This window comes from Mesorhizobium sp. WSM4837 (assembly GCF_055811435.1).
Genome location: NZ_JBVVQE010000022.1, coordinates 1 through 57671 on the forward strand (window position 1 = coordinate 1; position 57671 = coordinate 57671).

49 protein-coding genes and 7 pseudogenes (1 of these 56 running past the window's edge) are annotated in these 57671 nt (G+C 60.2%); 31 read left to right on the forward strand and 25 right to left on the reverse strand.

The window, feature by feature from the left end:
- Window positions 1-293: 293 nt before the first annotated feature.
- Window positions 294-1052: a LuxR C-terminal-related transcriptional regulator gene (locus AC0L3D_RS15030; protein WP_473644801.1), complete on the forward strand. Its 759-nt coding sequence runs from the start codon at window positions 294-296 to the stop codon at window positions 1050-1052.
- Between the two features lie 947 nt (window positions 1053-1999).
- Here AC0L3D_RS15030 and AC0L3D_RS15035 read toward each other — a convergent pair.
- Both AC0L3D_RS15035 and AC0L3D_RS15040 read right to left on the reverse strand, forming a co-directional pair.
- On the reverse strand, window positions 2000-2170 hold the full coding sequence (locus AC0L3D_RS15035; RefSeq protein WP_473644803.1) for a hypothetical protein: 171 nt from the start codon (window positions 2168-2170) through the stop codon (window positions 2000-2002).
- 629 nt (window positions 2171-2799) lie between these two features.
- On the reverse strand, window positions 2800-3237 hold the full coding sequence (locus tag AC0L3D_RS15040; RefSeq protein ID WP_473644804.1) for a hypothetical protein: 438 nt from the start codon (window positions 3235-3237) through the stop codon (window positions 2800-2802).
- Between AC0L3D_RS15040 and AC0L3D_RS15045 the strand changes: the two genes are divergently transcribed.
- From AC0L3D_RS15045 to AC0L3D_RS15055, 3 genes are all read left to right on the forward strand, one after another.
- Entirely contained in the window at window positions 3218-4204 is a 987-nt protein-coding gene (locus AC0L3D_RS15045) for a right-handed parallel beta-helix repeat-containing protein (RefSeq protein ID WP_473644806.1), read from the forward strand. The genes AC0L3D_RS15040 and AC0L3D_RS15045 overlap by 20 nt on opposite strands.
- 217 nt (window positions 4205-4421) lie before the next feature.
- Complete coding sequence (locus AC0L3D_RS15050; RefSeq protein ID WP_473644808.1) at window positions 4422-6215, forward strand: type I secretion system permease/ATPase; 1794 nt, start codon at window positions 4422-4424, stop codon at window positions 6213-6215.
- Between the two features lie 118 nt (window positions 6216-6333).
- Window positions 6334-7734, forward strand: coding sequence for an HlyD family type I secretion periplasmic adaptor subunit (locus tag AC0L3D_RS15055; protein ID WP_473644810.1), 1401 nt, complete (start codon window positions 6334-6336; stop codon window positions 7732-7734).
- Between the two features lie 180 nt (window positions 7735-7914).
- On the opposite strand, the gene AC0L3D_RS15060 is transcribed toward AC0L3D_RS15055, so the two are convergent.
- The 6 genes from AC0L3D_RS15060 to AC0L3D_RS15085 form a co-directional block, all read right to left on the reverse strand.
- Complete coding sequence (locus AC0L3D_RS15060) at window positions 7915-8142, reverse strand: hypothetical protein (RefSeq protein WP_128246336.1); 228 nt, start codon at window positions 8140-8142, stop codon at window positions 7915-7917.
- 104 nt (window positions 8143-8246) lie between these two features.
- Complete coding sequence (locus AC0L3D_RS15065) at window positions 8247-9248, reverse strand: nucleotidyltransferase family protein (RefSeq protein ID WP_473644812.1); 1002 nt, start codon at window positions 9246-9248, stop codon at window positions 8247-8249.
- The gene (locus AC0L3D_RS15070) at window positions 9245-10441 is read right to left on the reverse strand and encodes a PqqD family peptide modification chaperone (protein ID WP_473644814.1); all 1197 of its coding nucleotides are present in this window, start codon (window positions 10439-10441) and stop codon (window positions 9245-9247) included. Before AC0L3D_RS15070 ends, AC0L3D_RS15065 begins: the two co-directional genes overlap by 4 nt.
- Window positions 10442-10820: 379 nt before the next feature.
- Entirely contained in the window at window positions 10821-12260 is a 1440-nt protein-coding gene (locus tag AC0L3D_RS15075; RefSeq protein WP_473644816.1) for an undecaprenyl-phosphate glucose phosphotransferase, read from the reverse strand.
- Between the two features lie 419 nt (window positions 12261-12679).
- Window positions 12680-13840, reverse strand: coding sequence for a glycosyltransferase (locus AC0L3D_RS15080; protein ID WP_287053180.1), 1161 nt, complete (start codon window positions 13838-13840; stop codon window positions 12680-12682).
- A gap of 34 nt (window positions 13841-13874) precedes the next feature.
- Window positions 13875-15533, reverse strand: a complete 1659-nt coding sequence (locus tag AC0L3D_RS15085) for a GMC family oxidoreductase (RefSeq protein ID WP_473644818.1) — start codon at window positions 15531-15533, stop codon at window positions 13875-13877.
- A gap of 343 nt (window positions 15534-15876) precedes the next feature.
- On the opposite strand from AC0L3D_RS15085, the gene AC0L3D_RS15090 reads away from it, so the two are divergent.
- Window positions 15877-16968, forward strand: coding sequence for a hypothetical protein (locus AC0L3D_RS15090; RefSeq protein ID WP_473644819.1), 1092 nt, complete (start codon window positions 15877-15879; stop codon window positions 16966-16968).
- Between the two features lie 38 nt (window positions 16969-17006).
- On the opposite strand, the gene AC0L3D_RS15095 is transcribed toward AC0L3D_RS15090, so the two are convergent.
- The 9 genes and pseudogenes from AC0L3D_RS15095 to AC0L3D_RS15135 all read right to left on the reverse strand — a co-directional run.
- Entirely contained in the window at window positions 17007-17411 is a 405-nt protein-coding gene (locus AC0L3D_RS15095) for a recombinase family protein (protein ID WP_473644821.1), read from the reverse strand.
- Window positions 17408-18610, reverse strand: coding sequence for a glycosyltransferase family 4 protein (locus tag AC0L3D_RS15100; protein WP_473644823.1), 1203 nt, complete (start codon window positions 18608-18610; stop codon window positions 17408-17410). The genes AC0L3D_RS15095 and AC0L3D_RS15100 overlap by 4 nt, the downstream gene beginning before the upstream one ends.
- 243 nt (window positions 18611-18853) lie before the next feature.
- Entirely contained in the window at window positions 18854-20152 is a 1299-nt protein-coding gene (locus AC0L3D_RS15105) for a glycosyltransferase family 4 protein (RefSeq protein WP_473644824.1), read from the reverse strand.
- Window positions 20058-21335, reverse strand: coding sequence for a polysaccharide biosynthesis/export family protein (locus AC0L3D_RS15110; protein ID WP_473644826.1), 1278 nt, complete (start codon window positions 21333-21335; stop codon window positions 20058-20060). The genes AC0L3D_RS15105 and AC0L3D_RS15110 overlap by 95 nt, the downstream gene beginning before the upstream one ends.
- 328 nt (window positions 21336-21663) lie before the next feature.
- The gene (locus AC0L3D_RS15115; RefSeq protein ID WP_128246347.1) at window positions 21664-22974 is read right to left on the reverse strand and encodes an O-antigen ligase family protein; all 1311 of its coding nucleotides are present in this window, start codon (window positions 22972-22974) and stop codon (window positions 21664-21666) included.
- Between the two features lie 8 nt (window positions 22975-22982).
- Window positions 22983-24806 carry a Wzz/FepE/Etk N-terminal domain-containing protein gene (locus tag AC0L3D_RS15120; protein ID WP_473644828.1) on the reverse strand — a complete coding sequence of 608 codons (1824 nt, stop codon included), beginning with the start codon at window positions 24804-24806 and terminating at the stop codon, window positions 22983-22985.
- 11 nt (window positions 24807-24817) lie between these two features.
- Entirely contained in the window at window positions 24818-26137 is a 1320-nt protein-coding gene (locus AC0L3D_RS15125) for an oligosaccharide flippase family protein (RefSeq protein ID WP_473644830.1), read from the reverse strand.
- 163 nt (window positions 26138-26300) lie between these two features.
- Window positions 26301-27089 carry a WecB/TagA/CpsF family glycosyltransferase gene (locus tag AC0L3D_RS15130; protein ID WP_473644832.1) on the reverse strand — a complete coding sequence of 263 codons (789 nt, stop codon included), beginning with the start codon at window positions 27087-27089 and terminating at the stop codon, window positions 26301-26303.
- 164 nt (window positions 27090-27253) lie between these two features.
- Window positions 27254-27376 (reverse strand): annotated as a pseudogene (locus AC0L3D_RS15135) (bifunctional Delta(1)-pyrroline-2-carboxylate/Delta(1)-piperideine-2-carboxylate reductase); the annotation flags it as partial.
- A 166-nt stretch (window positions 27377-27542) separates the two neighbouring features.
- Here AC0L3D_RS15135 and AC0L3D_RS15140 point away from each other — a divergent pair.
- From AC0L3D_RS15140 to AC0L3D_RS15175, 8 genes and pseudogenes are all read left to right on the forward strand, one after another.
- Window positions 27543-28160: an SIS domain-containing protein gene (locus AC0L3D_RS15140; protein WP_473630464.1), complete on the forward strand. Its 618-nt coding sequence runs from the start codon at window positions 27543-27545 to the stop codon at window positions 28158-28160.
- The gene (locus AC0L3D_RS15145) at window positions 28157-29425 is read left to right on the forward strand and encodes an HAD-IIIA family hydrolase (protein ID WP_473630463.1); all 1269 of its coding nucleotides are present in this window, start codon (window positions 28157-28159) and stop codon (window positions 29423-29425) included. Before AC0L3D_RS15140 ends, AC0L3D_RS15145 begins: the two co-directional genes overlap by 4 nt.
- Window positions 29418-30473, forward strand: a complete 1056-nt coding sequence (locus AC0L3D_RS15150; protein ID WP_473644834.1) for an NAD-dependent epimerase/dehydratase family protein — start codon at window positions 29418-29420, stop codon at window positions 30471-30473. Before AC0L3D_RS15145 ends, AC0L3D_RS15150 begins: the two co-directional genes overlap by 8 nt.
- Before the next feature lie 33 nt (window positions 30474-30506).
- Window positions 30507-31589 carry a GHMP family kinase ATP-binding protein gene (locus AC0L3D_RS15155; protein ID WP_128246354.1) on the forward strand — a complete coding sequence of 361 codons (1083 nt, stop codon included), beginning with the start codon at window positions 30507-30509 and terminating at the stop codon, window positions 31587-31589.
- Between the two features lie 103 nt (window positions 31590-31692).
- Window positions 31693-32226: a dTDP-4-dehydrorhamnose 3,5-epimerase gene (gene rfbC, locus AC0L3D_RS15160; RefSeq protein ID WP_128246355.1), complete on the forward strand. Its 534-nt coding sequence runs from the start codon at window positions 31693-31695 to the stop codon at window positions 32224-32226.
- A 46-nt stretch (window positions 32227-32272) separates the two neighbouring features.
- Window positions 32273-33610, forward strand: coding sequence for an NAD(P)H-dependent oxidoreductase (locus AC0L3D_RS15165; protein WP_287062406.1), 1338 nt, complete (start codon window positions 32273-32275; stop codon window positions 33608-33610).
- A gap of 325 nt (window positions 33611-33935) precedes the next feature.
- Window positions 33936-35006 (forward strand): GDP-mannose 4,6-dehydratase, encoded by a 1071-nt coding sequence (gmd, locus tag AC0L3D_RS15170; RefSeq protein WP_128246357.1) that lies wholly within the window; start codon window positions 33936-33938, stop codon window positions 35004-35006.
- A gap of 15 nt (window positions 35007-35021) precedes the next feature.
- A pseudogene (locus tag AC0L3D_RS15175) lies at window positions 35022-35245 on the forward strand (NAD-dependent epimerase/dehydratase family protein); the annotation flags it as partial.
- On the opposite strand, the gene AC0L3D_RS15180 reads toward AC0L3D_RS15175, so the two are convergent.
- Window positions 35164-35361 carry an nSTAND1 domain-containing NTPase gene (locus tag AC0L3D_RS15180; protein ID WP_353685231.1) on the reverse strand — a complete coding sequence of 66 codons (198 nt, stop codon included), beginning with the start codon at window positions 35359-35361 and terminating at the stop codon, window positions 35164-35166. The pseudogene AC0L3D_RS15175 and the gene AC0L3D_RS15180 overlap by 82 nt on opposite strands.
- A gap of 63 nt (window positions 35362-35424) precedes the next feature.
- Between AC0L3D_RS15180 and AC0L3D_RS15185 the strand changes: the two genes are divergently transcribed.
- From AC0L3D_RS15185 to AC0L3D_RS15195, 3 genes and pseudogenes are all read left to right on the forward strand, one after another.
- Window positions 35425-35604 (forward strand): hypothetical protein, encoded by a 180-nt coding sequence (locus tag AC0L3D_RS15185; RefSeq protein WP_287062408.1) that lies wholly within the window; start codon window positions 35425-35427, stop codon window positions 35602-35604.
- Between the two features lie 49 nt (window positions 35605-35653).
- On the forward strand, window positions 35654-36121 hold the full coding sequence (locus tag AC0L3D_RS15190; RefSeq protein WP_473644901.1) for a recombinase family protein: 468 nt from the start codon (window positions 35654-35656) through the stop codon (window positions 36119-36121).
- A gap of 655 nt (window positions 36122-36776) precedes the next feature.
- Window positions 36777-36908, forward strand: a pseudogene (locus AC0L3D_RS15195) (IS256 family transposase); the annotation flags it as partial.
- Between the two features lie 904 nt (window positions 36909-37812).
- Here the strand turns inward: AC0L3D_RS15195 and AC0L3D_RS15200 are convergent.
- Window positions 37813-38013: a hypothetical protein gene (locus AC0L3D_RS15200; protein WP_128177242.1), complete on the reverse strand. Its 201-nt coding sequence runs from the start codon at window positions 38011-38013 to the stop codon at window positions 37813-37815.
- A 55-nt stretch (window positions 38014-38068) separates the two neighbouring features.
- On the opposite strand from AC0L3D_RS15200, the gene AC0L3D_RS15205 reads away from it, so the two are divergent.
- The gene (locus tag AC0L3D_RS15205; RefSeq protein ID WP_473644837.1) at window positions 38069-39592 is read left to right on the forward strand and encodes an anti-phage dCTP deaminase; all 1524 of its coding nucleotides are present in this window, start codon (window positions 38069-38071) and stop codon (window positions 39590-39592) included.
- A gap of 136 nt (window positions 39593-39728) precedes the next feature.
- Here the strand turns inward: AC0L3D_RS15205 and AC0L3D_RS15210 are convergent, their stop codons facing one another.
- Window positions 39729-40016: a hypothetical protein gene (locus tag AC0L3D_RS15210; protein ID WP_473644839.1), complete on the reverse strand. Its 288-nt coding sequence runs from the start codon at window positions 40014-40016 to the stop codon at window positions 39729-39731.
- Window positions 40017-40169: 153 nt separating this feature from the next.
- On the opposite strand from AC0L3D_RS15210, the gene AC0L3D_RS15215 reads away from it, so the two are divergent.
- Window positions 40170-40463, forward strand: coding sequence for a hypothetical protein (locus AC0L3D_RS15215; protein WP_473644841.1), 294 nt, complete (start codon window positions 40170-40172; stop codon window positions 40461-40463).
- Here the strand turns inward: AC0L3D_RS15215 and AC0L3D_RS15220 are convergent.
- Both AC0L3D_RS15220 and AC0L3D_RS15225 read right to left on the reverse strand, forming a co-directional pair.
- Window positions 40460-40951, reverse strand: a pseudogene (locus AC0L3D_RS15220) (IS5/IS1182 family transposase); the annotation flags it as partial. The gene AC0L3D_RS15215 and the pseudogene AC0L3D_RS15220 sit on opposite strands and share 4 nt — an antisense overlap.
- A pseudogene (locus tag AC0L3D_RS15225) lies at window positions 40950-41198 on the reverse strand (ISAs1 family transposase); the annotation flags it as partial. The pseudogenes AC0L3D_RS15220 and AC0L3D_RS15225, both read right to left, overlap by 2 nt.
- Before the next feature lie 368 nt (window positions 41199-41566).
- Between AC0L3D_RS15225 and AC0L3D_RS15230 the strand changes: the two are divergent.
- From AC0L3D_RS15230 to AC0L3D_RS15250, 5 genes are all read left to right on the forward strand, one after another.
- Complete coding sequence (locus AC0L3D_RS15230) at window positions 41567-43156, forward strand: M6 family metalloprotease domain-containing protein (RefSeq protein WP_473644843.1); 1590 nt, start codon at window positions 41567-41569, stop codon at window positions 43154-43156.
- A 943-nt stretch (window positions 43157-44099) separates the two neighbouring features.
- On the forward strand, window positions 44100-44417 hold the full coding sequence (locus tag AC0L3D_RS15235) for an ATP-binding cassette domain-containing protein (protein ID WP_127211871.1): 318 nt from the start codon (window positions 44100-44102) through the stop codon (window positions 44415-44417).
- Window positions 44414-45490 (forward strand): ABC transporter permease, encoded by a 1077-nt coding sequence (locus AC0L3D_RS15240; RefSeq protein WP_473644845.1) that lies wholly within the window; start codon window positions 44414-44416, stop codon window positions 45488-45490. Before AC0L3D_RS15235 ends, AC0L3D_RS15240 begins: the two co-directional genes overlap by 4 nt.
- Window positions 45483-45896, forward strand: a complete 414-nt coding sequence (locus AC0L3D_RS15245) for an ABC transporter permease subunit (RefSeq protein ID WP_473644847.1) — start codon at window positions 45483-45485, stop codon at window positions 45894-45896. The genes AC0L3D_RS15240 and AC0L3D_RS15245 overlap by 8 nt, the downstream gene beginning before the upstream one ends.
- Before the next feature lie 11 nt (window positions 45897-45907).
- Window positions 45908-46420, forward strand: coding sequence for an ABC transporter permease (locus tag AC0L3D_RS15250; protein ID WP_473644849.1), 513 nt, complete (start codon window positions 45908-45910; stop codon window positions 46418-46420).
- Between the two features lie 64 nt (window positions 46421-46484).
- On the opposite strand, the pseudogene AC0L3D_RS15255 reads toward AC0L3D_RS15250, so the two are convergent.
- Window positions 46485-46673, reverse strand: a pseudogene (locus AC0L3D_RS15255) (helix-turn-helix domain-containing protein); the annotation flags it as partial.
- A gap of 142 nt (window positions 46674-46815) precedes the next feature.
- On the opposite strand from AC0L3D_RS15255, the gene AC0L3D_RS15260 reads away from it, so the two are divergent.
- The 4 genes from AC0L3D_RS15260 (at window position 46816) to AC0L3D_RS15275 (ending at window position 52727) form a co-directional block, all read left to right on the forward strand.
- Window positions 46816-50040, forward strand: coding sequence for a glucosaminidase domain-containing protein (locus tag AC0L3D_RS15260; protein WP_473644851.1), 3225 nt, complete (start codon window positions 46816-46818; stop codon window positions 50038-50040).
- Between the two features lie 20 nt (window positions 50041-50060).
- On the forward strand, window positions 50061-51320 hold the full coding sequence (locus AC0L3D_RS15265; protein ID WP_127211975.1) for a S8 family peptidase: 1260 nt from the start codon (window positions 50061-50063) through the stop codon (window positions 51318-51320).
- Window positions 51321-51423: 103 nt separating this feature from the next.
- The gene (locus AC0L3D_RS15270) at window positions 51424-51669 is read left to right on the forward strand and encodes a hypothetical protein (RefSeq protein ID WP_473644853.1); all 246 of its coding nucleotides are present in this window, start codon (window positions 51424-51426) and stop codon (window positions 51667-51669) included.
- Between the two features lie 32 nt (window positions 51670-51701).
- Window positions 51702-52727 carry a hypothetical protein gene (locus tag AC0L3D_RS15275; RefSeq protein WP_473644855.1) on the forward strand — a complete coding sequence of 342 codons (1026 nt, stop codon included), beginning with the start codon at window positions 51702-51704 and terminating at the stop codon, window positions 52725-52727.
- Window positions 52728-53141: 414 nt separating this feature from the next.
- On the opposite strand, the gene AC0L3D_RS15280 is transcribed toward AC0L3D_RS15275, so the two are convergent.
- Window positions 53142-53645, reverse strand: coding sequence for a hypothetical protein (locus tag AC0L3D_RS15280; protein WP_473644857.1), 504 nt, complete (start codon window positions 53643-53645; stop codon window positions 53142-53144).
- A 345-nt stretch (window positions 53646-53990) separates the two neighbouring features.
- On the reverse strand, window positions 53991-54623 hold the full coding sequence (locus tag AC0L3D_RS15285; RefSeq protein ID WP_473644859.1) for a hypothetical protein: 633 nt from the start codon (window positions 54621-54623) through the stop codon (window positions 53991-53993).
- A gap of 45 nt (window positions 54624-54668) precedes the next feature.
- On the opposite strand from AC0L3D_RS15285, the gene AC0L3D_RS15290 reads away from it, so the two are divergent.
- From AC0L3D_RS15290 to AC0L3D_RS15305, 4 genes and pseudogenes are all read left to right on the forward strand, one after another.
- Window positions 54669-54956, forward strand: coding sequence for a hypothetical protein (locus tag AC0L3D_RS15290; protein ID WP_473644861.1), 288 nt, complete (start codon window positions 54669-54671; stop codon window positions 54954-54956).
- Window positions 54957-55113: 157 nt separating this feature from the next.
- A complete protein-coding gene (locus AC0L3D_RS15295) occupies window positions 55114-55473 on the forward strand; it encodes a transposase (RefSeq protein ID WP_473644863.1) in 360 nt (119 codons plus the stop codon).
- Window positions 55422-55948, forward strand: a pseudogene (locus AC0L3D_RS15300) (IS5 family transposase). Before AC0L3D_RS15295 ends, AC0L3D_RS15300 begins: the two are co-directional and overlap by 52 nt.
- Before the next feature lie 730 nt (window positions 55949-56678).
- Window positions 56679-57671, forward strand: partial view of a catalase family protein gene (locus AC0L3D_RS15305; RefSeq protein WP_473644865.1) — the 5' portion only. Its footprint extends 93 nt past the window's final position; 993 of the gene's 1086 nt are visible here — the first part of the coding sequence; it begins with the start codon at window positions 56679-56681; its stop codon lies beyond the right edge, outside the window.

The window sequence follows — 57671 nt, forward strand, 5'->3', positions numbered from 1 at the left end:
TCACGATCGTCGACCGTGCTGGAATGATAAAGCTCACACATGGCGCCTATGGCGACGAGGAGCAACGTCACTTCGGCCTGGCCTCCGCCTGATTGTCCGATATCAGACACAAGCTTGAAAAGCAACTTATGTTAGAGACTACTTATAAATAGTCCTTACACTGCCCAACCTGTTCTCGCCAAGAGGGAGTGAGGAACTGCAAGAGACTCAAACCGGGGGCATCGAGTGCAATTGGGGCGTGGAGTGCTCTACTCGACGCGTGTACCTCGATCGCCCCGAAGCGGGAGGCAATGATGACAGGAGAATCCTTTACAACAGTACTTGTCGGGCCGAGCGAGTTACTCCGAGAAGGCCTTAGTCGAATAATGGATGCGACAAAGTTTCGGGTCCTTTTCTCTGCGGCTTGTGTTCACGATCTTCTGGAGAAGCCGCTAGCCCAGCACCGGTCCATCTTGCTCATCATAGATGTCGGCGGTACTGATGCGGATGCTGATTTCGCACAAATTGCAGAATTCAAAGCGATTTATCCGACCAGCCATGTCGTCGCGCTAGCCGATCACTGTCGATCGACCGATATAGTTTCAGCTTTTCGTGCGGGGGCAGATGGGTATTTGATAAAAGTCGCTGCTTACGACACCTTCATCAAAGCTCTGGAATTGGTTATGCTAGGGCAGACGGTGTTACCTGCCGAAACTTCAACGGCTATTCAAGAAATAAGACATGATCTGAAACCTGACGCGGTAGCTGATGAGTTAACAAAGGTGGTTGTTAATGAGGATCATGAGGATCATGAACTATCAATTTTGTCAAATCGGGAAAACTGTATTCTACGCCGCTTAATCGAAGGGGAATCTAACAAAGCCATCGCGCGCGAGATCGACATTGCCGAAGCTACGGTGAAAGTACACGTCAAGGCCATCCTCCGAAAGATCCGGGTCCGCAACCGTACACAGGCTGCAGTTTGGGCGATGAACCATGGCATGCTTACTCCCGCATCCGGCAATGCCCCGTCGGGGAGCGAAATGGCAACTCAGCCGTCTTACAATATATAATCATTCGGGCTGGTGCATTCGCTTTTGCCAAAGCTTCGCCCTGATATGAGCCTCCGCTATCTAGAACCATACGTTCAAATCATCCCCCGGCGATGGTAGCGAGCGGTGGAGACGGCATCGCAGGGGCGCATGAGGTGGACCCCACCAGTGTTACTGCCATTTTGAAGTTGAGGGCTTTATCAAAGTGGGCAAACCAAAAATTACTTCTGGATTGTCGTTCAGCGAAGTGCGGATCGGAACGGTCGAGGGCGGAGAATCGGGGGTTCTGGTGTGGAAGTGCGACCAACTGGTGGCGGTTCTCACCCAGATCGGTTTCTCGAGACGGGCTTCCGGCCGCTAAGCGGGCAGCACAAGAATTTCGATACGATAGAGGAGGCCATAAGATGGGTTGGCAGATACACCTTCCCCGAGCCTGCTTACACTGCAGATTGAGCGACCGTTCCGAGGGCAATCGATCCGAGTCCAAGGTCAGCTTGGCAATGCTGCCGATCGTGCCAAGACCCGCAACGGAGATCCTCCGACTTTCAGACGATCTAAATATTGAAAGATACATGCGTCGAGTAGGCCCTCAACGCGCCAACTCGTTGCTGGACCCGAGTTCACACCTGAAGAAATCCATACGATGATCGAGACCAACCCTGAACGGTTGCTCGCTCTCGAATAGCGCGATCGCGGTCGCCTATCCCCGAGGGAAGGGTCAAACCACATCGGCGAAGATGATCACGTCCATTGAATTGCGGCGGGCTGCTCATCTGTGCCCGGGCAAATGAGACGAAATGAGACCTCTACTTCTCATTGATCCGAACACAAATAAGGCAACAACTGCTGAGATGGTTCGCATCGCGCGGAACGCCGCTCCCAGTGGCGTGATGGTCGAAGGTGCAACGGCGCAACGCGGTGCACCTCTGATTTGGACGATGACAAATTGGCGATTGGTGCCAAGTCGGTCAAAGTTCGAGTGGGTCCAGTTCCGGTGAGCGCGGCGCCAGGAACATCAGAGTGATGTTGTCCGGCACCTTCGGTTTCGGAGTCACACGCCATCCGGCATGATCGAGGATGAGCACCGCACACGCGCCGTCGTCGACGCTCCGGCTGATCTCGGCGGGGTTCTCCCGCATCGCCTCGGTATCGCAATACGGCAGGACAAGGCCCCGCGCCCTATCCCTTCCGGGGGCAGATGGCCCCGCTGGTCGAACCAGTGGGGAATTTCTACAATAGCTTTGCCAGTTGCTGCGAGTCCAGCAAGGCGCGGCAGGCGTTTCCAGTTCGGCGATGTCGCGAGGTGCTCACCTTATTGCGCCGCAAGCTGCCTCCGCCGCGTGAAGAGTGCGAGAACGTTGCTCACGCCGATGGCAGCCTGCAGGTCAGTCAGGGTAATTGTAGCCGAGTTCAGGATAGCTTTCGTAGATCACCTGTTTCGAGCCGTGCCGGACTGTGTTGGTAGCGCTCATGCTGTGTTGGCCGACTAGCATGCATGACCTTGTCTCCTGCTGCTCGGGGGTAGGGTCACGCGTGATCCGAGTACTAAGCGACGTGTGCAATCCGACGTAGGCGCAGGCTTGAACGCAGCGCCGATCACCCGGGAGAGTCTCAGTATAGCCCTATCCACGCCGTATTCTGGACATGAAGGTTGGCATTATGTTACCAGACGAAATTTCTGGTTGTATAAGCGGAGTTTCGTTAAGACGATAAAATATCGTTTATCGTCCATGGGTGTCCTTAGTGATACTTATACTGAATTCATATCTTAACTGGAGAAGCACATGAAGCACATGAAGTGGATGAATTCTGAAAATGGAATACAGTGGGAACACTCGGAACGGTTGAACAACTTACGCGCGAGGGCGGAGACAGCCGCGTCGAGTCCAACTTCGACCGAGACGACCGAGGCTCCCACTTCCACCGCTTCCGCGCCGACGGAGACAGCCGCGTCAAGCCCGACATCGACCGTGACGGCCGAGGCTCCCACTTCCACCGCTTCCGCGCCGACGGAGGCAGCCGCGTCAAGCCCGACATCGACCGTGACGGCCGAGGCTCCCACTTCCACCGCTCCCGCGCCGACGGAGACAGCCGCGTCAAGCCCGACATCGACCGTGGCGGCCGAGGCTCCCACTACCACCGCTTCCGCGCCGACGGAGACAGCCGCGTCAAGCCCGACATCGACCGTGACGGCCGAGGCTCCCACTTCTACCGCTTCCGCGCCGACGGCATCCACGCAGCCGGCGCAGGGTCTTACCCACACCACCACACCGATCCAATCGGAGTACGATGGCCAGGTGATTGAAAATCTTGACATCTACGTCACCAACGGGGACGCGGTCACGATTACGCACGACAATGTCATCCTGCGCAATGTTCGTATTCATCACACCGAAGGCGACGGGGTGTCGGTATCGGGCGCAACCGGCGTCACCATCGAGAACACCGAGGTCATCAACGCCGACCCGCCGGCGGGAATCGACGCCGAGACGAGCCCGGACATCATCAATATCAGGGCAGAAAACGCCGCGAACCTGACCGTTCAAAACACCACGGTGCGGGAAGGCTCGACTGGCATCTATCTCCTGAACTCGCCCGGCGCGGATCTTTCGCACGTCGATGGCTACGACTTCCATGGCCCAATGCCGCGCGGTCAGTTCGTCCAGTTCAACAACTCGGGCAATAGTTCGCTGACCGACTTCTATGCCGTCAACGACGCCGCCAACTCGCATCCTGAGGACATCGTCTCGGTCTATGGCAGCCCGAATACGACGATCTCTAACGGGGTGATCGACGGTAACAACTCCGTGACCGGCGTCGGCGTGATGTTCGAGAACGGATCGACCGGCGGCAGGGTGCAGAACGTTGACGCCATCCATCAGGGCAATGGCGCGTTCTCGTCCTACGCGAATGATGTGACCTTCGACGATACGAGGTCGTTCGACGGTATCAACGCCGACCAAGGCCGCGGGGCTTCCTCGTCGAATGGACTGATCTGGAATGTCAGCTCCGGCGGGGTCAGCGTCCTGAACTCGAGCTACACCAACCCTGGCAATCCCAACAACATCATTTGGGACAAGTCAAAGGCGGTCGTAGCCGACGTGCACGAGGATGCCGCCGCCACCCCAATGGCACACATCGATAACCAGTTCGCCTGGGACTACGCAGTCTGAACAGGCGGCGCAACCGGCTGCAGCAGTCGGTTGCGCCACACTTCAGCACGGTGTGATGGGGCAGGGCTCGCGCTCGGACCAACTCGGCGGGTGGTTCCGTCGGGGGATTTTCGCATGAGACCTCGCCTGCCCTGCCGCCTTCCTCGCTCGTGAACAGAGGCTTGAAGATGGCCAGGTTAGAGCGCCCTGCGACCGCTTCACTGGATTCGGATAATAGATGACAAATTTCTCCTTGCACGTGCCCTCGCCGCTGGCGGTGGCCTTGCGCGAGATCCGTCCGGGCCTCTGCGCGGCCGGCGGGCTCTCGCTCTTCATCAATCTTCTCATGTTCGTGTCTCCGCTCTACACGATGCAAATTTATGATCGCGTCCTAACGAGCCGTAATGCCGTCACGCTCGTCATTATTTCGGTGATCGTTGGCGTGTTGCTGATGACCTATGGGACCCTCGAACATTATCGGGCTCGTATCCTCCAGCAGGCTGGCGTGCGGTTCGACCGGCTCTTGTCTGGTCCCGCCTTCGAGGCGGCGCTTTCCTCGGCGCTGCGTACCCGCGGATCGAATCATGCACAGACCCTGCGCGATCTCGACCTCATGCGCGACATTCTTTCGGGCGGCGTCATCATGGCGCTGATGGACGCGCCCTGGGCTCCGATCTACATCGTGATCTGCTTCCTACTTCACCCGTTGATCGGCGTTGTGGCCCTCGTCGGCGCGGTGGCGATAGTGACGATCGCACTCGTAAATGAGCGAGCGACGAAGGGCTTGCTCTTGCGAGCCTCGCTCACGAACACTCGCGCGATCGACAGGCTGGGCTCCTCGCTGCGCAATGCAGAGGCAATTCGGGGGCTCGGGATGGGGCCTGCTATCCGGTCACGGTGCACCGGAATCCGCGAGGAAGCGCTAGGCTACTCCGTCAGCGCGGGCGAGCGCGGCGGCACACTTCTTGCGTTGTCCAAGTTTCTGCGCATGGCCATTCAAACGGCCATGATGGGCATCGGTGCGTACCTGGCTATTAACCAGGAAATCTCCGGGGGCGTCCTGTTTGCGGCGTCGCTTATCATGGGTCGGGCGCTTGCCCCTATTGAGATCATGGTGGCGCAATGGAAAAGTATCGTGTCCGCGCGCAGCGCCCATGCGCGCCTGGAACGCATATTCGAGGAGAACCCGCCCATTGCCGGACGCGTGCGTCTGCCTGACGTCAGGGGTACGGTTTCCGTCGAGAACCTTTTCGTCCTCGCCCCCGGTACGAACACGCCGGTCGTCATGGGCGCGACGTTCACGCTGAAAGCGGGAGAGGTTGTCGCCCTCGTTGGTTTATCGGGCTCAGGCAAATCCTCGCTCGCGCGTGCGCTTGTGGGTGCGTCGCCGCCGGCGCAAGGATGCGTGCGACTCGATGGCAACGATTTGCGCCATTACGATCCGGACCAACTCGGCACCGCGCTCGGCTACCTGCCCCAGGATATTGAGCTGTTCTCCGGTTCCGTGCGCGACAACATTGCGCGCTTCCGAGCTGACTCGGTCGATGCGCAGGTGACCGAGGCGGCAACACTCGCCTCTGCGCACGAGATGATCCAGCGCCTCCCCAAAGGGTATATGACCGACATCGGGGAGGATGGAGTCGGACTGTCGGGTGGGCAGCGGCAGCGGGTCGGTCTCGCGCGCGCCCTGTTTGGCGAGCCGAGCTTCGTCGTGCTCGATGAGCCTGATGCCAATTTGGACAGCGATGGCAATCGCGCACTGATCCGGGCAATCGAAGGGTTGCGGAGAGACGGAAAGACCGTTGTGATCGTGACCCACAGGCCGAACCTCCTGTCGGCGGTGGATCGAATGATCGTCATGCAGGAAGGACGAATAGCGCAGATGGGCAGTCGTGACCAGTTGCTGCCGTCGCTCGTCGGCCCGAACGTAGCGCCGGCACCGCGGCGGCCCGTCTGGGATGGAGGGCGCGCCGGACCGCCGGCGTCAGATCCAGCGCACTCTCTCCTCCGCCGGACACGCGTCGATGCATAACGAGTCGAAACCAATGATGATGCCTGACACCTCGAAAAGGACGGCAATCATAGCACGGGTTCGCGGGCTCCCGATGCGGACGGCCCGCTCGACCCCTGCCCCCGCTTGTACAAGCGCGGTGGGGCCGACACTTTCCGCGCTCTTGCGTGCAGGACGGGTGACTCGAGCTAGCTTCCCGCAGATTTTCGCGCCGTTAGATTTTGCCGGCTCAGACCACAAGCCGGCGCACGCAAACCTCTCCGGCGACTGGCGCAAGCCCGCGCGGATGGGCTTTGGCATCGTCGTGCTGACCTTCGGCATCCTCGGCGGGTGGGCCTCTCTGGCCAGCCTCGACAGCGCGGTGATCGCTTCGGGTACAGTTGTGGTCGAAACCGACCGCAAGGCGGTTCAGCACCTTGCGGGCGGTATCGTGCGCGACATTCTCGTCTCGCCCAACGCACATGTGACCGAGGGTCAGGTGCTCGTGCGCCTTGATCTCACCGAGGCGCAGGCGCAGGGCGAAATCGCGAGGTCCGCTGTCTTCTCGCTGCTTGCCGAGAAGGCACGGCTGCAGGCGGAACTGGACGGAGCCGAAATGGTCACTTTCCCGCGTGAACTCACGCTAGGGAGCGCCCCCCTCGCCCAGCGCGCGATGGAAGACCAGTTGCGACTGTTCAACAAGCGCCGCTTGGCCCGTACGAACGAGGTTCCCATTTTGCAGGAGCGCATCGCCCAGTCCGAACGGAAGATCGAGGCCATGCAATCCCAAAGCGAGGCTGTCCGTTTGCAGATCGAGAGTATCACAGAAGAGCACGATATGCTGGCGCCCTTAGCCCATAAGGGCATCATTCTGGGCACGCGGCTTACCGCGCTCAAACGGCAGCAGGCCGATCTCCAAGGTCAGCTTGGTGCCTTCCTTGCCGAAATAGCGGGCGAGCGCCACACTATCGGCGAGGCGCGACTCCAGATCGAGCAAGTCGGGCGCGAGGCCATTGAAGAGGTCTCGGCACAGTTTGCCGAGACCAGTGCCAAGCTCACCGACGCCGGCGAAAAGCTGCACGTTGCAGATGACGTGCTCAACCGCACCGAAATACGCGCACCGCGGTCCGGGCGCGTTGTCGGCTTTAAGGTACACACGATAGGAGCCGTGGTTCGCCCCGGCGAAACCTTGATGGAGATCGTCCCTGACGACGACACTCTGATCGTCTCGGCGAAGATGTCGCCGGTCGACATCAACAATGTTGCCGAGGGCCTTCCTGCCGAGATCCGACTGCCTTCGTTCAAGGCTCGCTCGACGCCGGTCGCGATCGGCGAGGTGCAGACCGTTGCCGCTGACGCGCTCCATGACGAAGTGACGCGTGAGCCCTACTACGAGTTGAAAGTTTCCGTGCAGGTCTCTCAGTTCCCCGAACAGGTCCGCGAGAAACTTAGGCCCGGCATGCCGGCGGAGGTGATCGTTGCGACCGGCGAGACGACCGTGCTGTCCTACTTGACGCAACCTCTGACGGACGCGTTCCGTCTCGGCATGCGCGAAAACTGACCCCTTCCCTTAGACGGGATCAGGGTAGACCGCAGAGACGCGGCAATATGGCAGGATGGATGACCGCTGGGGCAAAGATCGGGCGAGGCGCGCTTCCGTTTCCACGGCCGCCTCCAACCGGCTTAGGCGTTCCGGACTACACGTCATCTATGATCGGCCAGAACGACCAGAGGAACCATTCTAACGCTTGCGGCCAGGAGTGCGTTTCTTGCCGCCCCATCCATGTCCGGGACGTGCGCCATGCGATGCGGCAATAGCTTGCGAGTTCAGGCTCGTGCCAAGCAACAGAGCAATGGATGGAGGTGTTACAACAGCAAAACGCCCGGCATTCTTTAGAAATTCACGACGTGCCTGTTCTTCCGGGACAAGTTTATCTGTCTTTCCTTTGGAATATTTCTCGCTCTTCATCAAACGTACTCCAGCCAGCGCGACAACTTTAACCACACAATTTATCATATGCGACTCGTGAAGACAACGCGCCGTCAAGATACAATTCAGGAAATTAAGTATTACTACACTTTTGACCCGAGATCGCCGTCAAGGAGGATGCTAGTGGCGCGGCGTCCAAAGTCGAGCGGACTCCGTCGGCCCAAGCCATCGCCATGTAGAAGTCGCCACATACCCCACAGCGAATTGCCGACCAGGCGCAATGGAACGCCGAGGACGGGATGATACAAGGGGAAGACACGCCGCCAGTGTTGAAAGCGAACCAATGGGCGCCGCACATATTGCGCCGGTGCTCTGACGCCAAAGAAGTGACTCAATGCCAGGAGTTGAGTATCGAACGCGTTCCGCGCGCTCTGGTCGGGCAAGGATGTTCGAAGCACCGCCCAATCCAGCTTATGCTGTTCCGCCAGCCGTGCCAGATCATAAAGGTGGCGAAAGTCGGTCCTTCCGCGCCAGTAGTCCGCCTCCTTGATGAGATCATGCATGATCCAGTGGAGGGCCCGCGACTGTGGGGCGGGGATTTTCGCCCTAAGGCCGTGACGGCGGGCAAGTCTGGGGGACTCGCGGTCAATCTCCCGATAGGGCCGGAGCTCCAGGAGACCGACGTCTTGCGGGCGCGCCATGCCACCAGCGACCGTCACTTCGGCATAGCCAAGCTTGGCAAGGCAAGCCCGGGCAGCCCCTTCTTTGGCCGTTTCCACAGCCAAGTCGAGATCGCTCATGATCCTGTCGGGAACCCTGCCGCTCGACGAAAGGAACAAGGGAACGGCCCCTTTGAGCAGGACCGGAACGACGCCCCCCTGATTGAGGGCAGCAACGGCTTCATTCAGCTGCCTGCGCAAGCGCAAATTGCGTTCCCGGTTGCAGCGGTAAATGAACTGAAGATACTGGCCCACGTCTTCGGGGAGCCGGTCAAGCTGGCCCGAGTGCGCAAGAGTGGCGAACAAGACGGGCGTAAGCAGAGTGTGGTTGGCGAGTGCAATTACCGCCTGCCAGTCGGCCGTTACCACCGGGCGGCCGCTAAGTCCCGCGATCAGGGCCTCGAGCGCATTCCTGGTGGGCTTCATCGGCACGCCTCCTTCAGCAGTTCCAACGCGTCATCCAGTGTGGCATAGGTCAGGCAAAAGCCCTGTGCCGATCGGATGACTTGGCAAAGAACGTCGAACGCGGTGCTGCTTAGCTCTTTATTCCGCGCAAAGGCGCCGTTCAGCAAGCCACCCAGGATGTCGGTCGGGTCAATCACCCGCAGGGAAGGTTTGGCATCCTGCGTCCGACAGAGCAAGACCACCCAGCCCACGGGCCGCGGAACGGGAGGGACATGATCCTTAGGCACAAGAAAGCGCACGCGTCTGCGATCGGGGCGCCGGTAAACCGGAGACCTGCCGAGTTCGGGGAAATGTTGTCCGAGAATGGACCATGATCCCGATTTGACTGCAGGCGCAAAAGCAAGGCCGATACCGTGTCCGGCCGAGTCGAGAAGTGTCACATCGTCTGCCGCGAAGCCAAACCCCGCGTGGACCAGCGCCAAGGTCAGCGTCGTCTTGCCCGAGCCGGGGTTACCACAAAGGAGGAGGGTGCGGCCGTTCTTGAAAAGCGCCGCCGCATGGAGGGCGAGTTCATATTCACTGTGCCCAAGCACTTCGGCCAGCAGTTGCCCTTTGACCATAATGGGTATCTCGTCTCGACCACAGGAATCAGTCCAGTGGCCATCCCGGAACAGGTGGATCCGCTCCCTACGCTCAACCAGATGGAATAGAACGTCGACGGCCCTGTTTCGAACTTCGAGATGCTGAAATACGGTCGCGGCCGGAAAGGCGACGGCCGCCGGATACAGTATGCGCACACACACGCCTGGAACAGCAACGACCTGGCAGATATATTGATGAGCTGCGGTTGGGCACGGCGGTGGAGCAGGCTGGATTAGGCCGAGCCGTTCCCAGTCTTGAAGGGCAGCCTCGACATAGCCATAGGCCTCTTGCCTATCAACGCCACGGGCTGCCATCTCGCCCAAGATAGCCTCGGCCGGCACGCCTTCTTCAAGCGAGCGCCAGATATCAGCCGCAGTGTCATTGAGCGCAAAAACTACCCCCTGCGTGGAACTGAGCAGAATATTTTGCCCTTTGATGCATGCAAGCCGCCCTTGGGGAACTAACCTCGCCGTATACTCGACAGGGGGAGGCCCCGCAGTTCGGTCAGTGGTTCGGGTTTGTTGCGGACTCACAGAAGCCGTCATCCTCGTTTGTCTGGGCGCGGAGATCATTCGATTCGAGTGGAACTCACGACCAACACGATCTCGTCAATCGCTCGAGTCATAGCTTTCCTCTCGGCTCCCATAGCGGTACCTTGCCAACGCCGTTGCCGTGCGGGCAGTTTTGCTTGAAGTCGCAGGTTATGCAATTGAGCGGTCGCTGTGTTTCGCACTGATCTGCGCCTTTGGTAGTAGAGCCGCACATCTCATGGTGTTGAGCCTCACCCAAAGTGGTATTCAACTGATAGCGTCGAAGAAGAGGTTCGCTCTTTCCGAGTGAGGTGTCGCTTGGCAGTTAATTGATGGGGTCGTCTGCCAGCCGCCACTCCTTGCAAATCAATCACTTGCCACACAAAATCGCCTCCAGCGGCCTCGAATCGGCAAAGTTGGATTAGAAGGCGTCTCGCCCCGTCCAGATGCGGGGGATGGTCAGAAGCAGGATCTTTACGTCGAGCCAGACCGACCAGTTGTTGACGTACCACATATCGTGTTCGACACGCTTGATCATCATGTAGACATGCGGCGTCGCGCCGCGGCAGCCATTTATTTGTGCCCAGCCGGTGATCCCCGGCTTCACCTTGTGCCGAGCCGGATAGAGAGAGATGATCTGGCTGTATTCGCTGTCATGCGCCAGCGCGTGCGGCCGTGGGCCTATCAACGACATATCGCCCTTCAGCACGTTCCACAGCTGCGGAATCTCATCGATACTGAACCTTCTCAGTATGCGCCCAACGCGGGTGACGCGGGGATCGCCCCTGCAGGCTTGAGGGACAACAGGCCCGTCCTCCAGGATCGTCATCGTTCGGAACTTATAGATCTTGAACGTGCGGCCATTGAACCCGGCCCGACGCTGACAGAAGAGCACCGGCCCCCTGGATTCGAGCGCAATCAGCGACGCTACAACGGCCAGAGGGGGCAGAAGAAGTGGAAGGGCGGCAGTGGTCAGCACAACGTCGAAGAGCCGCTTCGTAAGCAGCTGAGGCGCCGTTAGGGGCGCGCGTTGCAGTTCTATCGCCCTCGTCCCCCCCAGGTTGACGACAGGTCGCTTCAAGAGCGCGCTAACGACGTGGTCCGGAAGGAGCCTTACGGGTACCGGAACCACGCAAAGGTGAGCCGTGATTTTCTCAATCAGGGATATGTCAGCCCAACTGACAGCAAGGACTATCTCGTCGACAGAACGCCGACGCACATGTTCAATGAGCTCATCCATACACCCAAGGAGCGAGCCCTCGCTGGATGCTGCCGGCAATGTAATCGTTTGGCAGACGTCGCATCCGGAAGCCTCGATTGCCTGGACTACGCCACTTGGCACGCGCACGTCCGATTGCGTTACGATCACTACTTGCGGTTTGGCAAGCATGGTCGACCTGGTCAAGGAGGCAACCAGTCGTCCGGCGCCCAAGCGCACGAAGATGATGCCGCCAACTCCCGTCACGAAGAACAGCATGACGGCTTGGCGCGAAAACATGTCTCCCACCTTGAGTGCAAGCGCCACAACCGACAGGCAAAGAAAGACCGCCGTCCAGATCAGCACGACCTCCTTGATCTGAGAGGCCAGCGGCCGCAGCTCGGAACTCAGATATAGCCCGCGCGCATATGCGGAAGTCGAAAAAAGGGCGGCTACAACAACACCGAGCCCAAAGTTCCGGCCGTACTCGCCGAGATGTCCGAAACTCACAAGATCATATACCATTCCCGAGACGATGCTGAGCAGCACGACGGACATTGCCTCGAGAAGCGGAAACGACTGCAGAAGAACATTGCCCTTGACGTTCCACCGCGGTGCGTTTGACGTGACGCCCGCACGGGGGTCTTCATGAAGAAGTGCCATGACGTTCACCTGCGTTCAAAGCCGCATCCATCCACCATGTCGTGACGACCGCCCCCTCCTCGGCTGAAAACCGCCGAAATGCGCCTGCGGTCGTTGCCCCTTCGAAGTTCGATTGCCGTGGTTGCGGTAGCACTCCGTTCTTGGAGTTGAGAGAATGGCAGCCACACTGTGCGAATCCAATTCGGCATAAGCTCTAACCCCAAAGCGCAGAGCCGGCGGACACACGACCTTCTCCTTGCCCGCTTCCGGCGCCTGTTAGCTCTTCGGAGTAACTCGAAATGAAATGCTCTCGCGCGCAGCACTGGAGCGGCGGACGCTCCGACGGAAGCAACTGGTTCGGAACTGCCGCTCTTTCTCATTGTTTGAGCACCGTTTGAGCACCGAACCCGAAAGCGGTTCCCGCTTTCGGGCCTGATCGTCTAGGCGAGCGCCATCGCATCGGCGGCGATCTGTCGCAGCAGGGACTTGCGAATATGGAGTCGCGGGAACGGCTCCATTCCGATCGTGACAAGGATGTGCTCCCAACGGTAAACCCAATCGTGCATCTCTAGGCAGCGGACCGCGTTTGTTCTGCGCAACAATTCCGTGCGGCGGGGGTTTGCGTCGAGTTCGCCAATTACATCTGCGACACTGCTCGAGTCTGGTGATACCTCGATCACCGCGTCTTGCCAGTCAAAGTGCTCGCCGAATTCGGCGCATTGCGGCGCGGTGCCAAGCATGACGGCGCCGCCCGCGGCCCCTTCGAAGAGACGGGCAGGCAGCACCTGCTCGCCGGCAACCGTGACGGACTTGGAGTTTGCAAGTGCCGCTGGACTGAAAGCCATGAAGTAGCGCGTGCGCCTGATGATATTGGCGAGCAGCAACCGATGTTCATGCCAGTCCCTGACCCGGGAATCTGTGCTTGCGAGCGTGTCGTAGAGATAGAAGAAGTCCCGGTCTTGGGCCAGGTTCAGAAGCTGCCGGTGTATTTTCGCGGCTCGGTTGCCGTACGAGTATACGTCGACCACGCGTTTTACCGGCGACAGATAGGGCGTTGAAATAAGGCCGTCGACACCGGTGGCAAGAAAGGAACAGGGCGTGCGGGTGTATTGAGGCAGGCGCGGTAGGCACGCGCTGTGCAACAGGAACACGTGGTCGAACTGGTCCAGGAGCTTCAGATATTGGCGGTCCTGTTCGAGCGTGCTCGACCAGAGTTCGAACAGATACGCGACAGCAACCTTGCAGCGGCCGCGCCAGTCGTGGATCCGAGACAATTCAACAAGACTTTGCGGGCTCCAGGCGACGAAGAAGAAAAGGTCATAGTCTTGGGTGAGCCGAACATGCTCCATGGTTGGTGCGTTCCTCAAGCCTAGCCCTTTGCGAATCGCGCTCGTCAGTCTATTGAAGTCACGCTGGACGTTGTGAGGATCGTGCTTTGGCAAGATGGCGTGAAAGCGTCTCGTCAGGTAGTTGTCGATGCCGGGGGCGATCAGATCGGCATCCTCGCATTCGGCAACGATGCGGCAAAACTCATACGCCAACGCAAAGTGAGCCCGGTCCTTCGCATTGAATTCAGAGGCAACCAGTGTACGTCTCTTCAAGGAATTCTCCCGGCAGTTGTCGGCCGACTTTCAACTATTCGGCCGCCGCAGGTTGGCCCGGCGCATAGTGCTCCAGTGCCGGGAGGGGTTGCCGACCCAGGATCATGTCTGCTGCCTTTTCCGCGATCATAAAGACAGTGGCCGAAGTGTTGGCCGAGGGAACGGAGGGCATGATGGAAGCATCAACGACCCGCAGGCCCTTGAGGCCGTGGACCCGCAACTGGTCATCCACGACAGATGCAGCACTGTCGGATGGGCCCATCCGGCACGATCCGCACAAATGATAGGCGGTCAGCCCGATTTCGCGGGCAAACTGGAGCCGGTCGGCGTCGTCCGTTATTTTCGGGCCGGGAAGCTCTTCCGTGCAGTTGTAGCGCCTTAGCTCGGGGGCCCGAAACAGCTGCTGCACAGTCCTCATGCCGTTGATAACGACCTGTCGGTCCTGATCATCGGCGAGATAGTTGGGCTGGATGAGCGGAGCTTGAAACGGATCTGCCGAGACCGCCCGAACATGTCCGATGCTCTTCGGCCGCAACTGATAGTAGCCAAGCTTGATGACCGGAAACCGCCGCGCGCCGTGATCGGTATAATTGCCCAAGGCAAGGTCAAGCTGGATATCCGGGGTGGAGTGAAGATCCCGCGAGTTGGCGAACCCGTAGACGAGCGACGGGCTGACGGCGAGAAAGTTCGGGCGGCCCAGCATCCATTTCGCTGCCTCGCGCAGGAGGGCGACGCCGTTTCCGCTGACCGTTTCGATGCCCTCCACCTGGACGATCAGGTGGACGATGTAATGGTCCTGAACATTTGCGCCGACACCGGGCAATTCGTGCACGACCGGAATTCCAAGGCCGGATAGCATACTCGCAGCACCGACGCCTGACAGCTGCAGCAGCTTTGGTGAGTTCGCCGCGCCAGCGGAGAGGATTACCTCCCGACGGGCCTTCACACAGCTCGTGGGATGACCCGGCCCTCCTCGTGCATATCGAACGCCGATGGCACGCTTTCCCTCGAACAGGACGGCAGTGGCCTGCGCGTTCGTGCGGACGTCCAAGTTCTTCTTTCTAGCGATCGGCCGTAGGAAAGCCCGCGCTGCGCTCACGCGCCATCCCTTGTCGATATAGCGCTGATAGTAGCCCACGCCGGCCTGGCTTGCTGCATTGTAGTCGGGATTACGCGGGATACCGGCATTGAGCGCCGCCTCGATGAATGCATCACATAGTGGATGTCGCCAATCGCAGTCTGTAATTGGAAGCAGTCCGTCCGTCCCGCGGTAGAAGGGATCGCATGCCCCAAGCCTCCGCTCGGTTCTCTTGAAATAGGGCAGCACGTCGGCGTAGCCCCAGCCTCGATTGCCCTGGAGGGCCCACTCGTCGAAGTCCGCAGCCGCGCCGCGGTTGTAGTTCATGCCGTTGATTGCGGTCGAACCGCCTAGTGTCTTGCCCTGCGACATCGGAATAGAACGGTTGGCCGTCCCCGGACTAGGCTCCGTTTCGAACTGCCAGGCATATTTCGGATTCGAGGATGTCTTGTAGAGTCCCGCCGGAATGTGCAGAAGGATGCTGCTGTCGGCCGGCCCCGCCTCGAGCAGGCAGACCGTATTGGTCCCGTCAGCCGCGAGACGATTGGCCGAGACGCAGCCTCCCGCCCCGGCTCCGACGATCACATAGTCAAAGACGTCCGCTTCAACCGACATCGCCTCGCGCTCCGCCTATTACCAGCTTCGGAGAATGGCAGGAAATCCGGCAGATGGCACTTTGCCCATCGGAATTACGCCTTATGAAGGGCTTTCGCGGCGGGCGGAATGGAGAGATGGTGTGCGGAGTCCTGTGCGGGCATAAAGCCTGCCGCCGAAGTGCATTCTTCGGGAACCTGCGCCGCTGGCGCACAGGGGGAAATGGGGATGCCTGACGACAACCTAGCCGAAGAAGCCGCCGTGCCGAGAGGTTGGGTTTATCTGCATCTCGTTGGCCACCTCGACGTCTCCGCACAAGCCGAGTCGACGTTTAGCACCCGAACTGGGCGGGCTGATAGATTCCATGTCGGGCGGCCGGCAGTCTCTTGAACCCCCGCGCCTTGACCGGCGCCGTCTCCTTGCCGGGCTGCTGGCGCTGCCTGCCTCGGGTGTAGTCGGTGCAGCGGTGCATCTGGCCCAAGGGAGATCGGGCGGTAAATGGTTCGGGGGTGCCGTCTCCTTTCTGCGTCCAAGTGGACCCGTGCTCACGCGCGCGGATGGGCAGATCATTGAAAATCTTGACATTCATGCGCCCCAGGGCAACGGGATCACGGCACTCCATCAGGGCGTCATCGTCCGCAGCTGCCGCATTCGTCATGCCATGGGCAGCGGGATATACGCCCGGGGAGCCGCCGGAATACGCTTGCAGGATCTCGAGATCGATCATGTCGGGGCTCCCCCCTCGGGGACCGGACCAAGCCAGAACCGCAACAACATAGAGCTGGAAAGCTGCCTCGATGCGATCATCATCCGTGTCAAGGCGTCCCGCGGCTCCTCCAATATCTACGTTGTCGACTGTCCAGGCATCCAGATGAGGTTCCTCGAACTCCACGACGCGCGCGGGCCGTTCCCCCGTGGACAGAATGTGCAGTTCAACCGCTCTCCGGATACGAGCCTGGAAGAATTCTCGGCCGAGAACGGGCCCACCTCCTGGACCGAGGACAATATTTCCGCCTTTCACTCGGATCGCTGTACAATTCGACGTGGACTCGTCGTCTACAACAACAGCCCCACGGGCGCTGGCGTCATGCTGGAGGGAAGCTTCAATTGCCGGGTCGATGACGTCGATGCCGTTCAACAGGGCAACGGCGCCTTCTCGGCCGTTCCGCAGGGTAAGGTCGGCAGTGGCGGTTGCTCGTTCAACCGCTGCCGAAGCCGGGACACCTACAATGAGCCACGGGACGGCAGGGACGCCCCGACATCCAACGGCCTGTCCTTCCATACCCGAATATCAGAAGGCGCTGAAAAGCACAGTGTTAGGGACTGCTGCGTCTACGCGCTCGCCAATCCCCGCAACATCATCTGGCAAAGGGCGGCCGTGCATGCCGGTTGGTCCATCGAGCGCACGGCATTTGATCCCAGACCGCCATTGCGGCTTGCCTTCAACTGGCAGTGAGCAGAGGAGTGCGCTAGTGCGTCGAATCCGACGAGGCCCTACCGACGACGACGCCAAAAGTGAAGCAGGTCTGACAGCATTGACCGCGACGGGGACATCCCAAGCGTCCAGAGAGGCGCTGATGCAAGAATCATGCGTCCCGTCGTCGTGCTCGTATCGATAGGTGTGTCGACGATGCGAAGACCGACATCCTTGGTGCCAAGCCTTTCGATGAGCGCCAGCACTTCGCGGGTTGTGCGCGCAACACGGTACGGCTTCGTGATCGCAATCACGTCTCCTTTCCCGGCACATGCGATCGCCCTCTCCAGCTCCGGCGTCGAACCGAATATGCTGGTCTTCTCGCAGAAGAAGTTCTCGGCTCCCAAGCGGGCAAGATAAAGCTTTTGCGCCTCAAGCCTTGCTGTGGGTTCGAAGGTGTTGATACGACAGTAGCCGATGATCATCGCATTCCCCAACCGTAAGAAGCTTTCAGGTAATGGGATGTAAGGAGCCCGACAAGCCGCTGACGCGCGAGCCGCGGTTCGTCAGTCCCTTTGTCTTCCTCCCCCTTCACCGAGATTCCGATGTTGGACCGCAATCCGGAGGGGTTCGCGAGCTCCAGATATTGCTTTGCAACACTGTGAGCATCGAACTGTCTAACCCTCTCGCGGGCACCCGCCGACAAACGCGACCAAAGGTCATCATTGTCCAGCACCGCCTTTAGCGTTGCGGCCATCGCCTCGGGCTGTGGCTCGACCACTGCCCCATTCACGCCATCCGCGAGGAGATCCCGGCTGAGCCTTGAAGTCCCGACGATGGGTGTGCCGCTGGCGATCGCCTCCATCACCGTTGCTGAGGCGACAGGAACCGTATAGCGCGTGGGGAAAGCGGCGACGCGAACGCGGCTGTGTAGCTCGCGAACGCGTGCTCCCTCTGCCATGCCGAGAAGGACTACGTGCCGCCTTATCGGTTCAGGAAGCGCATCGACAGCCTCCCGCACCGGTCTTGTGATGTCACCCGTCACGTAGAGCCGTACGGAAGGGTCGTTGAGGGCGCCGAATGCCCGAATCGTCGCCTCAGGCACCTTGTACGGCGAGGTGCCGGCATGGAGGATTGCCCGCTCGCGCTCTGCCAGCCCACGAGACGCATATGACTGACGATCGATGCATTTGGGAATTTTCAGGATTTGGTCCCTTGGCAGCCCAAGATCTCGCATTAGTTCCTCCTGAAGCTCGGTCGTGGAGGCGACGACGTAGTGGCAGCGCCGCATGCTCGCGCGTCGAATGGCTCGCCATGCTGCCGCAAGCGCCCCTTTCCGCCTCTCGAGATCGTGAACGATCTGGACGATCGTGCCACGCAACGGTAGCGGCACCGTCTCGCTGTGGATGACAAGGTCCGGCCGGAACCGATTGATGATACCGATCGCCCGCAGCCATGCCGCGACTGAGGCCGGTCCGGTCAAAGGCGTGCGGCTCAATCCGATTATCGGCAACTCGAGGCGAGGCGAAAGAAGTCGCTGAAATTTTGCGGGGCTTTCGAAGGTGCCGACCACGATCTGCACCTGGTGCCCCAGTTCGAGCAGCGCTTGGGCAAGTGCCACAATGAAGATGCTCACACCATCAGGTGAATCCAAGGGTTCGCGCCGGGTCAAGACAATGCGCATTCGATCAAACCGTCACAATAAGTGCCTGCGGGCGGCCGCGGCCCCCAGTGGCACCGTGTTTCAGCAATGGAAGCAAAAGAGGACCTCTCCGAAGTATGCGAGGCGGCAGGATCGATCCTCGGGGCAATCGATAAACGAAAAATGGGGAGTACCCGGCCCGCACTGCGCTCGTTGACGCGTGAAGGTTGGTCTGCCATATCGGCAGCCCTGGTCGGTTCCTGCCGGCGCATGTTCCGGCCCACCTCACGACACCGCCGCGAAGGCCCGGATCGGGCGCCTGACCAGGGGTTCATAGATGGCCATCAGCCGATTGAAGTTTGCTTCGGGCGTGTACTGCTCCTGATAGGCGGCATAGGCCCGGCCTGCCACTTCCTCCAAGGCAGATCGGTTTGAAAGCGCCCAGCGCACCTGATCGGCCAACGCGCCGGCATTGCCGACAGGAACGACAAGGCCGGTGACGTCTGGCTCCACGACCCCTTTGATCCACGGCAGATCCGAGCAGATGACCGGCAGCCGGCATGCGAAGGCCTCGATGACTGTCATGGGAAACAATTCATACCCTTTCGACGGAAAGAGCAGGAATGCTGCAGCATGCATCTCCTTCAGCACCGTCTCGCGCGACTGACGCCCGAGATATTCCACGCGCTCGCACGCAGATTGCTCGACAAGCGGAGCCAACGGCCCGTCTCCGATGATCCGCAGCGGATAGTCGATCTCCTTCCACGCCTCGAGCAGCGTGGCCACTCCCTTGTGGTGCTCATCCAGTCGTCCGACGAACAGCCCTCCATTGCGACGAAGGTCACCGAAGATCGGCGGCCTGGCAACAGCGTTGGGCTTGACGACGATGCGTTCGGCCGGCAGGCCGCCTTCCACAAGCTTGCGCCTGGCCCAGTCGGTGAGGGCAATGAAGCGCTCGACCTTGCGGGACCAGGTGCCGGCTCTCTTGTGAAACTCGACCATTGCGGCAAGGGCGAGCGTGCCCGCCAGGGAATTCCTGTAGACCTTCTTCGGAACAGTCCACCAGCAGGCGTGGCGGAGACTTCGCTCCCGAAGCCTCTCATCGGGATAAAGCAAGGCACTGGGACAGAGGATCCTGAAATTGTGCAAGGTCATTACTGATGGCACGCCGGCCTCGCGGCACGCATCCAGGATGGAGGGGCTCAGGAGAGGAAAGAAATTGTGGATATGGACGACATCCGGTAAAAATTCCGCCAATTTTCGGGACAGTGCCCGCCGTGAATGAGAGTTGTAGACAACCCCCAGGGCGGTAGAAATCTTCCGCGCGACCCGCACGATATCGTCATTCGTGGCGGAGAACAGCTCGACCTCGACCCCATTCTGCTTGAGGCACGCGAGCTCCTCCCGAACCACGCTGTCCTCTCCGGCCCTTATCTGGTAGAAATTATGAACCATTAAGACGCGCATCGCAGTCCGCCCCGTCCGAATCTCAATTCGGCATCCCGGACGCCCGTGGCGACGACGCGACGGCTCCGGAAAAGTCGACCTTTGGCAGAACGACCTCCACAACGTCGCCGGGCGCAAGCCCGAGATCTTCGCTGCCGGGGAGCGTCTCGGCGCCCTGCTCTCGCTTTCTATGGACTGTTATCTCGGGCCGACCCGCGGCTGTCAGCAGGGTGGATTGCGCTTGACCTGTAAGCGCCAGCTTCTGCGCGGTACCCTCAAGACGCGCCGAGATCTGGGCCAGATTCATATAGGCCCCCTGTAGCTCTCCCAAGGCCGCGATTTGTCGTTCACTGTCGATCTTGTTCAGCTGTCTGACATACTCGCCGCGCTGGCGCTCGATGTTCGATGCCTGGACGATCGTATCGAGCAGTTGGGTTGATGACATAAGCACCGCTCGACGGGCTTCAGATAGGCGCGTGGTCGGCGCCAGGCCCTTCTGAAACAGCGTCCTGACGCTCTCGTAATCGTCGGCGTCGGCCTGGCTTCCCTCTTCGTCCTTCTTCTTCTTTTCAGACAGGAGGCCCAGTTGCAGGTTAGTCTCCTCGACAGCACGTCGCAGAAGCTCCTTGTCATTTTCACTGTCTGACAAACGAGCTTCGATATGCGCTGTTGCCGTTTGCTTCAATCGTTCGGCGAGCGCCTCAGGCACCGGCACGTTTTTGACATGTTCGACTTCTTCGCCGAGTTCTGTGCGAAGGCGCCAAATGCGAGCCTGTTCCGTTGCGAATTGCGCCCATAGGGCTTTGTACTCGGAACGGAAATCGGCCGCTTCCATGAGCGGATTGGCGATGCGAACCTGGGCAGCGCTGTAGCCCCCCGCAACCGCCACGGCCTGTCGGACGGTCATACCCGGCCGGAAGATGTACTCTCCCGGCTTGGCCACATCACCATTAACATAGATGGGCCGGTATTCGGCAAGCGAAACGAAGACCTGGTCGGTCTGGATCAGGTGCGTTACTTCACGGCCGTCCGCGGTCCCCCGCTGATACTGCTTGCTGGCGAGACTGCCAGCGATTATTTCCTGCGCTTGTTGAATGGAAAGGCCGCTGACTTGAACCGCTCCAACCAGCGCCAAGTTCACTTCGCCGTCCACTCCGATCAGCAATCGCTGCCTGAAATCCGGAATACCAGGGACCGATACTTCCAGCGTGTCTCCGGGCTGTAGCGTGTAGTCGGCAAGTGCCGCTGTCGGAATCAGAGCGATGGCGCCAGCGAACGAAGCGAGGCGGGTCGAAGCCATGGTCATCGACAGCGCCGACAACAAGGATCTCAACAGCTTCATGGGTTCCCCCAACGGGTTGCCCCCGTATCTCTACGGGCGACTTAGCACGGGTTTCTCCGGCGCGGGCGAACCTGCGCAGTGGATGGCTCTATGGTACCAGAGGAGCCATAGCCGAGGCCGAGGCAAAATGGCTGGCTCGCTGGCTCTTTCGAGGCACTCCTCATGGAAGCGGCACGGCGCCGCCGCAAGAGCGGGCACATCAGCGGACGGCTCTCCTGCTCCTGCCGCGCCAAAATCGGTACAAAGCGATCCCCTTCTACCGAGACCGATAGCCCGCCGATGTCGGGTGGGCCGCATCCATGTTCCGTCAGATGTATGAACAAGCGCAATGCTGCGTTCGACCCGGTTCAACTGGAGGGGGTTCGACAGCCAAGGCCGGAACGCTGGCGCGAAGTGCAATCAAATAGCCGTATGAGAAACCAACTCCCACAATCTGTACAGGGCTCTCCAGGACTGGATTGACGAACATGGCGAGGAAAATCGTGATGAAGACTGTGGACGCATGATTGCGAACACCGCGTGGCAGTCGATTTGGCGGGAAGGCCACCAAAATGGCAGACACGATTAAAATGAAACCAATGACCCCCGTCCGCAATATGGCTTGAAAGAACGAATTGTGAATTCCGGTCGAGAGTATCTCAAGCATTTTGGCATGCGTAATATTCCTGGTGTCGGGAAGAAAGGTAATATCCTCGAACCCGGGAAACTCATATCGCCATCGGACCGATTCCTTCCCAAATCCGATGCCAAATCCGTATGTATCCGCAAGGGATGCGAGTGCGTCCGAAATGAACTCGAGTCGGATCCCGGAGTTCGGGTCCAGAGCAAAGGTTTGAGGTATAAAGTTCAGCCCGACGGCATAGGCCGAAGTCAGTGCGGTCGCCAGAGCTGCGGCCATCAACCGGCCGGGCACGCCAATTAGAATGACGATCATCGTGGCCGCGAGCACCTTGAACTGAGCCAAGGGGCTGGCGAGGGCTATTCCCAATAAGAGCAAAATGCCGCCGTATCGGCGCCAGTCGTTCGTCAGAAAAATACCGCCTGCAATGAAAAACATGGCAATGACCATGTTATTGATCAGCGAACCATAAAGAATCGGTATCGTGGCTTGCGGAGATGCGCCCTGATATTGCACGTCCTGCTGAAACATCACCGCCGGCGCGACAACGAGAGATAGGAACAGGAAAACGGGTGCACCAAAAAAAGCATTGCCGCTCATCAGCCTGCGGCGGAAATAAGCCTTGGATGCCCATGCGACGGCGAAGAATCCTACAATCGGGACGATTTGCCTTATGACTGCTTCTTGAAGGAAGTGAACCTGCCAGGAATCCGGCATCAGCCCGTATCTGGACAGCAGGGCAATGAAGAGGCAGAAGGCGGTGTAGACCGCCAGCAGACGAGGCGGCACCGTCTGCCGCAGCACGGCATAGGCCAGACAGACACCGACCGGGATCACTACGAAGAAAGGGCCAAGCAGGCGCAGGGATATTGCGAGGGCGCAGGCCAGCCAAATGCCGGAGAGAAAGAGGGTGTAGTCGAGCACGTCAGGGGAATGGCTGCAAACGAGGTCGACCGGCTCTGAACCCTTCCTGCGTGACAATGTCGCTGGCGAGGTCATGACCTGTGTCACCGGTTAGGACTGAAAGCCTTCACGAGCCAGATTGGTCCGCGTGGGTTCCCGCGATCAGTGCGGCGGCGCACGGCGAAGGATGGCGCACGGTTGATCCTGGTCAAAATTACTGCCGAGAGTTTCTCTCTAGGGATGATGCGCAGGATTCCCTCGAGATGGTCCGCGAAAGTGAGGCGTGCCTTTAGCACCAGGAGGACCTCGCTGAGGACGCCCATGGCCGCTTCCAGATCAGCGGTGCGGTCGGTGCTGTGAAAATCAACCACTATACAACTGTATTCTTGCTGCAGATGCTGGAGTGCAGCGGAGATCGAGAGCGAGGCATTCAAGTCGGAGATTGACCCCGTGGGCCTGAGAACCAGAACTTCCAGCCCTTCCTGATCCGCGGGAATGGTGGCAAACGCCCTGGCGAGCTTGCGACCTGGCTCCGCGTTCAGCATTGGCTGGTCCATTGATGGCTTTTGCCAATTGGCATCAACGAGCAGTGTCTTTTGCCCGGTCGCCGCAATGACCCTTGCGAGATGAACCGCCACCGTGGAGCTTCCGGACTTGCCGAGGGGTGAAGCAACGCCGATTACAAATCCGCCTTGGCGGCCCTGAACTCCGCGCATCCGGGTGGCAATCTTGCTCACTTGGCGGCCCTGAACTCCGCGCATCCGGGTGGCAATCTTGCTCAGCGAGCTGTGAAGCTCGGGAGCGTCCTTTGAGTAGACGGGCTGCAAAGACTGCTCGCATGGCCACACGACATTCCACCTGCGGCGGGGAATTCTGGGGATCCCTACAATCCGATCGAGGCCGGTCGACCTGTGCACATCCTCGACCGTCATCAGGCGGTGGTTCATTGCCTGCCTGATCAATGCATGACCAACGCCGGCAATCCCACCGGCCATAGCGGAGAGCGCTACCATCAGGACCGTTGGCGGCCAACTGCGTTGGCGAGGCGGTTCGGCCGCGGTGATGACCCTTGCGCTCGGGATCAGCGACGAGGCGCTAAAATCGGAGTGGGTCCGCTGCAGAAGGGCATTGTAAAGCGAGCGATAAACCTCGGCCGCGCTCTGCTGCTCGCGGAAAAGGACTCTTGCCCTCTCCGCAGATTCAGGGTCCGATGGGAGTTTCTTCGGTGATTCGGTCACAAAAGCCTTTTCCCGAAGTTCCGCCAGCCGCTTGTGCAGATCAGATGTTTCTTCCGCGCGAGCCGCCTGCTGGCGTTCGCGCTGACTTCCGATGTAACCGCCGGCGATCGCGTTCGCGAGCAGGGCCGAGAACTGAGGATCGGAAGAGGTGACCCCGATCTCGACGGCGCGGGAGGAACCCAGCTGATGAACGGAAAACGCGCGCCTCACAAGGACCATCGCCTGATGCCGAATATTGGGCTCGACCCTCGGCAATTCGGTGCCGAAGAGATATGCTAGTTGGCTCCGCACATAGCTGGAGATCCGCGCGCGCAAGCTGTCATCCATCACAAACTCTTCGTCTTCCGCTAAGCCAGTGTGGTCAACAACGCGTCCGACGACCTCGTCCGACTGAATGACCTGTATCTGGCTCTCTACATAGACCCGCTCATCTGCCTCAGCTTCGCCCGGTTGCGAAGCGGGCGGAGATGAAAGGAGGATTGTCGCGTAGGCGGTGTAATATCCAGGCGAAAGGACCGCATATGCGCCACCGACACCAAGGCTCACGACAATCCAGAGGAGGCAAAGGCGCCAACTGCTTCGAACAAATCTCAAGATGTCTTTCGCGGTCAGCTCGTCGCGATCCTTGGGGGGGATCGGCTGATGAGGCGACCCCGACGGCTGAAGGACAAAGTGATCAGTGGCGAACATACTATGCTCTCCTACGACCGGAAACGATCGGCGTCGTGCTCCAACGGCGCGGATTGGGACGCCGGCGGATATCCTCGCACCCGGCCTGCGTCGCAAGCCGCCGCCGTGCGAAGGGCCGCCGCTCCGCCAATGAGGAAGAAGCCGGCTGAAACCACCAGCACGACGACTTCCTTCGCCACCAGCGCATAAACAATGGCTTGCTCCGCCATGACGAAAGACAAAAAATATGTGGCCACCAGGAATACTAGCAGACCGGATACGTTAAGGACGGCCCATTCATTTTCATAGCCGTAACTAAACATGAATATATTCGATGTGAATGTATTTATGTTCATTAGCAATGGTATAATGGCCATTGCGCGCACGATAGGTATCGCCCCTGAAAATTCATCTCCGAATAGGATCAATATTATATATGGGGCAACAAAGAACATTCCAATACTCATCGCCGTTCCGCCTGCTACGGTGAATAATGATATCCTTATCAGTCGTATCCCGGCAGCCGGGTCGACATGAGCGTAGTATGAGACCCTCGGTATGAAGGTATCCATAAGCAACTTGAAAAATACCCGCGCGGCTAATAGGAATTTTTCGGCGACAGAATATTGTCCGGCTGCGACATAACCTTCAAAATGCCCGACAAGGGCGACGGGGAGGGTGAAGAGGGCAGTCTCCACGGCTAAGAAGAGGCATCCCCTCCAGCCATTGCGCAGCTGCATTCCAATCGTCGAAAGCGTCACGGACCTGAAGCCGCCGAACCCGATCGGAAGGATGAAAGGTAAGCAGATGACGCCACTGACGACGGGAACTGCGCTCTGGATGGCAACGGCGAGCGCGACCTGGTCAGGTGATGCGACCATGGCGACGAAGCAGACGAGCGCCAGAACGCGAGCAACAACCACCGCGACGGCCGCCTGCCAGGCGCGTTCCAGGCCGACGAAGAGCCAGGCCGGAAAAATAATGCTGCCGGCGGCCGAGAGCATCGCGCACAGGAATGTCGGCCTACTGAGCGCCAGGACGTCGCCGGCCAGCACAAGGCCAACCAGGCATACGGCAACGAACAGCACTGCCTTGGTGGCCATGACCTGAGCAACGAGTGACGCGATCTCCGCCGGCTCGTATCGAAGGGAAGCAACCCTGCGCTGCGCGGTCCAATGAAATCCATAGGCTACGACGGAGGCAGCGAGTTGACCGATGGCGAGCGCATACGCGTACTGCCCGAAACTCATGGGTCCGAGGACGCGCCCGGCATAGGGCAAGATGATCAGCGGCTGCAGGACGTCGATGGCATGCAGGACAGCCAGACTGGCGGCCTGTTTGCTCAGAGTCATGGTAGCCTCCAGTCAGGTGCCTGTCGAGGCAATGCAAACCACACCGTCCAGATATGGGCAGCGCCGCCTCCCTGCAGCAGAGCCAAAAACAGCCGCCCGTGGAGGAGTTGGCGCAAATCGGCAACACGGCGGTCCGAGTGTGTTCACTGGTTCCGCCCTCCCTCTAATCGTTACGAACTCCGCGCCCGGGAAGGAGCGATGCCTGCAGCAAAGCCAGGATGAACAGGCTGTTCGTCACGAGATACCTGCTCGCCAAGCGGCGGGGATCCTGGAAGAGCCGGTGCAGCCATTCCAGCCCGCTCATCTGCATCCATTGCGGCGCCCGCCTGACGTCTCCGGCGTGGAAATCGAAAGCTGCTCCTACCCCCAGCATGACCGCATTGATCCGGCCGCGATGCGCCTGCATCCAGCTTTCCTGCTTGGGACATCCGAGCCCCACCCACACGATCCTCGCACCGGACTGATTGATCATTCTGACCACTACCTCATCCTCCTCGGCCGACAGAGGGCGGCGCGGAGGTGAGTAAGAGCCCACGATGTTTACGCCGGCAAACTCGGTTCGAATGCAATGTTCAAGACGCTTGAGGGTGCCGGGGCTGCCGCCGTACAGGAACATTTCCGTGCCGAGTTCTGACGCTCTCCGGCAACAAATCCACATCAGGTCCGGTCCGCTGATGCGCGGCTGATCCGGGTGTCCCTGCCGCCTCAGGACCCAGGCTACCGGCGCTCCATCCGGCGCGACAAGGTCGGCGCTATCCATCGCTTCGGCATGGGCGCGATTGCGGCGGGCGGTGACGACACTGTGGACGTTGCCCAGGAAAACCGTTCGGCTCTCCCGCCGTAGGGCCCAGTCGAAGACGCAGTTGACTGCCTGCGCCCAGTCAAGGGCGTGCACGGGTATCTCAAGCACTTGCTCGCGCAACTGTCCCGGATCTATCGCGAGTTCTGTCATGCCACCCTCGATTGCTGATAGGTGAGCTCCATCACAGCCTGCGAGCACTTCGAGTTCAATTGCTATTCCGACGGGAAGCTGGCGGGCGGCGCGCTCACCGGAGGTACCTAAAAGGAAACTCCCTTGTTCTCTTCGTGGTGCCGAAAGAGCGCATGAAATGCGCAGCCCGTCGCGCCGTCGAGCAGGAGGCAAAGCCCTATCACCGCGGGTTTGCCTACGGCATTGTTGTCGGGCGACACTGTGACGATGTTGACGCCGATATGGCCGCCTGTCGACGTGCCGGCCGCAACGGAGAGAACAAGGGAGTTTCCTTTTAGGTACCTCCGGTGAGCGCGCCGCCCGCCAGCTTCCCGTCGGAATAGCAATTGAACTCGAAGTGCTCGCAGGCTGTGATGGAGCTCACCTATCAGCAATCGAGGTGACAGAGCTCGCGATCGATCAGGGAGTGGTGAGATGTCGCAAATGTTCGCGGATGATGCCCTCTGGTTGCAGCCCAAAGAATTCGCGCAGGATTATCTGGCATCGCTGTGCATCGCATTGGCGCAGATCGATACGGATGCCGTGGAGGAGGCGATACAGATGCTGCGCGCCGTACGCGATGCGGGCGGCACAGTCTTCGTCGCCGGCAACGGCGGCAGCGCAGCGACCGCCTCCCACTGGGTCAATGACCTCGGTAAGGCCACGAAACGCTCGGGAAGGCGGCCAATCCGGGTCATGGGCCTGACAGACAACGTCTCCTGGATAACGGCGCTCGGCAATGACGAAGGCTACGAGCGCATCTTTGCCGGCCAGATGGAGAACTTCGCCAAGCCGGGTGACGTGCTCATAGTGATTTCAGCCAGCGGGAACTCGTTTAATCTCGTGCGGGCAGTCGAACTCGCTCGCGAAAGGAAGGTAGCCACCATCGGCATTGTCGGTTTTGACGGCGGCACGCTTAAAGGGCTCGTCGATCAGCCAGTATGGGTGCGGTCTGAAAAAGGCACCTACGAACTCGTCGAGGACGCCCACGCCGCGATCTGTCATGCCATCACGCGATACCTCGTCGCCGACCGACCGGAGCGCGGTCAATGAATATTGTCCTGCCGAGCTCTCCCCGCCTGCAAAAGGCAGATGTCGAGGGCCGCACCTACAGCCGGCCGCGCCAGGCGGTCATCCTGGCCGGCGGGCGTGGCACGCGCATGCGGCCGATCACACTCGACCGGCCGAAACCAATGGTGCCCGTGCTCGGCCGGCCTTTTTTGGAATACCAGATCGAACAGCTGCGGCAGGAGGGGTTCGAAAGGGTTCTTCTTCTACTCGGGTATTTGCCCCATGTGGTGATGGACCACTTCGGCGACGGCAGCAGGTTGGGCCTCAGTATCGAATATGCCGTCACCCGTCCCGACGACCTCACCAGCAGCCGGGTATCCAATGCCCGTCACCTCATAGATCCGTGCTTCCTGCTGCTGTATTGTGACAATTACTGGCCGATGCGCATGGAGCGGCTGTGGCAACGCTTCTGTGCGGCCGGCAAGCCTGGAATGATCACGGTCTACAGCAACAAGGACGGCTATTCACGCGGCAGCGTGATCCTTGATGCGGACGACAATGTGACCGTCTTCGACCGGCTCCGCACCACGCCCGGGCTGCAGGGAGTCGAGATCAGCTATGCCATACTGACCGATCTCGCCCTCGAACTCCTGCCCGACGAGGACGCCCTCTTCGAGGAGGCCATCTACACGCCGCTCGCGACGCAGCATCGCCTCGCCGGCTTCGTGAGCGAGCACCGCTATTACAGCGTGGGCTCGATCGAGCGTCTACCCGCGACGGAGCGCTTTATGAGGCGCGAAAAAACCCTGCTCGTAGATAGGGACGGCGTACTCAACCGCAGACCGCCACGGGCTCAATATGTGTGTTCATGGGACCAGTGGGAGTGGGTTCCGGGTGCAAAGCAGGCGTTGGCCCTTCTGAACGAGGCCGGCTACCGCGTAATCATCATCTCGAACCAGGCAGGGATAGCGCGCGGAGCGATGACCGCCGCTGATCTCGAGGCGCTTCACCAGCGTATGTGCGCCGAGTCCGAAGCCGTCGGCGGCAAAATCGCGGAGATCTACCACTGCCCACACGGGTGGGACGACGGCTGCGACTGCCGCAAGCCCAAACCCGGCATGCTGTATCAGGCACAGCGCGACTTTGATCTCGACCTCACACGCACACTCTTTGTCGGCGATGACGATCGTGACCGTCAAGCGGCCGAAGCCGCGGACTGCCTATATGCGCAAGTAAGCGAGCAATGCTCGCTTCTGGACCTCACCCGTCAACTCCTTTCGAAAGCGGAGCAGGGCAGACATGAATGAACCAACACGCGTTCTCGTCACCGGACACAATGGATATCTCGGTTCTGTCATGGTGCCCGTGTTGCAGACGGCGGGCTATGAGGTGGTCGGGCTGGACATGGGATATTTTCATGCGTGCACCCTGGGAGCCGACAATACCAGTGTGCCCGAGATCACAAAGGATCTGCGCGCCATCGAACCCCCGGATCTCCAGGGCTTTGACGCGGTGATCCATCTGGCGGCACTCTCGAACGACCCGATCGGAAATCTCAACGCGGATTGGACGAGGCAGATCAATGCGCAAGGGACAGTTCGTCTGGCCACGATGGCCAAGGCGGCCGGCATCCGGCGGTTCCTATTTTCCTCCTCCTGCATCATGTATGGCATGTCGAAAGCCGCCGTCGTCGACGAAACCGCCCCGCTGGCGCCGCAGACAGAGTACGCAAGATCGAAGGCTGCTGCCGAAGAAGCGCTGCGCGCGCTGGCGGACGACCGGTTCTCGCCCGTCTATTGCCGCAACGGCACCGTTTATGGTCTCTCGCCGCGAATGCGCTTCGACACCGTGCTGAACAATTTCATGGGCAGCGCCTTCACAACTGGACGTGTCGAAGTCCATAGCGATGGCACGCCATGGCGGCCCGTGGTTCATGTCCAGGATGTCGCGCGCTATTTCAAATTGATGCTGGAGGCGCCGCTACAGGACATCCACAATGAGGCGTTCAACATGGGTGTTGAAAGCCTCAATCTTCAGGTGCGCGAGATAGCAGAGATCGCCGTTGAGGCCGTCCCCGGCGCGCAGCTCACAATGACACCGAAGCCGGGCGCGGACCAAAGGACCTACAAGGCGGACTTCAGCAAGTTCTCACGGACTTTCCCGGATTTCGAGTTTCAGTCGACGGCGCGAAAGGGAGCGCAGGAGCTTTATGAGGCGTTCCGCTCGATCGCACTTAGATTTGAAGACTTTACCGACAAGCGCTTCACGCGGCTGCGCTGGCTCGATCATTTGCTCAAGGCGGGGATGCTCGATGATCAGCTGCGCTGGCGAAACGCACAGCCGCGTGTTGCCTAATTTTCATTCCGTTGATTTTCGTGAGGGCAAAATATGGAACAGCTAGACGATACCAAAGCCGTGGGGCGCCGCTCAGGACTGGACCTTCCGACCATCATCGACCGCGCTGCACAGCGTCTACCGTCTCTCGTCCTGACGCGCACTCCTTTGCGCGTCAGTTTTGCTGGCGGCGGTACCGACCTGCCCGATTTCTACAATCTCGATTGCGGCGCGGTCTTCAGCGCGGCAGTGGACAAGTACATCTATGTCACCGTCAAGCGTCACAGCGAGATCTTTAATGAACCCATCCGCTTGAACTATTCACAGACAGAGCAGGTAAACACCATTGGGGAAATCAAGAACAACATCGCTCGCGAATGCCTGCGTTTCCTGGAGATCGAACCGCCGATTTACATCTCGACGGTCGGAGACATGCCGGCCTCGACGGGCATGGGGGGGTCGAGCTCGTTCACGGTGGGACTGCTCAACGCCCTGCATGCATTCCGGGGAGAACGTGTCACCCCTGGCCAACTCGCCGAAGAGGCATGTCACATCGAGATGCACATCCTCAAGGAGCCGATTGGCAAGCAGGACCAGTATGCCGCCGCGTTCGGGGGCATGAACCTGTTCCGCTTCCAGCCTGGCGGCGCGGTAACGGTCGAGCCGCAGCGGGTGCGCAATGGCGCCGTCGAACATCTCTTCAGCAACCTGATGATGTTCTGGACATCGCATCAGCGACCGGCCAGTTCCGTGCTGGCAGAGCAGAAGGCGAACACGTCAAGCAATCTCGATACGCTCAGGCGGATGCGGGACGATGCCTTCATGCTTCAGGAGATCTTTTCGGAGCCCATCATCGACATAGAACGCTTCGGTGCCGTCCTTCACGCAGGGTGGGAGATGAAGCGGAGTTTGGCGTCCCGCGTGAGTAACGCGGCGATCAATGGCCACTACGACCTCGCCAGGGACGCAGGTGCGGAAGGCGGCAAGCTGTGCGGCGCCGGCGGCGGCGGGTTCCTTATGTTCGCGGTCAAGCCGGAACGCCGGGAAAGCGTAAGACGCGCACTTTCACACCTAGCCTATGTGCCGATCGGCTATGAAGTCCACGGCTCGCGGCTCTTGCATCCGGCGCAAGTCTAATGCCGTCCCGCGATCGCACAAGCGGATCGCCGGCGCGAGCAACCATCAGGAGAGCGTCGGAGATGCGACCCGACGTAACACTCATTTGATCAATGGATCTACGATGGTTTTCACAAAGACCGATATTCCCGGCGCCACCCTGGTGGAACTGCAGAAATTCGAAGACGAGCGGGGCTTTTTCGCTCGCGGCTGGTGTTCGCGGGAATTTGCCGAGCAGGGACTTCCGGATCATGTCGTGCAGATGAATATTTCATACAACAGGCACAAGCATACACTGCGCGGCTTCCACTACCAGCTGGCTCCCCATGGCGAGGACAAGATGCTTCGCTGCATCCGGGGCAGTCTGTACGACGTGCTGATCGACCTGCGGCCCGAGTCGCCCACCTATAAGCAGCACCTCACTGTGGAACTTTCCGCGGCGAACCAACGGATGCTGGTGATACCGAAGGGCTGCGCGAACGCCTTTCTCACCATTGAGGACCACACCGAGGCCACGTATCTCGTCTCCGAATTCTATGCACCGGCAGCCGAACGCGGTGTTCGTTGGAACGATTCTGCTTTCGCCGTGAAGTGGCCAGTGGGTGAGCCGGCGGTGATCTCAGATAAGGACCGAACTTGGCCGGACTACGCCGAATGACCTTTCTCGGCGACGAACTTGCGGGAGCGCTACAGAGGAGACGCAAATGTTCATCGTCGACCGGGCGTTGGAGTTGCTCCAGGCTGAGGGGCGTCCAATTCGCGTGGGTATGGTGGGGGCCGGTTTCATGGCCCGAGGCATCGCGATGCAGATGCTGCGATATGTTCCGGGCATGGAACTCGTAGCCATTTCCAACAGACACGTGGAAAAGGCGCGAGAGGCCTATGCCGCTGCAGGCGCGGACGATGTGACGGAGGCGACCAGCACCAAAGCGCTTGAGGATCTCGTGGCCCGCGGCCGCCGCGCGATCACGGCGGACCCGATGCACATTTGCGACGCCGAAGGCATCGACATCGTCGTCGAGGCGACGGGCGCGGTCGAGTTCGCTGCCCACGTCACAATGCAGGCGATCCGGCACGGCAAGCATGTCGCCCTGATGAATGCCGAACTCGACGGCACGATCGGCCCAATCCTGAAAGTGTATGCCGACCAGGCAGGCGTGGTCCTCACCAATGTGGAGGGGGATCAGCCGGGCGTCATCATGAACCTCTACCGTTGGGTCAGGGGCCTGGGCATACGTCCCGTGCTTTGCGGGAACATCAAGGGCCTGCACGATCCCTACCGAAATCCGACGACCCAGGAGGGATTTGCCAAGAAGTGGGGGATGAAGGCCCCGATGGTCACCTCCTTCGCGGACGGCACGAAGATCTCATTCGAGAACGCCATCGTCGCCAACGCCACAGGCATGCTGGTTGCCAAGCGCGGCATGTACGGGCCTGTGGTCGAGCCCGGGACCCCGATCCAGGAGGCGGTCGGCTGGTATCCGCTCAATCAGCTCCTCGAGGGGCCGGGGATAGTTGATTATTGTGTCGGCGCCATGCCCAACCCTGGCGTCTTCGTTCTTGGCACCACAGAGAATGCCGTCGAGAAACACTATCTGTCACTCTACAAGATGGGCCCCGGGCCGCTCTACTGCTTCTATTGGCCTTATCATCTATGTCATTTCGAGGTGCCCTTCACAGTGGCGAGGGCCGCGATCTTCCGCGATGCTGCGATTGCGCCCCTGGGCGCACCAACCGTTGACGTGGTGGCCGCCGCCAAGCGGGACCTTAGTGCCGGAGAGATCCTCGATGGCCTCGGACATTACATGACCTATGGCCTCTGCGAGAACGCGCGGACGGTGCACGCCGAGCGGCTGGTGCCGATCGGGCTCGCCGAGGGCTGCCGACTGCTGCGCGACGTCAAGCGCGACGAGGTGCTCGGCTATGACGACATCGAGCTTCCGATAGGGCGGCTGTGCGACGCGCTGCGCCGGGCGCAGGATCTTGTCTTCTTCCGCACCTCTGCCGCGTCACCGCAGCGCGAGGTTCTTACAACCTCTTAGTTAGCGGGATGTTCCGCAGACCGAGCCCGAGGAGGTTCGAGATGGCCGAACCGATGGCGCGAACGCTATCCGACTTTCATTACCTGAAGCATGCCGCCGCGCTCGCGGCGGGCGGCTACGTCCGACGAGGCTAGCCAAGCAGAAGGGGACGCACGGGAAGTAGCTGTGACGGGCATTGAGCGGTGGGATTACCTCCGTTTGGTGGCGTGCCTCCCACAATGACACTCTGGTCGAACAAAGCGCTTTCGCCTTTCATTTGAGGAGTGCGGGGGCGGACCGTAGGTCGACGGCGCCACCACAGCTCTCAACGATTGGATGGGACACGATGACAGATCGCATTGCGCTCATTACTGGTGTGACCGGTCAGGACGGTGCCTACCTTGCCAGACTGCTGCTGGAGAAAGGCTATACTGTCCACGGACTGAAACGCAGATCCTCCTCCTTCAATACCGAACGCATCGACGACATCTACGTCGATCCGCACGAACCGGACGCACGCTTCTTTCTCCACTACGCCGACCTGACCGATGCGACCAATCTCATTCGTATCATTCAGGAGACGCGCCCTACCGAAATCTACAATCTTGCGGCCCAAAGCCATGTCCAGGTAAGCTTCGAGACGCCGGAATATACCGGCAACGCCGATGCCCTTGGCACACTCAGGCTGCTTGAAGCCATACGCATCCTGAAGATGGAAGAGCGGGTGCGCTTTTATCAAGCGTCAACCTCCGAGCTGTTCGGCAAAGTCCAGGAGGTGCCCCAGACGGAGAAAACGCCGTTCTACCCGCGCTCTCCCTATGCGGCGGCCAAACTCTATGCCTATTGGATCACGATCAATTACCGTGAAGCGTACGGAATGTTCGCTTCCAATGGCATACTGTTTAATCATGAAGGCCCCACGCGCGGCGAGACGTTTGTGACCCGCAAGATCACACGTGCGGTTGCAGGTATCGAGCGAGGCTTTCAGTCCACCCTCTATCTTGGAAATCTGGACGCGAAACGCGACTGGGGGCATGCTCGCGACTATGTGGAGGGCATGTGGCGGATTCTTCTGCACGCCGAGCCTGACGACTTCGTCCTCGCCACGGGCGAAATCCATTCGGTGCGCGAGTTCGTGGAACGTGCCTTTCGGGCAATCGGCCGTGTCATCGTCTGGGAAGGTAAGGGGGTGGACGAGATTGGCCGGGATGGCAAGACAGGAGAGATCCTCGTCCGAGTCGACCCACGCCATTTCCGTCCGACGGACGTCGATCTCCTGATGGGAAATCCGGCGAAAGCCCGCTCAAAGCTCGGCTGGTCGCCTAAGACGACGTTCAGCGACCTCGTGGCGGAAATGGTGACCGCCGATCTGAAACGTCTGGAGCGAGAGAGCTGGCACATGGACAGTAGCGTCTAGAGAGGGCCAGCGGTCATGGACTACACTTATCGGCTCGACGCAAAACGGATATTCGTGGCTGGCCACCGCGGCATGGTCGGCTCGGCTGTGGCGCGGCGATGGGAGAAGAAAACTGCAAGGTCCTAATGGCTCCGCGCGACGTTCTCGACCTTCGAAATCAGGACGCCGTGCATCGCTGGATGACAGAAACCACGCCCGACGCCGTGGTCCTTGCAGCAGCAAAGGTCGGCGGGATTCTCGAAGCGAATGTCATCCGGCGCAGGCGCGGCCACAACCCCGCTCGCAGGAACGACGACTTGCCAGCTCCTGAAGCGCCGAGAACCACGAGCGCCCGCTCGGCGCCGGCATCGCGCACATAACATGCACGGCTGCCGCCGCTCTCGATGCGCGCGCCGGTGGCCTGGATAAAACCTTCAGCTTGCTCGTCAATCTCGGCGGGCTCACCCTCAACGTGCTTTTGTCCTTTGCCCAGTTCGGGCGAGAGGTCACAGCCGAGCGCATTCGCGACAACGTCGCTGCGGCGAAGAAGAAGGGTATGTGGATGGGCGGCGTGGTGCCGCTGGGCTATCGCGTCGACAATCGCAAGCTGGTAAATTGACGAGACCGAAGCACAAACAGTCAGGCACCTGTTCGACCGCTATCTCACCCTGAAGTCGGTTCGGGATCTTGTCGATGAGAGTGCGAGTGAGGGGCTCTCGACACGGCTGCGACAACGCAAGGACGGATCAGTTACCGTCACCATGCCGTTTGGTCGCGGCAATCTCTACCACCTTCTTTCGAACCAGATCTACATCGGCAAGATCAGGCACAAGGATCAAGTTTACGATGGTGAGCGCGAGCCGATCGTCACGGCGGCAATGTTCCAAGAGGCCCAGGCACTGCTCGCCTCGCAAGCGCCACGGCGGCGAAGCCATTCCAATGTCTCGCAACCTCATCTGCTGACAGGTTTGCTCTATCACGAAGCTGGCGAGAAATTGCGATCGGTTCATGCCAACAAGCAAGGTGTCCGCTACCGCTACTATGTCTCGAAGCAATTCGTCGACCGACGGCGAAACGAGTCCGAGGGCTGGCGCCTTCCTGCGCAGGCTGTGAATCGGCAGTTGAGCATCGCCTGAATCGAAACGCGGATCGTGCTTACAGACGGATCCCACAGCGACCGAGAACCCGATGGCGTTTTGATTGACCTTCTGCGTCGAGACCAATTGTACCTAAAACAACTTACGGACGGAGCTAACCGAAGCCTCACCGACGTTGCCATCCTCAACGGCACCGATGCATCTGAGGTGAGCCGCCTCCTGCCCTTCGCGTTCCTCGCCCCGAAAATTGCTGCAAGCATCGTTGCGGGTGATCAACTGTCGAACTGACGGCGCACAAGCCCTCGCGGGTCTCTGACCTGCCGCACGCCTGGAGTACCCAGGCCACACTCCTCGGCTTCTGACACAATCCGGCGTGCATCTGGCTGATCAGCCAACCATCGCTTTGGCAAACACTTGGCTACGGAATTCGCCCGACAGAGACGGACGGCCAAAAGACAGGTGTTTTGGACGCTCACTGCGGAGTCTCAGCCAAGTGTTGGCTGCTACTCGGCGCTAACCCGGAAATGTCGTAGCTATTTTGAGACGGGCGAAAAACCCGGAAATCCGGCTGACTGAATGGTGGGCCCGGAGGATGTATTGAGACGTTTGATTTGATTGTCTTTTTCGCGGGCCAAAATCAGAAATCTTCCCGTATCGCTCCGTATGGTTCCGCGCCTAAGCAAAGGACGCTGCAGAGAGCTGTTTGCGGCTGGTTCGGGCATTGGCGGTGGAGATCCACGAGAACTGGCTCGAGGCGACCCGCTACCTCAACATGGATCATCTGCGCGAGCACAAGAAGGAGAACCTGAGGGCACTAGCCGCCTGAGACGCGGCCGCCATGTCCGCCGCTCCGCTAAACACGGGGGCTGCGCGGCGGACACGCCAACGTCACCGCTGAATGCCACGCCATTTTTTGCAGAACTTGACGCACACAACTACAGAACAGCGACGGCATGTCCACTCCCCCAACCTGAACTGCCAGGTTTCGGCCGATCTTTCCGTGACGGTTGCATGAGCGTTCATTTCATTCTCTCCGGTTGGCCTCTCAGGCCGCGCCGGATAGGCCCGGCAGCCGGGGGTGAGAGGCGACTGGAGATCGCCGGCAAGCTTTTGGCTTTCGCTTGGACATAGCTTTGCCACCCCGGCCAAAACCCTTTGGCCTGCCGCTGCGTGTCTATTGATTTGCAGCGCTGAGGCGCGTTGTGTGGTTTTGGTCATGTTGTGGGGGGCCTTGAAAGGAGAAAGGCGCCTGGTGGACGGCCATTAGAATACAGGAGGCAGCAGAGCTGACCTATTTGGATGCTAATTCTTGTGTGAAGAATAGCGCGCCCTGTTTACTTGCTAAACAGCTTCTGCATAGAAAAGAGGCAGACGGTGATTCGTGCCGTCTGCCTCTGTCTTCATGCGTACTCGCGGTAAATGTGGCGCCGAGTGGACGAACAAGACCGCGAGTCCGCTCCCTAGCAGGTCGGTAACTAGCGCCCTGAGGCTTCCTTAGCAAGCCACAGGAGTAACGACTAATGGCTAAGTCTCCTCCCCTTCGGCCTGGTCAACTCGCTCCGCGCTCTGGTCAATATGAGATCATTGGCCCCCGCGGTGGCAAAGGACCCGAAAGGACAGTGGTTCGCAATGAGCCTCTGCCCCCGACGCCGTCAAAAGGATCAACCTATAAGCTGGTTGATCCGACCAAGCACGGCAAATGAAATGGCGGCGGGCTTCGGCCCGCCGTTTTATTTTGCCTTAGCTGGGTAGGTTCCGGCAGAAACAACCACTGTCCGGGCAGAAGCCTTGGGGGGGAGATTGACAGCCTCGGTGCGGCCATCCTGTTTCAGCCATGCAGAGTAGTAGGCTCCGCTGCGCTCTATCAGCCCATCGACGTATCGTGATGTCACTGTCACGCTATTTATTTTCACGCCAAGCTTGCCATGCATGGTCGTTCCTCCGGTTTCCAGAATCATGCTACCAGAATTTTAAGGGACCGTTAACGTGCAAAATGCACTAGAAAAATTGGAATGCCCAGAAATCTTCATTGGTGTTGTTTCTCCAGTAGGGGTGGATACAGCGGGTGTAATTTCTAGTATAGGGCGATTTTTCGCAGTGTCAGGCTATGAGGTATTCGACATCAAAGTAACCGACTATTTTGATGTCCTAAAAAAATCTTTATCGATTGATCTGCCTCTTGATAAAAAACCGACAGACAGGCGGATAAATAGCTATATAGACTTTGGAAACAGAATTAGAGAGGAGTTCAAAGATGACTCGGTGCTCGCCGCGTACACTGTATTTAAAATAGCCAGAACGAGAGAGCAGGAATTTAAAAAGAACAAGCAGATATCATACCAGAACCGTGTCTATATCATTCATCAATTTAAGAGAAAGGAAGAAATAGACCTTTTGCGGTCTGTATATGGAAGGCTATTCTTCCAAATTTCTGTATACTCTAGCAAGAAATCAAGGGTAGACTATCTTTCGCATAGAATAGCCCATGATCGCGGCACTGCGGACCAATCAGAATCAAGAACCATGGCCCACGAGCTTGTTTCGAGGGATGAAAACGAGAAAAAGAACCTTCATGGCCAGCGCCTGACCAAAATCTTTCACGATGCCGACTTCATAGTAAATAGCGATGCAGTCGAACAGGATGGAGCGGACAGGCAGGTCAATAGATTTCTGGAACTACTATTTTCGTCCAACGCACTCTCTCCCACGAAGCTCGAATACGGAATGTTCGCTGCGAAGGCGGCTGCGCTTAGAACGCTCGACCTTTCGCGCCAGGTCGGAGCAGCCATATTTCGACCCACCGGTGAAATCATAAGCATGGGTTCAAACGAAGTGCCCAAGGCGCGGGGCGGCACGTACTGGTGCGATGAACCGCCTTTCGACGCAAGGGAATACACTCTCGCCGTTGATTCAAACGATTCCAGAAAACGCGAAATCCTTGCTGAGATCTTCTCGGCGGCGGGTTCTCCACTTAATTTTGAAGAATTCTCAGCCAAGGAAGCCGTGAGGGAATCCCAATTTATGGATGCCCTCGAATATGGCCGGATAGTCCATGCCGAAATGTCAGCGATTTCTGACGCGGCCAGGCTGGGGCTATCTGTCGCTGATGCGACACTATTTTGCACGACTTTCCCGTGCCACATGTGCGGCAAGCACATTGTGTCCGCAGGCATCAAAAAGGTGATCTTTTTGGAGCCTTACCCGAAGAGCCTAGCAGGCGATTTGCACTCGGATTCGATTCAAATAGAAGGTGCGTCCCGTGGCAAATACGAAGCTTACGAGTCCGTCAAATTTGAGCATTTCCACGGTGTAACGCCGCGGAGATACCGCGAATTGTTCGAAAGAGGATCTAGAAAGGCCGATGGCCGCTTTGAACCATATATTCGAAACCGCAAGCGTCCTAATCTTAGTTTAATAGCTCCCTTCTACACCGACTTTGAATCGAAGGTAGTACGAAGCGGCTTCGCCGCCTTTGAGGAGATCGTGGCCAGGAAGGCTCTGGACGGCTGACCCTCATATTTTCAATTGGAAAAATGCGCGCGAAGCGGGCGAACCGGTAAGCCGAATGAAAGGCTGCGAAGACTTGATGCCCGGGGGGGCATTTGATCGCCGGTCGTACCGGTCGCCCCGCTTCGCAATAGCTAACTCAGTTTTTTGCCTCGCGGGGCCCGCATGCGCAACGCGCGCAAAGGGTACGATGAACACCGCACGGTTCGCCCGTGATGGCGTCCGTCATCATGGCGACCATCATGCGACGGCCAGCGTGATAGCGGATTTCCTCGCCGTAATAGGCAAGGCCACGGCTCGCCAGATAGCGTTCGCCAAGCGTGCCAAGCAGGGTACCGTCTCGGCCCAGATGGTAGCAGCAATGTCGATGCGGCTTGTTCGTCCACCAAGCCGGAACCGTCGACGGTGGGTTCTTCAGATGCTGCAATGAGCCTGTCGTCGGACGGGCCAAGGCGCGCCTTCACATGGTCGCGGCATTCTCTCCAATCGTCACCCGAAAAAGAACGGCATATGAAATTGCCGTCCGGCTTGAATGTCACCTGGAGGCTCCGCTCACTCCGGTATGGGCCGGGCCAGGGCAGTGAAAACTGTTACGCCCGGTGACTTCGCCACCAAGGGCGAGAGCAGCAGATTTAAGATTGATGTGAAGGAGAGTTACGTCGAAACTCTGCGCAAGCAGCATCAAGGGGATGTCGAGGATCTACGTTCTGGGCTGTCACCGATGGAGGTCGCGCGGCGTACCCAGGAGACTAGGTTAGGTCAGGGCCGGCAAGCCGCCTATTTGGGATCAGCGCTGACTGCCAGCGCAAAACAGCCCGCCGCACCTTCCGGCACGGCGGGCTCTATTGTCGAGCGTGAACAATTGATTGGCTAAGCGACGAATTGCTTCGGCGGGGTCTGAAGTGCGGTGATCAAGAGCCACAAAAACGCCTTCAGCCACCGAGCAGGAGGGAGAAGTTGTAGCCGGCTGCGGCCAGGATGGCATTGATCGCATCGCCTTGGGTGTGAGCGAGGTAATTGCGGCCCACTCTGTGTTCGTTCTTGATGTGGCCGATCACCGGCTCGACGGCCGATCGCCACCGCATCTCGCGCTTGATGGCCGGTGTCACGCGGCGCTTCTGACCGGCGGTGAAGACCCTGAACTTGTGGCTTTGCGGCGCGTTGTGGCCGCGGTGCCGGCATCGGCGAGGATGCGCTCGATCTCAGCACCGATAGTGTCTTCCATCGCAGGAATGATCTTTTCGAGCGTGTGCCCGTCGTAGGGGTTCCCGGGAAGTGCCATGGCGTGCACTTTGAACGCTTCAGCGTCGTAGCCACGGACACCCTCACCCCGAATTCGTAGGGTGCGTGCGCTTTGCCTTTTGTCCTTCAGTCCAGTGCGCGATCGGACGCTTACGATGGTTGTGGCATCTGGCAGGCGCAGTTCACCGGGGAAGCGTCTTTGGCCTTCGAGCCAGCCGGCCTCGCGGCTGACGGTGATGGCGCGTTCCTCAATGCGGCCATGGGCTTTGTCGAGATCGACGAAGCTGTCGAGGCAAATCGGCGGGGCATCATCGAAGTAGCGCTCGATCTCGGTGCGCAGCGTGGGCTGGTTGGCCTTGACGGCGAAGACATGCTCCGTCGGAACCTCGACGGCGACCTGCAATTCCATCGGGTGAGCCGCGCCGTCAGTTCCACGAAGGACCGTAGCGACAGTTCTTAATGGTCGAGACGATCAATCCGCTATGAGCGACGACGCCTTCTCGCTGTTCGAATTTCCCTGCAGAGAAGGTCATGCTCAAGTTCAACCATAGCTGCGAACGATTCCGCCTTTGCTGAATAAATCTGGATAAATCTGGCTTCGGCCGGATTAAATATTTCGATCTGGCCATGGCTCTCGTTTGGACGCTGACGGACGAGAGGCTTTGCTGTACGATGTAGCGAGATACGGTTCATCACCTTGAGCCGATCACGTGCGAAGTCAGGGAGTCGTCGTCCATGAAACTCCGCATTTCTGCTTCGGGCTGGCGATGCCGTTGCAACAGCAAGCATGGAATGTTCCCCTGCCGGGTTCCTCCCTCGCCTGATGTGATGGCGGCCACCTTTATGCAGTACCAAAGATCAGGTAAATCGGGCAAGCTTTCGTTCCGCCAATACTTGGTGGACATCGGATTTATCGACCCATCTATCGGTGTTGCCGGAATGGATGATGCGGTTCAGTTTGTGCCTACTCCTGGTGGGCCGGAGATGCTGGCGATCCCTGCACAACCAGTTCTTGGAGAGGTTCAAGTCAAGGCCCTTCTAGTTGACTTTTCCGATCGCCCTGGCGTTTTGCCCCCGTCCCATTATCAAGACCTACTGTTCTCCCAGGCCATCTACCCGACCGGCAGCATGAGGGATTACTTCAAGGAGGTCAGTCTCGGAAAAGTCGACGTTGTGGGGACTGTCGACGGATGGATCCGTATGCCGAAACCTTATTCTTTCTACACCAACAATGAATCGGGCACCAATTGGAATAGCTATCCTCATAACGCCCCCAGGCTTGCCGAGGATGCCGTCAATGCAGCACTTGCGGGTGGCGTGAAGTTCGCTCAGTCGCTGGATAAGTTCGGGCGAGGGATCGTGACCGCGCTGTTCATCATCCACGCCGGGCGCGGAGCGGAAGTTATGCTAAAGCCACAACAGGGCGGAGAGATCTGGTCGCACAAGTGGAATCTCCGCAACCCGGTCGAAGTGGCACCGAATCTCTCGACGACCATCTATCTCACCGTCCCTCACGACTGCAAGGTGGGAGTTTGCGCTCACGAGCTCGGTCATCTCGCCTTCCAGTGGCAGGACTTTTACGATCCGAACTATGACGAGGACGGAGCGGAATGGGATGGTTCAGGCGTGTGGGATCTCATGGCTGGAGGCTCCTACAACGGCAGTAGCGCGAGACCAGCTCACCCCGCCCCATTGCACAAATTGCAGCATGGCTGGATCAGCGCCTCTACCATCACTTCGTCCGGCAGCGTGAAGATCAAACCCTATACGGCCACGACTGGACATGTCTATAAACTCGTTAGTCCCAAGTTTGAACCAACGCAGTATCTCTTGTTGGAGAGTCGGAAGAGGGTAGGCTTTGACTTTGATCTACCTGGTGAAGGCTTGCTCGTATGGCAAGTGGACGAAATCAAGGAGCAGTTCGCCCCGGTTGCGCCAGGCCTCTCGCTTATCCAAGCAGATGGACGCAATGATCTGAACAGCCCAGACGATTGGAACCAAGGCGATGCCGCCGACCCGTTTCCCGGCAGCGAGAACAGGGTATCATTGACCGATACGGGAGTAGCGTCCACTTCATTCCCGGGCACGAGATCGGGCATCAGCCTGAAAAACATCAGCTTCAGCCACGATGGCATAGTCACTGTGGACGTTCGTTTTAGAGCTTCACCTAAGGGCAAGAAGGCAGAGTCCGCAAAGCAGACTACTGGCGCCAAAAAGGCAAGCGCGCAAACAAAGAGCGCGTCCGTGAAGCGAAGGACTGGTGCTAAGAAGATCACCAAGACTAAAGCGGCAACTGAAAATAAATCAGAAGTCAAGAACGGGTAAGAAACGAATCCCCGCCGCTCGGAGTTCTCGCCGCGGCTCACGGCGATCTCCGTCCCAATTGGTATAAGAACCTTATCGATCAGCCATGTTGTCGCTGTGGTCGCCAACGTGAGCACTTGGCCACCTCCCGCAGAGCGATATAATCTGGCAACTGCGATGGCGGTGTGCAAGTTACTTGCATCGAACCCGGTTTACCGGATCGTCGATCTGATCGAGGACCGCGTGCCGCTTTCAGAATCGCGCTTCGCCGACTGGTAGCTGGCCGCCGTCCGATATGGATCGCTTCGTCATATCCTCTGCGCATCACCGGCAATGGTTGCCGCGACACGGCTCCCTCGCTGCGCAGTTCGAAAGACGTACTAGTGCGTCCACTGCGCTGCCTTTCAAAGGCGTTAGGATATTTCGGTGTAGGCGGCCGCTCCAGTCAACGCGAGCCCTTGTGCCGAAGGTCAGCTTCGGAGGAGCGCGCGGAATGTCAAGAAATGTGGCGCGACCACGACCTCCGCTGTCATCGGAGTGTGTCCGCTTTCGGGAAGCAGCAAAGCTGATCCCTATGTCCGGGATTGGGCGCAAAGCTGTCGCCCGTCGAACGTCGCTCTTGGGTCATGAATTTCCCTTGACCTCCCCTTTAGGGAAGGTCTGCAATAGGTCGAAACAGGTAATCGCGTCGGACGGCTTGAGCTGCCCCGTGATCTCAATCGCGAGCCCGGCTTAGTCCACCATCTTGTAGGCGCTGCCGGCGTTGACCGCGTTTCGATCCGGTAACACCTTCGACGTTCTTTCATGTTATCCGATGACGCGCATCATGACGTTGAAGGGCTGAGCGAACAATGGCAGGCGCGCTGGCGCACCGGGCCGTTCATCGACGCTCGACGCCAACCGCGCACCGCAATCGGGCGCCTATTCCATTGCCGCAACCGGCCCGTCGGCACCCTGCCGTAAGTTGTCGGGCGGCAACGCGCAGAAGGTCATCCTCGCCCGCGAGTTCGCCAAGGCGAACCGGCTTTTGCTGTGCAACCAGCCGACGCGCGGGCTAGACGTCGGCGCCATCGAGTTCGTCCATTGCGAACTCCAGCGCAAACGCGACGAAGGCTGCGCCATCCTGCTCGCGAGCGAGGAACTAGAGGATCTTTTCGCGCTAAGTCGACGCATATGCGTGATGTTTCGCGGCCGCATCCTTGCGGCGCTCGATACGGAAAAAACCACCTATGACGAAATCGGCAGCTTGATGGCGGGCCACGAGAGCGAGGCGGCGGCATGACCGAGTTCAACCTCGTGGAATGGCGCCTCGAGCGCCGACTGGAGACGCGGCCGACCGCGCGCGTCGTTGCGCTTGCCGCGGCAGCGGCGGTTCTGGTGTGCAGCCTGCTTTTCGCCGCCGCAGGCGCCAGTCCACGGGCGGCCTTCGAGGCTCTCCTGAAGGGCAGCTTTGGCTCGTCGCGCGCCGCCGGCGAAACGCTGGTCAAGGCCACGCCTCTGATCTTCACCGGCCTTGCCGCCTGCGTCGCCTTCCGCGCGCGCATCTGGAACATCGGCGCCGAAGGCCAGGTCCTTGCCGGCGCCATGTTCGCCTACTGGCTGCAGCACAACCTCATTGGCTTTTCATCTTTCCTCCAAATTCCTGTGCTCATAGTCGGCGGCATTGTCGGCGGCGCATTCTATGCTGGCCTGGCGGGCGTGCTGAAGACCCGCTTCTCGGTCGATGAGGTGATTTCGACGGTGATGCTCAACTACATCATCGTCTATGTCATTTCGCTGCTGCTGCTGCGCGGCCCGTGGAGCGAGGCGGGCGCCTTCTTCGAGCAGACGCCGAAGGTCGATCCGAACTCGGTGCTTCCCGTGGTGTTTTCCGGTTCGCGACTGCATGCCGGCTTCCTGCTGGCGATCGCAGCGGCTGCCTTGGTTCACATGCTGTTGACGCGCACACCCCTCGGCTATGAGATCAAGGCTGCCGGTTCCAACATGCGCGCGCTCGACGTACAGGGTACCAATACGCGACGGCTGATCCTGGTGGTGCTTCTGGTTTCCGGCGCGCTTGCGGGGCTCGCAGGCATCACGGAAGTCTACGGCGTGCACTACCGCCTGAAGGCGGGCGTTATAGCAGGCTATGGCTACAGCGGCATCATCGTCGCCATCCTGGGGCAGTTGCATCCGCTTGGCGTCGTCATCGCCTCGGTGCTGTTCGGTGCGTTGCTCAACGGCGCCACGCTCATGCAGATCAAGACCGGCGTACCCGCGGCGCTGATCTATGCCATCCAGGCGATCCTGCTTTTGTTCTTCCTAGCCGGCTGGGCGGCGTGCAATTTCCGCCTGCGGAGGGTCGGCCGTGCTTGACGCTCTCTTTCAAGCCTCAATCCTGATCAGCGTGGCGGCGGCCACCATCCGCATCGCCACCCCGCTCCTGCTCGCGGCAATTGGCGAACTCGTCGCCGAGCGCACCGGCGTTTACAATATGGGTCTCGAAGGCATGATGCTGATGGGCGCTCTCACCGGCTATCTCGCCGCATATGAGAGCGGCTCGCTGTGGCTGGGCGTCCTTGCAGCCGGGTTCACCGGTGCGCTGATGGCGCTCGTCTTCGCCGTGCTGGTGATCACATTGAAAGTGGAACAGATCGTCACCGGGCTTGCCGTCAACCTACTCGGCGCCGGCCTTTCCACCTATTGGCTGCGTTCCGCTTTCGCTGGCCACGGCCAGACGCCGACCATCCCTTCTTCGCGGACGTGCCGATACCGGGCCTGAGCGATATCCCGGTGCTCGGCCCCATCCTGTTCGACCAGCGGGTGCTGACCTACATCGCCTTCCTCATGGTGCCGGCGGTGTGGCTCTTCCTGTTCCGGACGCGCTATGGGCTGATCGTGCGTTGCGCTGGCGAAAATCCTAAGGCCCTCGACGTAAAGGGGGTGAGGGTGGCCCGGGTCCAGTATGCTGCCGTGGTCTTCGGTGGCCTGATGGCGGGCCTCGCCGGCGCGTTCCTTTCTGTCGGCCAGGCGGCGCGTTTCGTGCCGGACATGACCAACGGACGCGGCTGGCTTGCGATCATCATCGTCATCGCCGGTCTGTGGCGGCCCTACCCGATTTTGGTAGCGGCACTATTGTTTTCCTTCCTAGACGCGCTGCAATTGCAAATCCAAGGAGTCGGCATCGCCATTCCTTACCAATATATGTTGATGATGCCCTATGTTGCAGCGATCGTCGCGCTGATGATCCGTCGCTCGCGGGCCAGCGCCCCGGCCATGCTGGGCGTGCCGTACACACGGGAATAGGAAGTTTCTTTGTGTTGACTGGCTGCGGTTGGTGTGGCTTCGAAATCTTGCCCAAACGCCGGTCGAGCAACCCAGCTTCCCCAGCCTCTTCGTAACGGTCGCGATAGCGGCGAAATTGCCGCTCCGACATGCCCAGCAACTCGCCTGCCTCCATCATCGAAAGATCGCCGTCTTCCCAGCGGCGCAAAACGCCTACAACTTCTGCATTCTCCGGTCCTGTAGCCATGCTGTCCGTTTCATCCCCAGCCTCCATCCGCTGGTAATAAAACCGGACAACTCACGTGCTACCTAATCCGGACAACTCATCTGCTTACGACACTCGGTTGCGGCGCGGTTGACAATCTTAACATTTATTGTGAAAGTATTGGTCTTCTCAATACTCTGGTGATGGGCGCATGTCTGTTGATTTTCGCTTAGAGCGAGAGCGCCTCGCTGCCCTGAGCGTTGATGTCGCGCATCTGTTGCAAAGCGCAGATCTCGCTGCGCCGGAAACGCATGCGGGTCGGGAAGCGCTTATCGAGGCGATCGAGGACCTGCGCGACGTCCTCAGGCCCGAAGCCGCCATTGCGCCGCCCCCGCCGAGCGACGCTCTCGCCGGGCCGCGCGGCCTTGCCATCGTTGTCGGCCACACTGCGGTTGCGCAGGGCGCGCGGGCGCTGTCGCCGCCTTTCCCTGCCGACAGCCCGGCGACTCGCGTGTCCGAGCACAACGAGTACGCCTGGAACACGGACCTCGCGATGAAAATCAAAGCCCTCGCGGAGACCGCCGGCGTGCGCTGCGAGATCTTCTTCCGCGATGGCGTCGGCATCAGAGGCGCCTACGAGGCGGTGCGCAGTTGGGGCCCCGAGGCGACTATCGAGCTCCACTTCAACGCCGCCGACGGGCGTGCACGCGGCTCGCTCGTTCTCTACGGCGCCGAGCAGTCGCGCCCTTGGGCGGAGACGCTGCAGAAGGCGATCGTCAGGACGTTCGACCGGCAGGGGCGCAGCGAGGATCGCGGCATCTTCATCCCCGGCGGCTCGCGCGGCTACGATCGCGGCATCGAGAGCGTGACGAAGGTGCATCCGTCCGCGCTGATTGAGCCGTTCTTCGGCGACAACGCCTCCGATGCGGGCCTCGGGGTGCGAAAGAAGGCCGAGCTCGCCCGCGCCATCCTGGAGGCGTTCGGCGCCTTCGTGCGCCGCGACGTAAATATCCCGGCGGACGGCGGGGGAGAGGAGGACGGCGACCCTCCGCCGGTCGCGGGCGACATTCCGGACGTCCCGCTCCTGCGCGAGCTGATCGCGACCTATCGCTCCGTGACGCCGGTGGTGCAGGGGCTCGCCACCGATGTGGTCGAGAGGCTGAAGGGCATCACGCTGGCGCAGTGGATCGAGGAGTCGGGTTGGGCAGGATCGCAACTCGCGGTGCAGCACTTCAACTTCGCAGGGATGAAGGGGATCTCGGAGGTGGACCGGATCCTGCGCGAGGCGCCGGCCACGAAGGTGGAGTACCGCGCCCACGACGGCGTCGACACGTATCTGAAGTTCGCCGGCATCCGCGACTTCGTGACCGGCTACTTCCTATTTCTCGAGCGCTCGCCGTACCGCGGCTGGAAGGAGATGGCGATGCGCTCGCCGCACGACTTCATACGCTTCATCGGCCGTACCTGGGCGCAGCGGGACGGCTACGCGAGCCGCGTTATCAACATCGAGCAACGCCTCGTCGCGGCCGGGGTCGTCCGCTCCGACGGCGGCCTCACAAAGCCAGGCGAGGAGGACGGGCCGGCACTGCTGATCACGGGCACGTTGTCTAGCGAAAGGATCGCGGACGAAGGAGCGACGGCCGAGTTCCTGGAGCTCGCAGCCGCCCTCGAGGCCGCGCCGCGCCTTGCGCCGGTATTCCCAGTCGTCGTTGCACAGTGTGGGCTGGAGTCGGACTGGGGCCGTTCGGATCTTGCCCGCGTGCACGCCAACTTCGCAGGCATTCCGTGGACGGAGATGCTCGCCGAGGTCGCCGCGCCCGTGCCGCATCCGACCGATCCGACGCGCGGAAAATTCTGCCGCTTTCTGTCGCCGACGTCATTTGTGCGGGCGTTCCTGCGCCGGCTCGACAACGATCCGACGTTTGCGGGCTGGATCGACAACATCGACGACGGAGCCAGGTTCGCCGCCTTTCTCGGCCGCACGTGGCGACCGAACGACCCGACCTATGCCGATAAGATCGCCGGCATCCTCGCCCGCATCGGTTCAGACGACGGCGGCCGCGATCCGATCATCGAGAACGCCGACGACGACACGCACGGGGGCGATGGCAGCACCACACTCACAGGACTCGTCTTGCAGATCAAGCGCGTCCGCGCCGAAAAACGGCGGGGCATGAAGGAGCGCACCGTCAGCACCTACAGGGTCTTCCACGACCGCAGGCCGGTCGCAGGCCTCTCCGGCATGATCTGCGAAGCGCGCGGACCCGGCGATAACTCGGCGACCGGCAGGCAGCGCGGCGCCCGCATCAAGGCTGGCATCTATCCGATGTTGACCCACGCCGGCACGCGCGAGATCGACGGCATCACCGCGTTCAAGACTTTCGGGTTCACCAGCAGCATCGAGGTCCGCAGGCCGCCGATGCCGGCGCTGCGCGTAGGCGACACCCGGTATCGGGCGGGCATCCTGATCCACCCCGGCAACGGCTGGCTGTGGAGTGTCGGCTGCATGAACCCGGCGGACGACATCGCCGACGCGCGCTCGGACATTCAGTACGTCGACAGCCGCGCCCGCGTGATCAGGCTGATCGAGGGGCTCAAGCGGGAGCTCGGATCCCGCTTCCCGACGACCAACAACCAGACCATCCCGCGCCTCACCTTAGAAGTGATCGGAGAGCCTCCGCCGGCGAGCGGTGACATCCTCGCCGGCGACGATCTCGACGCAGAAGCCTACGCTCGCGCCGAGCTCGCGGCAGCGCAGGCGACGCTCGCCGGCGACGCGCTCGCCGCGCCCGACATGGCCGACCTCTACGACGCGCTCGCGACCGGTATCGAGGCGGCGGCTCGGCTCGGCCAACCGGAAGACGGTGCGATCGACCACGTCGCCGCCTCGGGCGTGAACCTTGCCGACGTGAGGAGCGTCACCGGGGAAACACTGTGGACGGCATACGCGCTCGGCATCGGGGCAGCCTCCGCGCTCGACGACGTGCGCCGAGAGGCGGTGCTCGCCCGCCTTGACGCGATCGCGACGGCCCTTACCGCGGCCGGCGTCCCGCTCGATGACGGCACCGCCTACCACAGCGCGATGACGTCGGCGGCGCTCGGGAACGACACGGCGGCGCTCGAAGCGCTCATCGAGCGGGGAGCGCCTATCGACGCCTTCGACCGCTCCGGCGTCACGCCGCTGCTCGCGGCTGCGTTCGGCGGCGCGCCCGATGCGGTCGGCTTTCTGCTCGCCCGTGGCGCCGACCCGTCCAGCACCGTGCGGGCATCGTCCGACAACGAGGCAGGCGATCCGGAACTGCCACCGGCTGGCGCCGACGCCGCCGCTTGCGCTGCCGAGGGCGCTCTGCTCGCCGCCAGAGATCCGGCCCGGTTCGAGGACTTCGAGGCGGTGTCCGCGTTGGTCTGGAACCGCCTTAACCCGGTCCCGCGCTGAACTCGATTGAGGACATTTCGATGGCGCGATTTCTTCTCCTTCCCAAGGACGACGACGTTCCCGACGCGCTCGCGGGCGGCGATCTCAGCCTGTCGCCGCAGGCCCGCGCCGCCAAGGTCAAAAGCCTGACGACGTTCCGCAGGGCGCACGCCGATCCTCGCCTCAGTAGTGGTCGCGGCCTACGCGCGGTCGCAAACGTCAAGGTGATCGCGACGCCGCAGCGGCACACCCCCATCACGGGCGTCACCATCTTCGAGGGCACCGCGGAAGACGCTGAAAAAATTCAGGAGGCCGCGCCCGGCGCCGAGATGGTCGAGGACTTCCGGCTCGACCTGATCTCGCCTGTCCGCTCTGGCAACGGCGAGGCGCTCGCCGGCGACGCGGCAGCCGCGGGCATCGCAATCGACGCCGCCGACCTCGACAACTGGCATCTCGAGACGATAGGGCTCCTCAAGGCGCGCGCGGCCCGGTTCGGCCTCACCGGCACCGGGGCGACGATTGCTGTGATGGATACGGGTGTCGCCGAGCACCGCGAGTTGCAGGGCAAGATCGTCGACAATATCGTGTTCGACGTGGAGCAGTGGATCGCGAATTCGGTCCCCCCGGCCGATACCGATTTCATCACGCCCGGGCACGGCACCCACGTCGGCGGGATCATCGCCGGTACAAACGTTGGCGTCGCGCCGGGTGCCCGGCTCGCCAGCTACTCGATGATCCCTAACACGATCGGCTCGCTCAGCCACTTTGTTTTCGCGATGGAGCACGTGCAGACGCGGCCCGAGATCCAGATCATCAATATGTCGGCGGGCAAGCGCGAAACGGTGAACCGGATGCGTTACCTCGCACAGATTGCGCAGCGCACGGACACGCTGTTCGTCGTTGCCGTCGGCAATGAGGGGCCGAACACGAGTCGGTGCCCCGGGAACTACCCCGAGGTGTTCTCCGTCGCCGCCTCCGACCGTACGGACAAGGTGTGGGGCGGCGGCGGCATGGGTACCGTAATGTGGGGCGTGCAGGCGAGGGTGGTGCCCGACATCATGGCCCCGGGCGTGGATATCTGGTCCTGTCATCCCCGCGGAGGCTATCAGTGCCTCACCGGCACCTCGATGGCGACGCCGGTGGTCTCCGGCATCGCTGCGCTGATGATCGAAAAGTGGCCCGACATCACCCGGCCCCAGCTCATCGGCGAGTTGATGGAAGCAACCAACGCACTCAACCTGGCGGAGCCGCTGCAGGCGACCGGGCGGATCAAACTGCCGCAGCGGCTGCACGCGCCATGACGAATCCGCTGGCAAAGGCGGACGGGGCTCTGCGCAGCTTGCTCGCCGGCGATGCCTGCACCGAGGTGACGGTCGCCGCGATTCTCGAGCTCGACGCGCCCCCGTGGAGTGCGGCGAGGAGCCGCTCGGCGGCACCATTGAGGCGACCCAACGGCGCAGCGCAGCGCGCGAGAACGCCGCCGAGGCGCTCGCCCACCATACCGCAGGCACGCGCGCGGAGCTTGAGCGCCTCGGTCTTGCGCCGCGCGGGGGACGGCACGTGCCGTTCGTCACCGTGCGCGGGCCGGCCGATGTGATTCGCGCCGCGCTCAACCTTACTGGCGTCGTTAGCGCGGCGCTCGACGCCTAAACCAAGTGATAGCACCGACAGGAGTGAGGCTCATGCCCGAAAAGATCACCTACGAGGAGCTGCTGCGCCGGATGCATGACCCGGCAATTCCCGAGGCCGACCTGCGCCCGTACCTGATGGCTGCGCCCGAAGGCAACCCGCTCGACCCGGTCGTGGTGCCCAACCCGGAGACGGTCGTCGTGAGTGAAGTCGAGATGGACGCGGCCAGCGCGATCCGGATCGGCAACGGCCTAGCCCGCTGGCGCAGGCAGCGTCAGTTCAACCTGCGCCGCCTCGCCGGCGAGGCGCTGCCCGTGCTCGTCTCGGAGGGGGACTCCTGGTTCCAGTTCCCGTTCCTCATCACTGACGTCGTCGACCATCTCGGCGGTGCGTACCTGATCTGGAGCCTCGACGCCGCCGGCGACACCGCCCGCAACATGGTCGACTTGCGCCCGGAATACCTCGACGGGCTTAGGCGTTTCCCGGACGAGGTGCGCGCGTTCCTATTCTCCGCGGCAGGCAACGACGTCATCGGCGAGGACGAGAACGGCAACTCCTCGCTGCTCGGGATTCTCAGGCCATTCCGCCAAGGCGCCGGGGCGGGCGAGCTGATCGATCGCGACAAACTGCGCATCGTGCTCGCCAATCTCGCCGACGCCTACACCAAGCTGATCCGCACGATCCGGGCCGAGGCGGGAATGGCGCGGCTGCCGATTATCATCCACGGCTACGACTATCCGTTCCCGCATCCCTTTCTCGACGGCGGCGCCTCGGACCCGCGCCGGCCGCGCTGGGCCGCGCGCGATGAGTGGCTCGGCTCCGCCTTCGCTGCGCGCGGCATCGCTGACCAGACGCTGCGGCGGGAGGTGCTGACCATCCTTATCGATGCGCTCTACGCGACCCTTGCGGCGATCGCCGGCGACAGCGACCGCACGATGGTATTCGTTGTTGACTGCCGGGGCGCGCTGCCGCGGGTGGCGGACTGGGCGGACGAAATCCACGGGACCGACGAAGGCTTCAGCCGCGTTGCTGACCGTTTTCACTCCGTCCTAAAGCGGGCGCTAGAGCTATCGGTTTGAACAATCCCCTCGAGGTAATAGAGGTACACCCCTGAGCGCTCCCAACGCAGATGATCACCGTTTCCGCGGTTTGTCCGCAGATTGGTACATCGAAAGGACATGCCCCTCCGGGTCCTGTATATCCGCCGACCAGCCGCCCGGCGCATGACTGACCGGCGACCACGTCGTCGATGGCCGCCGTCCGCGATCTCGAATACGACGATGGGCGTGTTGCCTGGCCGCGACTCATGCTTGATGAAGAGCAATTCCAGGCCGTTGACCGTCGTAGCTGTCAGCCATGGACGGCCGCCGCCATCGTCGTCCATTCGCTGGACCGCCAAGCCCAGCACGTCTCGGTAAAACGTCTCAGTACCAGCGACGTCGTTGACATGGTACGGCACCCAGCCGGCAGTTGGCGAACATGGATCTACTCCTCTAACCAGGCCCAGTCGGCCCGAAGCTGCGATTTTGGCCAAGTTGAAGAACAGGCAGGGAACGTTCGTTGCTACCAGCTCTGCGTCTTCCACCGATCTCACGGATATCGGTTTCGATGGAACATCTGAAACTCTCGGCTATATTGAACATCCCCATCTGGAGATGATTGATTTCCTCGTCGAGGCCAACGCCGTCCGGATCGGTGTCGTAAGGCACGGTCAGCCGGTAGTCGCAATCGCCGAGCTTGACCATGGCATAGTCGCGCTCAAGCATCGCCTCAATCTGATCCCGGGCTGACTTTCGGCCCCGCCCGCGTTTGCTGAAATTCTCGACAATCAGATGCAGGGCAATGGTGGCGGATGGCCGCTTTTCCGGTAGTGCCGTCTTGTCCGGGATGGCATCAAGCGCGTGATAAACCGTCATTCGGGATATCCTGAGGTCACGGGCGACCCCGGCCTTGCTTGCGCCAGCGGCGATGCGGCGACGGATCTCGTCGTCATCCACGTCTTGGCACGTCCCTTGTAAACGCCTTCGGCCTTGGCGGCCTCAATGCCTGCTCGTTGGCGATCCTTGATAAACCTCAGTTCCATTACGGCGGGTGTCCGCGCGCCGATTTTCTGGCCCTGTCGGCAATGTCGTGGTGCAGCGCGGTGGCGAGGACGTGCCCTGTACCGAAAGCCACCCGCTTTCGTGTTTTAAGCATCGGTCAGTCCGTCGTGTTCGAGGACTATGCGGTGAAGGTCCGCCTCGACGATTCTCTTCGGTGGTCACGTCGCAGTGCTTGGCAACACGGGTACCTCAATGACACCTTCACACGATTATCCGCATTCACACACAATCCCGAGCCCGTCAGGCCTCGTCGTACACAAAAGATGTTTTTGTCTTACCACCCGGCTCAGCCCAGTCTGGGTTCGCGCAAAGCGCGGTGAATGCGCTCCAGGTTCGGGTCGCGACATTGGACGACCGGCTTTCTCGATTTAGTTCGTATCGGGCACTGAACTCTGCAGCGACCGTTTCCTCAGGATCGCCGCCCGAGCGGGACCAAATGATTAGCGCGCATTCGGCTTCCACCCTGCCGGAAACCCGCAGTTCCATTCCTTCGAAAACCTCTTCACGGGCCTCAAAGCCGCGGACAAGCTTCAGGTCGGCGGACGCATCAGGCAATTCATGCTCTCGCAGGTCTGTGTAGCGCGAGAGGGCTTCGCCGAGCGTCGTAGGCGGGCGGTTAGTCGCCGCGTCAGCTGAACGGCTGAACAGTGGGACGAACTGGAAGCCGTTTTCAGTGGGACGCGCTTTCACATCCTCCTCGAACTTGGCCCCTCCGTCTGATACAAAAGCCTGCGCGCTCGCCCGCACCCAATCGCTATTGCGAAATTTCAGCGTGACATTCCACTTGCCGTCCGACCGTAGCGGTCGCCGGTGCCGCAGGATGAATCCGGCTTGGCGATAGAGCGAGTGCTCGTCCGTGTCATAGAAGCGCACGAGGCGCTGCTTTTTGGCGCGGCCACGCTTCGGTAAGCCGCTCGTGTGGACATCGACAATGTTGGCGGAGTGGGAAAGACTCCGCCAACATTCTTCGACGGAATTCCTGCGCTGATCTGCGCCGCCGCGAAATCGATCAGCCCTAAGCATGAGCTTGTACTCGCGGGACTCTACGTGGCTGAGATCGAACGTTCTGTCGCTTCCCATTTTGATTACGAAGCCCCAATCATCCTCACTGGCGACACCTTTCGCCTCAGCCGAGATAAAATAACACTATCAGGGCTCTTGATGATGCATATCAACTTGGCAAAAAGGATTAACCTGCTTGCTTGAACAATCGCATCAGGATGGGTTTGAGTGATTAAGAGAGCATAATATTGTGTGCGGGAAATGTATGAATTGTCACGGTCATGATTTTTGCTGAGTGTCCGCTCCAAAAAGAGTTGAGTGATTTCAGCAGGTTGTGATTCCGTCGGATTTGCGAGATTCGATGGAGATCACGATGGCCTGGACTGAAATCACCCGTGCGCATTATGAGCGGCGTTGCGGCCGCTACGCAAGCGATCTGACCGATGCGGAATGGGCGCTGATTGCGCCGATGATGCCGTCGGCGAACCGCACCGGCTGGCCGCGCAAGACGGACCTGCGCGAGGTCGTGAACGCACTTCTTTACCTCGCCTCGTCGGGCGGCGCGTGGCGATTGCTGCCGAAAGACTTCCCACCCTTTTCAACGGTGCAGAAGTACTTCTATCGCTGGCGGGAGGAGGGCCAGTTGCGACCATCAGCAACAGCCTCGTCATGGCCGCGCGCGAGGCTGAGGGTCGGGAAGCGAGCCCGACGGCGGGCGTGATCGACAGCCAATCGGTCAGGACCACGGAAAGCGGCGGAATTCGTGGCTTCGACGCGGGAAAGAAGATCAACGGGCGCAAGCGTCACATCGTTGTCGACACCATCGGCCTGATGGTCGGTCTCGTCGTCCACGCCGCCGATTTCCAGGACCGGGACGGCGCACCGGCTGCCCTCAAGACCATTCTCGAACGCTGGCCGTGGCTGCGACACCTCTTCGCCGACGGCGGCTATGCCGTGCCGAAGCTCAAGGGCGCGCTGCAAAAGATCGGCACGTTCACCCTGGAGATCGTCAAGCGGACGGACGGAGCCAAGGCTTCGAGGTCCTGCCGCGCCGCAGGGTCGTGGAGCGCACATTCGCATGGCTGGGGCGATGCCGCAGGCTGGCCAAGGAACGGGAGAAATCTATCGCCTTCGCAGAAGCCTGGATATACGTCGCCCACATTCGCCTGCTCACACGCAGGCTCGCAAGAGCTTGATATCAAAACATCCTTTTTGATTCAGGCTCTGAGAGTTTCCGTGGAAAGATTTTCCGCGTGTCGGATCCGGATGCAAGAATTCGCAATGCCGGCGATCTCATCGAATATGCAAGAAGGACGGTGACGTCCTTATTCCTGGAGCTGGCGTCGGCGACTTAAAGAAGATACCGCTAAATACAGAGGTGTCCGTGCAGAGATATTGCCGACTGGCAGCCGGAGCAGTACGGTTTTCGGCCGCACAATGTCAGCGGATGGCACATCTGAATTCGGTTGGACGTCGACTCGAAATCTGCGCGGTCAGTTCATCAACGAAACGCTCGTGCGCGGCCGCCGGCCTGTCGGACCTTCGATCACTTCAAGCCGGCCGCTATAGCCTCTACTTGGGACGTCCAACTGGACGTCCATTTTGTCTTCTCTTGCCATGCACAAGACCCCGTCCATATCGGAGGCGTCTCGCATGGTCAGGTCAGGCCGAGCAGATCAGAATGCGAGGGGGGCCAAATGAGCGCTTACCCCATTGAGCAACACAGTGCGCTTCTCGAATCCCGTCGGCTGCGCGATCCCTTCCTTGGCGTGAGCATAGAAGCTCGCAATCCGACGCAATCGAAGGTATGATAAAACGGCATTGGAAATTGCTCTCTATACTTGATGCGGCAGATTTGCCCGTTATAGTTGTGACGCGCCTGACCTAACCTTACGCAGAATTGGTCCTCTGGAGAGCTGGTAGACCATGGCAGAAACCGCCGACCTTGCTGCGGTCCCGACGGCCGCTCAGCCTCCCAGCACAGCGTGGAGGGAGGTAGTTGGGGCATCCGAGGACACGTTGTTCGAGGGCTTCGCACGTGAGATCATGGCCTCGCAGAGGGAAGTGGCCGCGGAGACGGGCGGACCGCTCCGCCGTGGTTTTCATGCCAAGCTCCACGCGGGGTTTGTGGCCGAGTTTCAGGTCCTGGCTGATCTACCGGACCATGCGCGTTTCGGAGTGTTCAGCGAGCCCCGGGTATTCCCGGCACTGGTGCGGTTTTCAAACGGTGGGCCCGCGCCTCGGCCGGACAAACACCCTGAGCCGCGAGGCGTCGCCATTAAGCTGATTGGAGTCCACGGACCGAAATTGTTGCCGGGTCAGGAGGATGCGATCACTCAGGACTTCCTTGCCACGAGCCATTCGGTCACATCGACAGTCCGAAACGTCGAGCAGTTTATGGCTTTCATCCGAGCTTCGCAGAACCGCTTGACCATGCTCGTCACGCTCGCTCGCGCGGTGGGCGCTCGCGAAGCCCTCCGCATCCTAAGGGCCCTTATCAGTACGGTTATCCTCAGTCGGGTACGCAGCATGGCCAGAGAGCAGTTCTCCAGCACTGCGCCAATCAAGCTTGGGCCCTACGCCGTGAAATTCACGGTATGCCCCGCGGAGGGAACTGAGCCGACTGAAGGCCGTCCCCTAACACCCAACTTCCTTCGAGATGAACTGGCCGAGAGACTTCGCAGGGCGGACCTTATGCTGGACTTCCTGGTCCAATTCTATGTGGACGATACCCGCACCCCGATCGAAGACACCTCTGTCACGTGGGACGCGCCACTCGTGAAAGTTGCGAAAGTCCGCATTCCAAATTGCGATCTGGATCATCCGCCCACCCATGCAATAAGCGAGGAGGTGGATCGCCTGTCGTTTTCCCCATGGCATGCGACAGAGGATCATCGCCCGTTAGGCAACATAATGCGC

What these genes read in the sequence shown, in the direction of transcription:
- AC0L3D_RS15030 (WP_473644801.1), top strand. Translation starts at nt 294, where the DNA reads ATGACAGGAGAATCCTTTACAACAGTACTTGTCGGGCCGAGCGAGTTA.
- AC0L3D_RS15035 (WP_473644803.1), bottom strand. Translation starts at nt 2,170, where the DNA reads ATGCGGGAGAACCCCGCCGAGATCAGCCGGAGCGTCGACGACGGCGCG.
- AC0L3D_RS15050 (WP_473644808.1), top strand. Translation starts at nt 4,422, where the DNA reads ATGACAAATTTCTCCTTGCACGTGCCCTCGCCGCTGGCGGTGGCCTTG.
- AC0L3D_RS15060 (WP_128246336.1), bottom strand. Translation starts at nt 8,142, where the DNA reads ATGAAGAGCGAGAAATATTCCAAAGGAAAGACAGATAAACTTGTCCCG.
- AC0L3D_RS15065 (WP_473644812.1), bottom strand. Translation starts at nt 9,248, where the DNA reads ATGAAGCCCACCAGGAATGCGCTCGAGGCCCTGATCGCGGGACTTAGC.
- AC0L3D_RS15070 (WP_473644814.1), bottom strand. Translation starts at nt 10,441, where the DNA reads ATGATCTCCGCGCCCAGACAAACGAGGATGACGGCTTCTGTGAGTCCG.
- AC0L3D_RS15075 (WP_473644816.1), bottom strand. Translation starts at nt 12,260, where the DNA reads ATGGCACTTCTTCATGAAGACCCCCGTGCGGGCGTCACGTCAAACGCA.
- AC0L3D_RS15085 (WP_473644818.1), bottom strand. Translation starts at nt 15,533, where the DNA reads ATGTCGGTTGAAGCGGACGTCTTTGACTATGTGATCGTCGGAGCCGGG.
- AC0L3D_RS15090 (WP_473644819.1), top strand. Translation starts at nt 15,877, where the DNA reads ATGTCGGGCGGCCGGCAGTCTCTTGAACCCCCGCGCCTTGACCGGCGC.
- AC0L3D_RS15095 (WP_473644821.1), bottom strand. Translation starts at nt 17,411, where the DNA reads ATGATCATCGGCTACTGTCGTATCAACACCTTCGAACCCACAGCAAGG.
- AC0L3D_RS15100 (WP_473644823.1), bottom strand. Translation starts at nt 18,610, where the DNA reads ATGCGCATTGTCTTGACCCGGCGCGAACCCTTGGATTCACCTGATGGT.
- AC0L3D_RS15115 (WP_128246347.1), bottom strand. Translation starts at nt 22,974, where the DNA reads ATGACCTCGCCAGCGACATTGTCACGCAGGAAGGGTTCAGAGCCGGTC.
- AC0L3D_RS15120 (WP_473644828.1), bottom strand. Translation starts at nt 24,806, where the DNA reads ATGTTCGCCACTGATCACTTTGTCCTTCAGCCGTCGGGGTCGCCTCAT.
- AC0L3D_RS15125 (WP_473644830.1), bottom strand. Translation starts at nt 26,137, where the DNA reads ATGACTCTGAGCAAACAGGCCGCCAGTCTGGCTGTCCTGCATGCCATC.
- AC0L3D_RS15130 (WP_473644832.1), bottom strand. Translation starts at nt 27,089, where the DNA reads ATGACAGAACTCGCGATAGATCCGGGACAGTTGCGCGAGCAAGTGCTT.
- AC0L3D_RS15140 (WP_473630464.1), top strand. Translation starts at nt 27,543, where the DNA reads ATGTCGCAAATGTTCGCGGATGATGCCCTCTGGTTGCAGCCCAAAGAA.
- AC0L3D_RS15145 (WP_473630463.1), top strand. Translation starts at nt 28,157, where the DNA reads ATGAATATTGTCCTGCCGAGCTCTCCCCGCCTGCAAAAGGCAGATGTC.
- AC0L3D_RS15150 (WP_473644834.1), top strand. Translation starts at nt 29,418, where the DNA reads ATGAATGAACCAACACGCGTTCTCGTCACCGGACACAATGGATATCTC.
- AC0L3D_RS15155 (WP_128246354.1), top strand. Translation starts at nt 30,507, where the DNA reads ATGGAACAGCTAGACGATACCAAAGCCGTGGGGCGCCGCTCAGGACTG.
- rfbC (WP_128246355.1), top strand. Translation starts at nt 31,693, where the DNA reads ATGGTTTTCACAAAGACCGATATTCCCGGCGCCACCCTGGTGGAACTG.
- AC0L3D_RS15165 (WP_287062406.1), top strand. Translation starts at nt 32,273, where the DNA reads ATGTTCATCGTCGACCGGGCGTTGGAGTTGCTCCAGGCTGAGGGGCGT.
- gmd (WP_128246357.1), top strand. Translation starts at nt 33,936, where the DNA reads ATGACAGATCGCATTGCGCTCATTACTGGTGTGACCGGTCAGGACGGT.
- AC0L3D_RS15200 (WP_128177242.1), bottom strand. Translation starts at nt 38,013, where the DNA reads ATGCATGGCAAGCTTGGCGTGAAAATAAATAGCGTGACAGTGACATCA.
- AC0L3D_RS15230 (WP_473644843.1), top strand. Translation starts at nt 41,567, where the DNA reads ATGAAACTCCGCATTTCTGCTTCGGGCTGGCGATGCCGTTGCAACAGC.
- AC0L3D_RS15240 (WP_473644845.1), top strand. Translation starts at nt 44,414, where the DNA reads ATGACCGAGTTCAACCTCGTGGAATGGCGCCTCGAGCGCCGACTGGAG.
- AC0L3D_RS15260 (WP_473644851.1), top strand. Translation starts at nt 46,816, where the DNA reads ATGTCTGTTGATTTTCGCTTAGAGCGAGAGCGCCTCGCTGCCCTGAGC.
- AC0L3D_RS15265 (WP_127211975.1), top strand. Translation starts at nt 50,061, where the DNA reads ATGGCGCGATTTCTTCTCCTTCCCAAGGACGACGACGTTCCCGACGCG.
- AC0L3D_RS15275 (WP_473644855.1), top strand. Translation starts at nt 51,702, where the DNA reads ATGCCCGAAAAGATCACCTACGAGGAGCTGCTGCGCCGGATGCATGAC.
- AC0L3D_RS15295 (WP_473644863.1), top strand. Translation starts at nt 55,114, where the DNA reads ATGGAGATCACGATGGCCTGGACTGAAATCACCCGTGCGCATTATGAG.